This is a genomic window from Pseudomonas sp. AP42, assembly GCF_001728935.1.
Lineage (GTDB): Bacteria > Pseudomonadota > Gammaproteobacteria > Pseudomonadales > Pseudomonadaceae > Aquipseudomonas > Aquipseudomonas lactis.
Window position 1 is genome coordinate 1 of sequence record NZ_LYSO01000044.1, and the last position, 45,113, is coordinate 45,113.

Here is a 45,113-nt window from a genome sequence, read left to right on the forward strand (position 1 = left end):
TAAGCGAGGTGCCGAGTGGTGGGGTAAGAGCCTTTTGCTTACTTTTGGGCTCTTTTCAAAAGTGAGCCGCCGTCAGGGCGGAACCCTAAGTGGCCGTTACCGCAGCAATGGATATGTACTCGGTATAACAGTGTCGACTGTGAGGCCGTCATCGCAGGCAAGCCAGCTCCCACAGTTGGATCGCGGGGGTGTCAGTTAGATAGGTGTAGGCTGTCAGGGCGTCTTCGCAGGCAAGCCCGCTCCCACAGTTTGATTGCGGGGTGTCAGGTAGATAGGCGTCGGCTGTCCGGTCGCCACGGGGGCAAGATGCCTTGCCACAGGTGGACTACGGTGCGCTTGGAACATAAAAAAAGGTGCGACCCTCGCGGATCGCACCTTTTTTATTGCCGGCTGGCTATCAGTTGCCCAATGCCTTGGACGCCAACCAGAACAACCCGGCCGAGAGGCCTACGGTCGCTGGCAAGGTCAATACCCAAGCCATCAGGATGGTCTTGACCGTGCCACCTTGCAGGCCGCTCTTGTTGGCAACCATCGTGCCCGCCACGCCAGAAGACAGGACGTGAGTGGTGGACACTGGCAGGGCGAAGATATTGGCAAAGCCGATCATCGTGGCCGTGGTGATTTGCGCCGACATGCCCTGGGCATAGGTCATGCCTTGCTTGCCGATCTTCTCACCGATGGTCAGCACCACGCGCTTCCAGCCCACCATGGTGCCCAAGCCCAGGGCCAGTGCGACCGCGAGGATCACCCAGAACGGGGCGTACTCGGTGGTGGCGGTCAGGTCTTTGCGCAGCTTGTCGAGGTCGGACTTCTCACGGGAGTCCAGGCCTGGCAGCTTGCCGACTTTCTTCGCGGTGTCATCCAGGCAAAGCAGGTAACGACGCACTTCGATGCGGTGGTCGGCCGTCAGCGAGTGGTAGTCCGAGACGCCCTTGAGGGTGCCCAGCAGCGCGTTGATCGTCGGTTCGGTCTGCTGCGGGTTGCAGCGGAACTTGCCCGGCAGATCATCCTTCACGCTTTTGCCCAGGGCCAGGAACTCACCGAGGGTCTCGTGGTTGCGCTGGTAGAACTGGTTCAGGTGCAGGGTGGCGTCGCGGGTACGTTCGATCTGGTAGGTGGTGCTGCCCAGGTCCAATACGAACTGCGCGGGCACGATACCGATGAGTACCAGCATGATCAGGCCGATGCCTTTCTGGCCATCGTTGGAGCCGTGCACGAAGCTCACAGCCATGGCCGAAATCACCAGCACCAGGCGGTTCCAGAACGGCGGGTGCTTTTTGTCGTCAAGCTTGCGGCGCTGGTCCGGGGTCTTGTGCATCTTCGACAGCGGGCGCCACCACTTCAGGCCGATCAGCACCAGGGCGGCGACCAGGAAGCCCGCCATCGGCGAGAACACCAGCGACGCGCCGATATCCACGGCCTTCTGCCAGTTCACACCGTCAGCCAGGGGGATGTCGTTGATCAACGCGTTGGCCAGGCCGACACCGAGGATCGAGCCGATCAGGGTGTGGGAACTGGAGGCGGGGATACCGAAGTACCAGGTGCCCAGGTTCCAGGTGATTGCCGCCGCCAACAACGAGAAGACCATTGCCAGGCCATGGCCGGTGTTCACATTGATCAGCAACTCCACCGGCAGCAAGTGCACGATGGCGTAGGCGACACCGACACCACCGAGCAATACGCCGAGGAAATTGAACACCCCGGAGAAGAACACGGCCAAGTGTGGCGGCATGGCTTTGGTATAGATGACTGTGGCCACCGCGTTAGCGGTGTCATGAAAGCCATTGATGAACTCGAAGGCGAGGACAAAGGCCAGGGCGAGCAACAGGCTCACGAGAACCCAAGCATCCAGTCCGCTGAATAAATCGATCATGAAGGTTTTCTGACCCGGTCGTAAGGGGGCGCGATTATGCCAGAAAACATCAGTAATCGATGCATTAGCTGCTCATCGGTAACAATCTTCCTGGAAAAAAATGCGGCAAGACGCACGCATCCCAGGGTTTTCGGGGCTTTGGCAAGTCTTTGATTTATAAAGCGCAGGCCCCAGAAGACGGGCTTTCTTCATGAAAACGCCATGCCTGAAACATTTGTATGAAATTTCGTAGGTGGATGTAGGTTGCTGCCCAGCGGACGCTAAAGCAGGTGCCCTCTGCCAGTACTGCACCGGCAGAGACAGCACGACCCTTGAAGCTCGAACCGAAGCGCTTATGGCTCCTCGGTCTTGAGTTCCTGCTCGATCTTTTGGATTTCCTGGGCAAATGCCTGGTCCAGCAGGCTGGCACGTTTACGCCATGGCTTGCGTTCCGGCTCGGGTTGCGCGGCGTAGGTGGTGACTTCCCCGCCGTAGACATCCTTGTAACGTTGCTCCTGGCGCTCAAGTTCCGCGCGCAGTTCATCTTTCGTCACAGTATTACCTAATGAGTTGAGTTTATTGATTGCGCAGCGTCATGCCTGAAAGTCGTCCTCGGGCGATACCAAATAAAACAGTCGAACCGTTCAAGTTGGTACATGGGCCTGAGGGCCGTTCTTTTAAGCGAGTACTTGTGACCGGCGTCGCCAGCAGCCTGCAATGCCTGGTGAGCTCCACTCCCGATGGTGATACCGGGCTGACCTCTGCACAGGTTGCATTATAGCGGCGCATTTGAATAACACTATCATCATGAAGTTAAAAAGCGTCAACGACGTGTCTGGAGTTTGTTACATACCGCCGCATTATTGTGAACGCCGTCATCTTCATGTCTACATTTGAGTTCTGCGTTGATTTCGCTTGATTGATCGGCATTAGGGTAAATGTCTACGCTTTACAGAGGCATCAGGCAAATCTGAAACGTTAGCGGGTGGGGCTGCGCCAAATTGCGATAATCGCATGATCGTCCGATAATCGCCCAATGTTGCCGCCGCTGGCTTGTGCGGTGCGACCGGCACGGCTTGTAATAGCCGCCAACCCTCCCGTGGTGATAACAAGAGAAGGCCCTTTGAAATGAACGATCAATTGCGCAACTCCTTTGCATCAGTGGCGCCGCCGATCGTGGCTTCACCGGCCAAGCGTATCCAGGCATTCACCGGTGATCCGGATTTCATGACGTCCCTGGCCCGTGGCCTGGCCGTGGTGCAGGCGTTCCAGGAGCGCAAGCGTCACCTGACCATCGCCCAGATCAGCCACCGCACGGAAATTCCCCGCGCTGCGGTGCGCCGTTGCCTGCATACCTTGATCAAGCTCGGCTACGCCACCACGGACGGGCGCACCTATTCGTTGTTGCCCAAGGTGCTGACCCTCGGTCACGCCTATCTGTCGTCCACACCGCTGGCTGTCTCGGCCCAGCCTTATCTGGACCGCATGAGCGAGCAACTGCATGAAGCCTGCAACATGGCGACTCTGGAGGGCGATGACATCCTTTATATCGCCCGTTCTGCCACTACCCAGCGCCTGATCTCGGTTGACCTTTCGGTAGGCGGGCGCTTGCCTGCGTATTGCACGTCCATGGGCCGCATTCTGCTGGCCGCCCTCGACGATGCCTCGCTGCAGGATTACCTCGACCATGCCGACCTGCAAACCAAGACCAGCCGCACCCTGACAACACCGCAAGCGTTATTCGAATGCCTGCAACAGGTGCGTCAGCAGGGCTGGTGCATTGTCGACCAGGAACTGGAGCAGGGCCTGCGCTCCATCGCGGTGCCGGTGTATGACGCGTCCGGCCAGGTATTGGCCGCGCTGAATGTCAGCACCCACGCCGGTCGGGTCAGCCGCAGCGAGTTGGAGCAGCGCTTTTTGCCGAGCATGCTCAGCGCCAGCCGTGAGCTGAGTGCGCAGCTGTTTGCCTAAGCTGTTCGGTGACCGCACAGATCCCGGCGGGCTCGATTGACGGTGTTTCCCTTGGCTTATTAATGTGCGGCAGCGCTCTGAGGAGCTGCCCTATAAGAACGACGGCCTCAGGCCGTCAGTCCGCCATCGGTGTGGAATAAAAATAATGAATCAGCCTTCTGTCGGTACCACCCTGGACGTACAGTCCTTTATCAACACCCAGCCACTTTCGCGCTATCAGTGGCGCGTGGTGATCCTGTGTTTCCTGATTGTCTTTCTCGACGGCCTCGATACAGCCGCCATGGGCTTTATCGCGCCGGCACTGTCCCAGGACTGGGGCATCGACCGCGCCAGCCTCGGCCCGGTGATGAGCGCCGCGTTGATCGGCATGGTGTTCGGCGCACTCGGTTCCGGCCCGCTGGCCGACCGCTTTGGCCGCAAAGTCGTGCTGGTCGGCGCGGTGTTGGTGTTTGGTGCGTTCAGCCTGGCGTCGGCCTACAGCACCAATGTCGACCAGTTGCTGGTACTGCGCTTTCTCACCGGCCTGGGCCTGGGCGCCGGCATGCCGAATGCCACCACCTTGCTCTCTGAATACACCCCCGAGCGGCATAAATCCTTGTTGGTGACCAGCATGTTCTGTGGCTTCAACCTGGGCATGGCCGGCGGTGGGTTTATTTCGGCCAAGCTGATCCCCGCGTTCGGCTGGCACAGCCTGTTACTGATCGGCGGCATCCTGCCGTTGATCCTGGCGGTGGTGCTGTTGGTGTGGCTGCCGGAGTCTGCCCGCTACCTGGTGGTACGCAATCGCGGCACCGACAAGGTACGCAAGACCCTTGCCCCCATCGAGCCAAACATCGTTGCCCAGGCCACTCATTTCAGCGTACCGGAGCAAAAAACCGTCAAGGCCCGCAATGTGTTCGCAGTGATCTTCTCGGGCACCTACAGCGCTGGCACCTTGCTGTTGTGGCTCACGTATTTCATGGGCCTGGTGATCGTTTACCTGCTGACCAGTTGGCTCCCCACCCTGATGCGCGACAGCGGCGCGAGCATGGAGCAGGCCGCGTTTATCGGCGCGTTGTTCCAGTTTGGTGGGGTGCTGAGCGCGGTGGGCGTGGGCTGGGCGATGGACCGGTTCAACCCGCACAAAGTGATCGGCACGTTCTATCTGCTGGCCGGGGTGTTTGCCTACGCGGTAGGGCAGAGCCTGGGCGACATCACGCTGTTGGCCACCCTGGTGCTGGTCGCCGGGATGTGCGTCAACGGTGCGCAATCGGCAATGCCATCCCTGGCGGCACGTTTCTATCCTACTCAGGGCCGTGCCACCGGGGTGTCGTGGATGCTCGGCATCGGCCGCTTCGGCGCGATCCTGGGGGCGTGGATGGGCGCTACCTTGCTGGGCCTGGGCTGGAACTTCGAGCAGGTGCTCACGGCGCTGGTGATTCCGGCGGCATTGGCCACGGCAGCGGTGGTGATCAAGGGCATGGTCAGCCATGCCGATGCCACCTGAAACCGATCACTACCCCTGTGGGAGCTGGCTTGCCTGCGATAGCGGTGTTGAATCCACAGGCGCCATCGCAGGCAAGCCAGCTCCCACATTGCCCCTGTTCTTGCAGATGATTAGTTAAGTAACAATTGGTTCGATAATCGAACACTCAGTCGATTATCGGATTGTTTGACCCATTACCCCGGCTTAACCTTCAAGCACTTCGGCGCCACCTCAGCGCCTTTTTCGATCAACACCGGGAGCCCAACCCCATGGCTGAAATCCTCACCCTGCGTGATGCGGTCAAGCGCTTCGTGAACGACGGCGATACCGTCGCCCTCGAAGGCTTTACCCACCTGATCCCTACGGCCGCAGGCCATGAAATCATTCGTCAGGGCAAGAAAGACCTGACACTGGTGCGCATGACGCCTGACCTGATCTACGACCAGTTGATCGGTGCCGGCTGTGCGCGCAAGTTGATTTTCTCCTGGGGCGGCAACCCGGGCGTGGGTTCCCTGCATCGCCTGCGTGACGCGGTAGAGAAACAATGGCCGCAAGCGCTGGAGATCGAAGAGCACAGCCACGCTGACCTGGCCAATGCCTACGTCGCCGGTGCCTCCGGCCTGCCGTTCGCCGTGTTGCGTGCCTACGCCGGTTCCGACTTGCCCAAGGTCAACCCGCTGATCAAGACCGTCACTTGCCCCTTCACCGGTGAAGTGCTGGCGGCAGTGCCATCGGTGCGTCCGGACATCACTGTGATTCACGCGCAGAAAGCCGACCGCAAAGGCAACGTGCTGCTCTGGGGCATTCTGGGGGTGCAAAAGGAAGCGGCCCTGGCGGCCAAGCGCTGCATCGTCACCGTCGAGGAAATCGTCGACGACCTGAACGCGCCGATGAACAGCTGCGTGCTGCCGACCTGGGCGCTGACGGCGGTGTGTCACGTACCCGGTGGTGCCCATCCGTCCTACGCGCACGGCTACAACGAGCGGGATAACCGCTTCTATCAGGCGTGGGACCCGATTGCCCGCGACCGTGGGACGTTTACCGCCTGGATCGACGAATATATCCATGGCACTGCCGACTTCAGTGAATTCCAGGCCAAGCTGGCCACCGCGCAGGAGGCTAAGTAATGGCTTACTCCACCAATGAAATGATGACCGTCGCCGCCGCACGCCGCCTCAAGAACGGCTCGGTGTGCTTCGTCGGCATCGGCCTGCCATCGAAGGCCGCCAACCTGGCGCGCCTGACATCGTCGCCGGATGTGGTGCTGATCTACGAGTCGGGCCCGATTGGGGCCAAGCCCAGCGTATTGCCGCTGTCCATCGGTGATGGCGAGCTGGCGGAGACCGCTGACACTGTGGTGCCCACCGGTGAGATCTTTCGCTACTGGCTGCAGGGCGGGCGTATTGATGTCGGCTTTCTCGGCGCGGCCCAGGTCGACCGTTTCGGCAATATCAACACCACCGTGGTCGGTGATTATCACCAGCCCAAAGTGCGTTTACCGGGTGCCGGTGGCGCGCCGGAAATCGCCGGTTCCGCCAAGAGCGTGCTGATCATCCTGAAGCAGTCGTCCCGTTCGTTTGTCGACAAACTCGATTTCATCACCTCTGTGGGGCACGGCGAAGGTGGCGACTCACGCAAGCGTCTGGGCCTGCCCGGCGCCGGCCCCGTGGGCATCATTACCGACCTGTGCATCATGGAACCGGAGGAGGGCAGCCATGAGTTCGTGGTCACTGCGCTGCATCCGGGCGTGACCCGCGAGCAAGTGGTCGCCGCCACCGGCTGGGCGATTCGCTTTGCCGACCAGGTGAGCACCACCGCTGAACCCACCGAGATCGAACTGACCGCCCTGCGTGACCTCGAAGCGCGCACGGCGGCTGCCCACGGCCAAGCACCGGGAGAAGCCTGATGCGCGAGGTTTATATCTGTGATGCCATTCGCACGCCTATCGGCCGTTTCGGCGGTGGCCTGTCCACGGTGCGTGCCGACGACCTGGCGGCGCTGCCGATCAAGGCGTTGATCGAGCGCAACCCATCGGTGGACTGGAGCGCCGTAGACGAAGTCTTCCTCGGCTGCGCCAACCAGGCCGGTGAAGACAACCGCAACGTGGCACGCATGGCGTTGCTGCTGGCGGGGCTGCCGGAAAGTATTCCTGGTGTGACCCTCAACCGCTTGTGCGCCTCGGGCATGGATGCCATCGGCACCGCCTTTCGTGCGATTGCCAGCGGTGAAATGGAGCTGGCGATTGCCGGTGGCGTCGAGTCGATGTCCCGCGCTCCGTTTGTGATGGGCAAGGCCGATGCAGCGTTCTCGCGCAACATGAAGTTGGAAGACACCACTATTGGCTGGCGCTTTATCAACCCGCTGATGAAGGCCCAGCACGGCGTGGATGCCATGCCGCAGACCGCCGATAACGTGGCCGATGACTACCAGGTCTCCCGCGCCGACCAGGACGCTTTCGCCCTGCGCAGCCAGCAACGCACCGCCGCTGCCCAGGCCGCCGGGTTCTTTGCCGAGGAAATCGTTCCGGTGCGGGTCGCGCATAAAAAAGGCGAGACCCTGGTGGAACACGATGAACACCCACGGGACACCACGTTGGAAGCCCTGGCCAAGCTCAAGCCGGTCAACGGCGCGGACAAGACCGTCACTGCTGGCAATGCCTCGGGCGTCAACGATGGCGCCGCCGCGCTGATCCTCGCCAGCGCCGAGGCCGTCAAGCAACACGGCCTCACCGCCCGCGCCCGTGTGCTGGGCATGGCCAGTGCCGGTGTCGCCCCGCGGGTGATGGGCATCGGCCCGGTGCCGGCGGTACGCAAACTGGTGGAGCGCCTGGGGTTGGCGGTCACCGACTTTGACGTGATCGAACTCAACGAAGCCTTCGCCAGCCAAGGCCTGGCGGTGCTGCGCGAACTGGGTATTGCCGACGATGCGCCCCAGGTCAACCCCAACGGCGGCGCCATTGCCCTCGGCCATCCCCTGGGGATGAGTGGTGCGCGGTTGGTACTGACGGCCCTGCACCAATTGGAAAAAACCGGCGGCCGCAAAGGCCTGGCGACCATGTGCGTTGGCGTTGGCCAAGGCCTGGCCCTGGCGATTGAACGCGTCTGATAACTAAAAGAGGATTGCTCCATGAGTGACAAGCCCGGTTACCGGCGCCCGCAAGCGGGCACTCAACCTGATTACCTGCACCCGGCCTACCAGTCGACGAACCTGCGTTCGCCGTCCCAGCCGTTGGTGTTCCTGCCCCATTCCTTGTCGGAAATCACCGGCCCGACCATCGGCGCCGAACGTATCAATGACAAGGACAACGATCTGACGGCCCAGCATGAGGGCGAGCCGCAAGGCGAGCGCATCATCATTCATGGCCGTGTGCTGGACGAAAACGGATTGCCAGTGCCGGGCATCCTCGTGGAGATCTGGCAGGCCAATGCCGCTGGCCGCTACAACCACAAGCGCGACCTGCACGATGCGCCGCTGGACCCGAATTTCACCGGCACCGGGCGCACCGTCACCGACGCCGACGGCTGGTACCAGTTCCAGACCATCAAGCCTGGCGCCTACCCGTGGGGCAACCACCACAACGCGTGGCGCCCGGCGCATATCCACTTTTCGCTGTTCGGCCCCAGCGTGCTGACGCGCTTGGTGACGCAAATGTATTTCCCGGGCGACCCGTTGCTGGAGTACGACCCGATCTACAACTGCGTGCCGGATACCAGCGCCAAGCAACGCTTGATTGCCAGTTTCGACCTGGAAAAAACCATTCCTTCCTATGCCCTCGGTTACCGTTGGGACATCGTCCTGCGCGGCCGCGACGCCACGCCGATGGAGAAATGAGATGACACTCAACGCGACCACATCCCACACCGTCGGGCCGTATTACCACATTGGCCTGACCTGGCTGAACCGTGAAGACCTGACCGTCACCGCCACCCTCGGCGAACGCGTGGCAATCAGCGGGCAAGTGGTGGACGGCAACGGTGATGTCGTCAACGACGCCATGCTGGAAGTCTGGCAGGCCAATGCCGCCGGCAAATATGCCCACCCCGAAGATGAGCAGGACAAAGCGCTGGACCCGAACTTCGAAGGTTTCGGCCGCGTGCCGGTGGATGCCGAAGGGCGTTTTCGCTTTACCACCATCAAGCCGGGCAGTGTGCCGGGGCTCAAGGGCACCACCCAGGCGCCGCATTTGGTGGTGCTGGTGTTTGCCCGTGGGTTGGTGAAGCACTTGCTGACGCGGATTTATTTTGACGGTGAGGCGCTCAATGGCGATGACCCGTTGCTGGCGTGTGTACCGGCGGAACGTCGTAGCACCCTGATTGCCAAGGCTGATGCGGCAGGGGTTTATCAGTGGAATGTGATTTTGCAGGGCACAGATAAGGAAACGGTATTCTTCGACTATTGACCGCTCTTGTAGGAGCGAGCTTGCTCGCGAAAATCGCCAACGATAACGCGGTCAGCTTGAATGAACGCGGCGCTCTCAGGTTTTTCGCGAGCAAGCTCGCTCCTACAGGGATGAGGTTCAGGCTCCACCTATCCAAAAGTCTGCTTGCGGAACAGGGTTGTTGCAAAGTATGTCTAGGCTATAACCGTTCCCACTGAGTAAAAAAACATGACAACAAAAACCAGCCACTACACCGGAGAAGAACGCAGCAAACGGATCTTTGCGATTGTCGGTGCTTCCTCCGGCAACCTGGTCGAATGGTTCGACTTCTACGTCTATGCCTTCTGCGCGATTTATTTCGCCCCGGCGTTTTTCCCCTCGGATGACCCTACGGTGCAGTTGCTCAACACCGCCGGTGTGTTTGCCGCCGGGTTCCTGATGCGCCCGATTGGCGGCTGGTTGTTTGGCCGGGTGGCCGACAAGCACGGGCGCAAGAATTCGATGATGATTTCGGTGCTGATGATGTGCGGCGGCTCCCTGGTCATCGCCTTCCTGCCCACCTATAACGACATCGGTGCCTGGGCCCCGGCTTTGCTGTTGGTGGCGCGGCTGTTCCAGGGCTTGTCGGTGGGTGGCGAGTACGGCACCACGGCCACCTACATGAGTGAAGTCGCGCTCAAGGGCCAGCGTGGCTTCTTCGCCTCGTTCCAGTACGTGACCCTGATCGGCGGCCAGTTGCTGGCGGTGCTGGTGGTGGTGATCCTGCAACAGATCCTCACCGAAGAAGAACTGCGCGCCTGGGGCTGGCGCATCCCGTTTGTGATCGGCGCCATTGCCGCCGTGATCTCCCTGCTGCTGCGTCGCACCCTGAAAGAAACCACCAGCAAGGAAATGCGCGAAGACAAGGACGCCGGCAGTATCGTCGCGCTGTTTCGCGACCACGGCAAAGCCTTCATCACGGTGCTGGGCTACACCGCCGGCGGCTCGCTGATTTTCTACACCTTCACCACCTACATGCAGAAGTACCTGGTGAACACCGTGGGCATGCACGCCAAGACCTCGAGCTACATCATGACCGGCGCGCTGTTTCTGTACATGTGCATGCAGCCGTTGTTCGGCATGTTTGCCGACAAGATCGGCCGACGTAATTCGATGCTCTGGTTCGCTGGCCTTGGCACGCTGTTTACCGTGCCGATCCTGCTGACCTTGAAAACCGTGACCAGCCCGTTTCTGGCCTTTGTGCTGATCACCCTGGCCTTGGCGATTGTCAGCTTCTACACCTCCATCAGCGGCCTGGTCAAAGCGGAGATGTTCCCGCCGCAGGTGCGTGCATTGGGCGTGGGCCTGGCGTATGCAGTGGCTAACGCGGTGTTTGGCGGTTCGGCAGAAGTGGTTGCGCTGAGCCTCAAATCCATCGGCATGGAGAACACCTTTTATTGGTACGTCACCGCGATGATGGCGGTGGCCTTCCTGTTCAGCTTGCGCCTGCCGAAACAGGCGGCGTACCTGCATCACGATCTGTAAGGGATGAGTTATGACGTTGCGCACGAGCAATCAACTGTTCGACGCTTATTTCACCGCTGACAGCATGGCCGACGTGTTCTGTGACCAGGGACGCTTGCAGGGCATGCTGGATTTCGAAGCCGCACTGGCCCGGGCGCAGGCCCGCGTCGGGTTGATTCCCCAGGCCGCCGTCGCACCGATTGCCCAGGCGTGCCTGGCGTCGTTGTATGACGTGGATGCCCTTGGCAGCGCGATTGCCACGGCGGGCAACTCAGCGATTCCATTGGTGAAGGCGTTGGGCAAGTTGATCGCCAGTGAGGACGCCGACGCCGAGCGTTATGTGCACCTGGGCGCAACCAGCCAAGACGTGATGGACACCGGCCTGGTGCTGCAACTGCGCCGTGGGGTGGAACTGATCGAGGCCGACCTGGCTCGCCTGGGGGATGTGTTGGCCGCCCAGGCCCAGCGTTATGCCACCGTGCCTTTAGCCGGGCGCACCTGGTTGCAGCACGCGACGCCGGTCACCCTGGGGATGAAAATCGCCGGTTGGCTGGGCGCGGTGACGCGCAGTCGCCAGCGCCTGGCCGAATTGAAGCCGCGCCTGCTGGTGCTGCAATTTGGCGGCGCATCAGGCACGTTGGCGGCGCTCGGCGAACACGCCATGCCGGTGGCCGAAGCCTTGGCCGCCGAGTTGCAACTGGGCTTGCCGGAACAACCCTGGCACACCCAGCGTGACCGCCTGGTGGAGTTTGCCAGCCTGCTAGGCCTGATCGCCGGCAGCCTCGGCAAATTGGGCCGCGATATCAGCCTGTTGATGCAGACCGAAGCGGCGGAGGTGTTCGAGCCTTCGGCGCCGGGCAAGGGCGGTTCGTCCACGATGCCGCACAAGCGCAATCCAGTGGGCGCCGCGGTGCTGATCAGCGCAGCCACCCGTGTACCGGGCCTGGTGGCGACGATGTTCAGCGCCATGCCCCAAGAGCACGAACGCAGCCTGGGCTTGTGGCACGCCGAATGGGAGACCTTGCCGGAGATTTGCCGCCTGGTGTCCGGTGCCTTGCACCAGGCAATTCTGGTCAGTGAAGGGTTGGAAGTGAATGCCGAACGCATGGCACAGAACCTCGACCTGACCCAGGGCCTGGTGCTAGCCGAAGCGGTGAGTATCGTGCTCGCCCAACGCTTGGGCCGCGACACCGCGCACCATCTGCTGGAACAGTGCTGCAAACGTGCGGTAGCCGAGCAGCGCCATTTGCGCGCGGTGCTGGCCGATGAAGCGCACGTCACCGCCGAGTTGTCAGCGGCTGAACTGGACCGCCTGCTCGACCCGGCCCACTACCTGGGCCAGGCGTCCACCTGGGTTACGCGTGCAGTGACCGAACATTTTGCTTTGACTGCCTGAGGAGAACGCTGTGGCTTTTGTACAACTCGCCCAGGGCGAACTGCATTACCAACTCGAGGGGCCCGCCGACGCACCGGTATTGGTGCTGTCCAATTCCCTGGGTACCGACCTGCATATGTGGGATATCCAGATTCCGGCCTTCACCGAGCATTTTCGCGTGCTGCGCTTCGACACCCGCGGCCACGGCCAATCCCTGGTGACCGAGGGGCCTTACAGCATTGAGCAACTGGGCCAAGACGTGATCGCACTGCTGGATGCGCTGAATATCCAGAAGGCGCATTTTTGCGGATTGTCCATGGGCGGCTTGATCGGCCAATGGCTGGGCATCCATGCCGGCGAGCGTCTGCAACGGCTAGTGGTGTGTAACACCGCGGCCAAGATCGGTACCCCCGAGGTATGGACCCCGCGTATCGAAATGGTCCTGCGTGATGGCGCAGCCGCGATGGTAGCGCTGCGCGATGCGTCGATTGCGCGCTGGTTCACCGCAGATTTCGCCGCCGCCCACCCGCATCAGGCCAAGCAGATCACTGACATGCTCGCGGCCACGTCGCCCGAGGGGTATGCCGCCAACTGCGGCGCCGTGCGCGATGCGGATTTCCGTGAGCAACTGGCGTCGATCAAGGTGCCGACCCTGGTGATTGCCGGCACCGAAGACGCGGTGACGCCGCCAGCCGGTGGCCACTTTATCCAGAGCCATGTGCAGGGTGCCGAATATGCCGAGTTCCATGCGGCGCACCTGTCCAATGTGCAAGCCGGTGCCGCGTTCAGCGACCGGGTAATTAAATTCCTGCTGGCCCGCTGAGGAGCTGTTTGTGGACGAGAAACAACGTTACGCCGAGGGCCTGCAGGTGCGCCGCGAAGTACTGGGCGATGCCCACGTCGACCGCAGCCTCAATGCCCTGACCGAGTTCAACAGCGAGTTCCAGGAAATGATCACCCGCCACGCCTGGGGTGACATCTGGACCCGCCCAGGCCTGCCTCGGCATACCCGCAGCCTGATCACCATCGCGATGCTGATCGGCATGAACCGCAGTGAAGAACTGAAACTGCACCTGCGCGCTGCCGCGAGCAACGGCGTAACCCGCGCCGAGATCAAGGAAGTGTTGATGCAGAGTGCGATCTATTGCGGGATCCCGGCAGCGAATGCGACGTTTCACTTGGCGGAGTCAGTGTGGGATGAGTTGGGGGTGGAGTCTCGCGAGACCTGAGTTGGAATACGATCTAAATGTGGGAGCGGGCTTGCTCGCGAATGCGGTGGGCCAGCCACACATCTGTGGACTGGCCCACCGCATTCGCGAGCAAGCCCGCTCCCACAGGGGGTCTCCACCTGACTCAGGTATCAGTGGGAATCAGCATCCCACACCCAATTCCACACCCCCGGCAGATGCACAGGCGCGTTCACAGCCTTGACCGTACGGGCCAGCGCTGCACGTTCCAGCGCGGCGTGGTCGGTATAGAACGGCTCTGCCGCTGTCTTCAAACCGTTGACCCGCGCGCTGTCCATCAGGATCTGCAAGTACTCCTGCATATGCCGCGCGGTGTAGCGGTTGATGTCATGGAAGGTCACCACCACCGGGATCACGCCCTCCACCGTCGGTAGCTCACCCAAGGCGATGCGCTCGCGCACCACCGACAGTTGCCGATACAGGTTGGCCCGCCGACGCGGGCTGGCGTTGAAACCCCAGATCTTGCCGTCATTGGCACTCAAATCCGTCAGCAGTACCTGCATGCCGTGGCGTTGATAGGCGGCGAAGGTGCGCTTGTCGTAGTTCCAGAAGGGCGGGCGTACCAGCACGGGTGGGGCGCCCGTGATGGCGGCAATGTCTGCGGCGCCTTCGGTAAGGGTGTGTTCCAGCGTGGCGTCATTCAACCAACGATGATTGGTGTGAAACGCGGTGGCGGTGTGGAAGGCCAGGACGTGACCGGCGGCGTGTTCACGCTCCATGGTCTTGCGCCCCCGGGAACTGCCGCCTGAGCGAGCGGCCTCGGTCTGCAGGAAAAACACCGCCTTGATCCCCGGCAGCACCGGATTATTGGCCAGGTCGGCCACTACCGAGCGGCTCGGGTTGTTGTAGCCGGAGGCGCTAGGGCCGTCATCGAAGGTCAGCAGAAAGCGGATTGGCGCCTGGGTTTGCAGGCGCTGTTCGGTTTGAGGCGTCAGGGCGATGGGCGCGCTGATACAGCCCCCCAGGCTCAGGGCCAGGGCAAACAATGCGATTGCTGTAGCGAAGGATTTCATGCCGTGCAGGGCCCGAGTAAAGGCCGCTGCTGGGGGGATCAGCAGCGGCAGGCGCGCACCATACAGTAAGTGCTATACCGGGTTACAGCAGACTGATCGGATAGCTGACGATCAACCGGTTCTCATCGAACTCGTTGTTGCTGTAATCCCTGCGCATGCTGGAATTGCGCCAGCGCACGTTGAGGTTTTTCAGGGTGCCGCTCTGCACCGTATAGCCCAGTTCGGTCTCGCGGCCCCACTCCTTGCCGTCGGTGATGGTGCCGGTGTGCACGTTGCTGCCGCTGATATAGCGGTTCATCAACGTCAGGCCTGGTACGCCGAGGGCGGCGAAGTTGTAGTCGTGGCGAACCTGCCAGGATTTTTCCTGCGCGTTGTCGTAGCTGGAGTTGTAGCTGTCGTTGGCCAGGGTGCCACCACTGGTGCCGTTGACGCGCATCCAGGCACTGTCGCCGGTGAGTTTTTGCAGGCCGACGTAGAAGGTGTTGCCGCCGTACCTGGCTGAGAACAAACCGGACCAGGTTTTGTTGTCCAGGTCTCCGGCGCGAGCGCTGCCGTCTTCCTTGCCGTAAAAGAAGCCCAGGTTGGCGCCCAGGGTCCAGTCGCCTACGGGCTGGCTGTGGATCAGGTTGACGAACTGCTGGCGGTAGATGTCCTTGAGCTGGGCATTCCACACGCCGACTTGGGTGCGTTTGTCGTTGAATGCGTATTCGGCGCCCTGGAAATTGAAGCGGTCGGAGGTGAAGGCGGTTTTGCCGACCATCGACATGTCGCTCATGCTGCCGTCGTCCCGCGGGCTGTTGGCGCGGAATTGGCCGCCATAGAGGGTCAGGCCGTCGATTTCCTTGGAGGTGATCTGCCCGCCACGCAGGGTCTGCGGCAGGGAGCGACCATCGTCGGAGCGCAGGATCGGCAGCACCGGCATCCATTCGCCCACCTTCAGCTCGGTCTTGGAAAAGCGCGCCTTGAATGCCACGCCCAGCCGGCCAAACTCATCGGCTGGCCGGCCGTCATGGTCCAGCGGCAGCAACTGCGTGCCGCCCGTGCCACGGCCGCCATCGAGCTTGAGCGAGTACAAGCCCAGCACGTCCACACCAAAACCGACTGTGCCCTGGGTGAAACCGGACTTGGCGTCGAGGATGAAACTTTGTGTCCACTCCTGCGCGCCACCCTGGGCTTTGGTCGGGTTGGTGAAGTTGCGGTTGAAGAAGAAGTTACGCAGGTTGAGGTTGGCGCTGGCGTCTTCGAGAAAGCCGTGCTCCTGGGCGAAAACGGGCAGGGCAGAACTGGCGACAGCAGCCGCCAGCAACAGCTGGCGCGGTTGGAAAGTGCTCATGGTGTGGACCTGTTGTTATTGGGTTTATGCAGGTGGCGGCCATGGTGCGCGGCGGTGCGGGGGCGATGAAAGTGGGGGAAGGCGGGTTGTGGGCGATGATCGAACGTAAGTTGTACGGGCAACAATGCAGGCATAAAAAAACCGCTTCCGGTAAGGGAAGCGGTTTTTTCACACCTGCGCTATCAGAACAACCTCAACGGCGGTGCTTGTTCTTTCAACGGCTCGTTCTTCGCGGTCTGCTCGTTCCAGCCACCGCCGAGGGCCTTGTACAGGTTGACCTCGCTGGTGAGCTGCGCCAGGCGGTCGGTGATCAGCGATTGCTGGGCACTGAACAGTTGGCGCTGGGCATCGAGGAAGGTCAGGTTGCTGTCGACACCAATGCGGTAGCGACGCTCGGCCAGGCGGTAGTAATCCTGGTTAGCCTCGACGAAGCCGCGCTGGGCATCCAGTTGCTGCTTGTAGGTCGCACGCGCGGCGAGGCCGTCGGAGACTTCCTGGAAGCCGGTCTGGATGGCCTTCTCGTAGTTGGCCACGTTGATCTCTTTCTGGATCTTCGAGTAGTCCAGGCTTGCGCGCAGGCTACCGGCGTTGAAGATCGGGATGTTGATCTGCGGGGCAAACGCCCAGGTCCCCGAACCGCCTTTGAACAGGCCGCCCAGGGTAGGGCTGGCGGTGCCGGCGCTGGCGGTCAGGCTGATGCTCGGGAAGAACGCCGCACGGGCCGCGCCGATATTGGCGTTGGCCGCCTTGAGGTTGTACTCGGCCTGCACGATGTCGGGACGACGTTGCAGCAGGTCTGATGGCAACCCGGCCGGCACTTCGCTGAGCAAGTCATCGGACAGCGGCTTGCTGGCGATATTGGCCGGCAGGCCGGTGCCCAGCAGCAGGGTCAGGCTGTTTTCGTCCTGGGCCACCTGGCGGGTGTAACGGGCCAGTTGCACGCGGGCGTTTTCCACCGAGGTGCGTGCCTGGCTGAGGTCGAGGGCCGAGGCCACGCCGACTTCATTGCTGCGCGAGGTGAGCTTGTAGCTTTGCTCGAACGCGGCCAGGGTGTCCTGGGTCAGCTTGAGCAGCTCCTTGTCGGCCTGCCAGGTCAGGTAGGCATTCGCCACGCTGGCCACCAGGCTGATTTGGGTGCTGCGGCGCGCTTCTTCAGTGGCGAAGTACTTTTGCAGCGCTTCTTCACTGAGGCTGCGAACGCGGCCGAACAGGTCCAGCTCATACGAACTGATGCCAAGGCCCGCCGAGTACTGGCTGGCGATGGTCGATTCGCCGGTCTGCGACAGCTTGGCCGGGGTACGCGAACGGCTGCCGTTACCGGTGGCCGATACCGCCGGGAACAGGTCGGCACGCTGGATCTGGTATTGCGCTGCATAGGCGTCGATGTTCAGCGCCGCGACACGCAGGTCACGGTTGTTCACCAACGCGGTCTGGATCAATTGCTGCAGGGCAGGGTCATGGAAAAACTGCTTCCAACCTTGCTCGGCAGCGGCCTGGCTCGGCGCCTGGGCCGACGAATACGCCGGCCCCTGCGGGAACTGCGCGGCCACCGGCGCTTCGGGACGCTGATAGTCAGGTATCAGCGAGCAGCCACTGAGCACGAATGCGGTGACGGCTAGGGAAAGTAGCGACTTGCTCATTGGCCAGCCTCTTTAGGAGTTTCAGTAGTGTCTTTCTTTTTGCGTTCGCCAGCGGCGGACACGGTTGCGTAGAACAGTGGCACCCAGAAGATCGCCAGCACAGTGGCCGTGATCATACCGCCGATAACGCCGGTACCGATTGCGTGCTGGCTGCCTGAACCGGCGCCGGTGGAGATTGCCAGCGGCAATACGCCGAGCATGAACGCCAACGAGGTCATGATGATCGGGCGCAGACGCATGCGGGATGCTTCGATAGCCGCCTCGACGATGCCTTTGCCTTGCTCGTGCAGTTCCTTGGCGAATTCCACGATGAGGATGGCGTTTTTCGCCGCCAGGCCCACCGTCACCAACAGGCCCACCTGGAAGAACACGTCGTTGGACAAGCCGCGCATGCTGGTGGCGATCAGTGCACCGATCACACCCAGAGGTACAACCAGAATCACCGCGATCGGGATCGACCAGCTTTCGTACAGCGCCGCCAGGCACAAGAACACGACCAGCAGCGACAGTGCGTACAGTGCTGGCGCCTGGGAACCGGAAAGGCGTTCTTCGTACGACAGGCCTGTCCAGGCGTAACCGACACCGGCCGGCAGTTCTTTGGCGATGCGTTCGACTTCGGCCATCGCATCACCGGTACTGTAGCCCGGTGCCGGGGTACCGAGGATTTCCATCGCCGCTACACCGTTGTATCGCGAAAGCTTGGGCGAACCGTAGATCCACTGGCCCGACGAGATGGCCGACAGCGGCACCATTTTCCCGTCGTTGCTGCGCACGTACCATTTGTCCAGGTCTTCGGGCGACATGCGGCTGGCGGCGTCACCTTGTACATACACCTTCTTCACGCGACCACGGTCGATGAAGTCGTTGATGTAGCTACCACCCAAGGCAATGGCCAGGGTCTGCTGGATATCCGCGAGGCTGATGCCCTGGGCACTGGCCTTCTCGTCGTCAACGGTCAGCTCGTACTGCGGCTCGTCGTTCACGCCGTTAGGACGTACGCCGGCCAGCACCTTGCTCTGTGCCGCCGCGCCCAGGAACTGGTTACGTGCAGCCATCAGCTTGTCGTGGCCGACGCCACCCTGGTCTTGCAGGAACACGTCAAAACCGGTGGCGTTACCCAGCTCCAGTACCGAAGGTGGCACGATGGCAAATACCATGGCGTCCTTGAAGGCCCCGAAGAAGTAACCCTGGGCACGCTTGGCCACTTCGAACACCGATTGGGTCGAGTCACGCTCATCCCACGGTTTGAGCATCACGAACGCGAGACCCGAGCTCTGGCCACGGCCAGCAAAGTTGAAGCCGTTCACGGTAAACACCGACTTCACCGCCTTGCCTTCGCCTGGCTCGCCTTCCTTGTCGTTCAGCAGGAAGGCGCGCATGTCGTCGACGACTTTTTGCGTGCGCTCAGCCGAAGCACCAACCGGTGTCTGCACCTGGGCGAAGATCACACCCTGGTCTTCCTCAGGCAGGAACGCGCTTGGAATACGGGTGAACATCCAGATCATGCCGACCAGGATCAGCGCATACACCAGGAACGCAGGGATCTTGTGCTTGATCATGCCGCCCACGCCGCGCTCGTACTTGAGTACGCCACGGTCGAAGGTACGGTTGAACCAGCCGAAGAAGCCGCGCTTGGGTTGGCCGTGTTTTTCCGGATCAATCGGCTTGAGCATGGTGGCGCACAACGCCGGGGTGAAGATCAGGGCAACCAGTACCGACAACGCCATCGCCGAAACAATGGTGATGGAGAACTGCCGGTAGATCACACCGGTGGAACCACCGAAGAACGCCATCGGCAGCAGTACCGCCGAGAGTACCAGGGCAATACCCACCAGGGCGCCCTGGATCTGGCCCATGGACTTGATCGTTGCTTCCTTGGGCGACAGGTGTTCCTCGGCCATTACCCGTTCGACGTTTTCCACCACAACGATGGCATCGTCCACGAGCAAGCCGATGGCCAGGATCATGCCGAACATGGTCAGGGTGTTGATGGTGAAGCCGCACGCCGCCAGGATCCCGAAGGTACCCAGCAATACCACCGGTACGGTCATGGTGGTGATGATGGTGGCACGGAAGTTCTGCAGGAACAGGAACATCACCAGGAATACCAGCACGATCGCTTCGACCAGAGTGTGAACCACACCGGAGATCGATTCGGTCACGACCGGGGTGGTGTCATAGGGCACCACCGCCTTCATGCCAGGCGGGAAGAACGGCTCCAGGGACTTGACTGTTTCGCGGATGGCCTTGCCGGTGTCCAGTGCGTTGGCACCGGCCGCCAGCTTGATCGCCATACCCGAAGCCGGCTTGCCGTTGAACTGTGCACTGATGCTGTAGTTCTGGCCGCCCAGTTCGATACGCGCGACATCACCCAGGCGAACCTGGGAGCCGTCGGTGTTCACCTTCATCAGGATCTTGGCGAATTCTTCGGTGCTTTGCAGACGCGTCTTGCCGATGATCGTGGCGTTCAGCTGGGTGCCAGGCAGGGCAGGCAGACCGCCCAATTGGCCGGTGGCCACCTGCACGTTCTGAGCCTTGATGGCATTGCTGACGTCCACTGGCGTGAGCTGGTAGTTGTTCAGCTTGGCCGGGTCTAGCCAGATACGCATGGCGTACTGCGAACCGAACACCTGGAAGTCACCCACCCCCGCGGTACGGGAGATCGGGTCCTGGATGTTGGACACGATGTAGTTGGAGAGGTCGTCCTTGGTCATGCTGCCGTCTTCCGACACCAGACCGATCACCATCAGGAAGTTCTTCACCGACTTGGTCACACGGATACCCTGTTGCTGCACTTCTTGGGGCAGCAGTGGGGTGGCCAGGTTCAGCTTGTTCTGTACCTGAACCTGGGCGATATCCGGGTTGGTACCCTGGTTGAACGTCACGGTGATGGTCATGCTGCCGTCGGAGTTACTGTCCGAGGAGACATAACGCAGGTTGTCGATACCGTTGAGCTGTTGCTCGATGACCTGCACCACGGTGTCCTGCACGGTTTGTGCGGACGCGCCTGGGTAGGTCACCTGGATATCAATGGCCGTTGGCGCAATGGCCGGGTATTGGTTGATGGGCAACTTCAGGATCGAGAGTGCCCCGACCAGCATGATCACCAGGGCAATTACCCAGGCGAAAATGGGACGGTCGATAAAAAATTTCGACATGGATTACTCCCCTTGACCAGCAGCGGCAGCAGGCGCTGCAGCGGTACCGGCGGGTTTGGCGTTGGAGGCTTCCGTGACCTTCACCTCGGCGCCTGGCTTGACGTACTGCAAGCCTTCGGTGATGACGCGATCACCGGCATTGAGGCCTTTTTCCACCAGCCAGTAGGCACCGGCGGTACGGTTGGCAACCAGTTCGCGTTGCTCGACCTTGTTGTCCTTGTTCACGATCAGCGCCGTTGGAATGCCGCGCAGGTCGCGGGTCACGCCTTGCTGCGGCGCCAGGATGGCCTTGCTGTTCACACCGGCCAGCAGTTGGGCGTGCACGAACATGCCCGGCAGCAGCACGTGGTCAGGGTTGGGGAACACGGCACGCAGGGTCACGGAACCGGTGGTCTGGTCGACCGACACTTCGGAGAACTCGAGCTTGCCGTCCTGGGCGTAGGCCGTGCCATCTTCCAGGGTCAGCTTGACCTTGGCGGCGTTTTCGCCGGCCTTCTCCAGCTGGCCGCTTTCCAGATCGCGGCGCAGTTTCAGCATTTCAGCCGAGGACTGCGTGACGTCGACGTAGATCGGGTCCAGTTGCTGAATCACGGCCATGGCATCGGCCTGGCCATTGCTGACCAGTGCGCCTTCGGTCACCGAAGAACGACCAATGCGCCCGGAGATCGGTGCAAACACTTTGGTGTAGCGCACGTTGATCTGGGCGGTTTGAACGTTTGCTTCGGCGGTCATGCGGTTGGCGACGGCAGTGTCGTATTCCTGACGGCTGACGGCCTGTTCATCGACCAACTGCTTGTAGCGGTCGCTGATGGACTTGGTCTGGGACAGGCTGGCTTGTGCGCTTTTCAGGGTGGCTTCATACACCGACGGGTCGATCTGGTAGAGCTGTTGCCCTTCCTTCACGTCGGCGCCTTCCTTGAACAGGCGCTTGAGAATGATGCCGTTGACCTGCGGCCGAACTTCCGCAATGCGGAAGGCCGTGGTGCGGCCAGGCAGCTCGGTGGTCAGGGTATAGGCTTGCGGTTGAATGGTGACCACGCCGACCTGAGGGGTTTGAGCGGGCGGTGCCGCTTCTTCCTTTTTACATCCGCTGAGCAGCGATGCCAGGGCGACGGCAGTGACCAGAGCGGTAACAGCTGGCTTAAGTTGCATGAAGATCCTCGGGTCAGGCGCGCAGAGTGCGCACAAGAAGTGTGGAAGGGTAAAAAACAAGCCGTGAGTGGATAAGTAGCTTGCTACGCAATATACTTACGTTCATGGTTGTTTGTAAACTCTTGACAGGCTTCGCGCAATGCTGACAAAGCACCGCCGCAAGCCTCGATTCTAGTACGTTCGGCGCCCATGACGGCGTCGTCCCACAATTATTCAGATGATGGTCAAGTACCATCCACAGTGTCCTGATTGAGGTTTTACTGCCATGGTTCGTCGCACCAAAGAGGAAGCTCAGGAAACGCGCAGCCAGATTCTCCAAGCCGCCGAGCAAGCCTTTTATGAGCGTGGTGTGGCGCGCACCACCCTGGCGGACATCGCCGCGTTGGCGGGCGTCACGCGTGGGGCTATCTATTGGCATTTCAGCAATAAGTCCGATTTGCTCCAGGCCTTGCTCGACACGCTGCACGAACCCCTGGACGAATTGGCCCGGGCGAGTGAAAGCGAGGATGAAGTCGACCCGCTGGGCTGTATGCGCAAGCTGATGATTCATCTCTACCATGAAGTGGCCCTGGACCCGAAAACCCGGCGCATCAACGAGATTCTGTTTCATAAGTGCGAGTTCACCGATGAAATGTGCGACATGCGCCGCCAACGCCAGACCCATAGCCTGGAATGCAACCTGCGTATCAGCCTGACGTTGCGTAACGCGGTCAATCGCGGGCAACTGCCTGAAAATCTCGACACCACCCGTGGGGCTGTCTGCATACATGCCTTTATCCACGGTTTGATCGGCCAGTGGCTGCTGGTCCCCGATAGCTTTGAACTGCATCAGGACGCCGAGCGCTGGGCTGATATAGGGCTGGACATGCTGCGCCTGAGCCCCAGCCTGCGCAATTGAAACAAAATGCGTAATTGCAACCCGTTGTGTCAACAGTAAAGCCTAAAGACGGTCAATCGTCCTTCTGCCTGATTTGTGGGGTGACTTTATATACGGCATGGCGGGCGGTTGATAGGTAGCCGGCTAAGTATTTTGTAGCGATATTGTTGCGGTTCTGTGAAGCGATGTTTCCAACAGGCACAAATGTGGGAGAGAACTTGCCCCTGACACTGTAGGAGCGAGCTTGCTCGCGAAAAACTAACAGACGCCGCGTTCATTCAGGAAGCGCGCGTTATCGTTGACGTTTTTCGCGAGCAAGCTCGCTCCTACAGTATTGGGTTTTACGGGTTGCTTTAGATCGGCAGCGTCGGGTAGTCGATATAACCCACCGGGCCTTTACCGTAGAAGGTCTCCGGGTGCGGCTCGTTCAACGGCGCATCGGCCTTCAGTCGCGCCGGCAGGTCCGGGTTGGCGATGAAAGGAATACCAAAGGCCACCGCATCCGCCTTGCCCGCCGCCAGCCAGGCATTGGCGCTGTCTTTGGTGAAGCGTTCGTTGGCGATGTACGCACCGCCGAAGGCTTTTTTCAGCTGTGGGCCCAGGCTGTCCGCGCCTTCTTTTTCGCGCGAGCAGATAAAGGCGATGCCGCGCTTGCCCAGTTCGCTGGCGACGTAGGTGAAGGTCTCGGCGAGGTTGTCGTCGCCCATGTCATGCGCATCAGCACGCGGTGCCAGGTGCACGCCCACGCGGCCGGCGCCCCAGACTTCGATGGCGGCGTCGGTGACTTCCAGCAACAGGCGCGCACGGTTTTCCAGGGAGCCACCGTACTGGTCGGTGCGCTGGTTGGTGCTGCTTTGCAGGAACTGGTCGAGCAGATAGCCGTTGGCGCCGTGGATTTCCACGCCGTCGAAACCGGCAGCCTTGGCGTTCTCGGCGCCGGTGCGGTAAGCGTCGACGATGTCGGCGATTTCAGCGGTTTCCAGGGCGCGCGGGGTAGGGTAGTCGGCCAGCGGGCGAACCAGGCTGACGTGGCCTTTAGCCTGGACTGCACTCGGGGCCACCGGAGTTTCGCCGTCCAAGTAGGACTCGTGGGAAATGCGGCCGACGTGCCACAACTGCAGGAAGATCTTGCCGCCCGCGCCGTGCACGGCCTTGGTGATGTTGGCCCAGCCGCGCACCTGGTCGTTGGACCAGATGCCGGGGGTGTCCGGGTAGCCCACGCCCATCGGTGTCACGGAAGTGGCTTCGCTGAGTATCAGCCCCGCGGAGGCGCGTTGCACGTAGTACTCGGCCATCAGCGCATTGGGCACGCGCCCGGCATCCGCGCGGCAGCGGGTCAGCGGCGCCATGATGATGCGGTTCGACAGCTGCACGTCGCCCAGTGTGATCGGATCGAAAATAGTCGTCATGGAAAAAACACCTTCTCTTTTAAGTTGATCAGTGGGTCGCGGGGGCCAGGTCGGCATTGCCGCCCTGACGGAAAGTGATCAGGGTCACCAGCAGCGCGAGAATCGCCAGTGCGGCGGCCGCCAGCGGCACGCTGGTCAGGCCGAAGCCGTGGGCAATTACGCTGCCGCCGACCCAGGCGCCGAGGGCGTTGCCAATGTTGAAGGCGCCGATGTTCAAGGTGGACACCAGGTTCGGCGCGGCCTTGCCGAAGGTCACCACGTTGATTTGCAGCGCCGGCACGGCGGCGAACGAGGCGGTGGCCCACAGGAACAGGGTGATCTCGGTTGGGATCACCGCAACGCTGGTCCAGCTCAGCAGCGTGGACACCACCGCCATGCTGATGAACACGCCGATCAAGGTAGCCGCCAGGCGCTTGTCTGCCAGTTTGCCGCCGATGATGTTGCCCACGGTGAGGCCCAGGCCGATCAGCAACAGGGTCCAGGTCACGCCCTTGGGCGACACGCCGGTGACATCGCCGAGCAGCGGTGCGACGTAGGTAAAGAGGGTGAACATCGACGCGGCGAACAGCGCGGTCATGCTCAGCGACAACCAGATACCGGCACCCTTGAGGGCGGCCAGTTCGGCGCGCATGTCGAGTTTTTCTTCGTCACGCTTGGCGGGCAAAAAGCGAATCAGGCCGATCAAGGCGATCACGCCAATCACGGTCACGGCCCAGAAGGTCGAGCGCCAGCCGGCTTCCTGGCCCAGCGCCGTACCCAGGGGCACGCCCAGCACGTTGGCCAGGGTCAACCCGGTGAACATCAGCGCCACCGCCGACGCACGTTTGTTGGCCGGCACCAGGTTGGCCGCCACCACTGAACCAATCCCGAAGAAGGCACCGTGGCACAACGCCGTTACCACACGGGCAAACATCAGCACGTTGTAGTCGCTTGCCAGGGCACAGAGCAGGTTGCCGATAATGAAAATACCCATCAACGCTACCAGCGCCGCCTTGCGTGGCAGCTTGGCGGTGGCCAGTGCCATGAACGGTGCGCCGATGGCCACGCCCAGGGCGTAGCCGGTCACCAGCCAGCCGGCGCCGGGAATCGACACACCCAGGTCCGTCGCCACATCGGGCAGCAAGCCCATGATGACGAACTCGGTGGTGCCGATGGCGAAGGCGCTCAGGGCCAGTATGAGTAGCGAGAGGGGCATGGGGCGTGTCCTTGGTGATTACGGTGCGCTGAGTTCGGTGATGAGCGCCGTGAGAAAGGCTTGGATCACCTCCTCGTTGCGCTTGAAAAAGTGCCACTGCCCGGCCTTCTGGCTGCTGATCAACCCCGCCCGTTGCAAGGTGGCCAGGTGGGCCGACACGGTCGACTGGGACAAGCCGCAGCGCTGGTCGATCTGCCCGGCGCAGATGCCGTATTCGTGGTTGTGCAATTGCTCGGGGAACTGCACTTTCGGGTCTTTGAGCCAGGTGAGGATGTCTCGTCGTACTGGGTGCGCCAGGGCTTTTATTATTTCGTCGAGGTCGATGGACATGGCAGGGTGCTCGGTGTCGTAAAGCGTTATATCGCGATGAGGCGAACTCTAAATCGTCATATCCCGATATACCAATATGATTTTGATCTGAGGCCAAAGCGAATCGGTATATCGGGTTATAACGATATGTGGGTGGCAGTGGTCGACTGCGCGGCATGAATTATCTCGCACATCTGCACCTGGGCGGCCAACTTCCTGCACAACTGCTGGGCAGCCTCTATGGCGACTTCGTCAAAGGCCGCCTGCAGGGCCAGTTCAGCCCGCAAATCGAAGCGGCGATCCAGCTGCATCGCTCCATCGACCGGTTCACCGACAGCCACCCCTTGGTGGGGGAGGCGTTGTCGCGTTTCAGCCAGACCCGCAGGCGCTATGCCGGCATCGTCCTCGATGTGTTTTTTGACCATTGCCTGGCGCGCGACTGGGCGCTGTATGCCGACCAACCCCTGGAGCGTTTCACGTCGCAGGTGTATCGGGTGTTGGCGGCCGAACCCGCGTTGCCGGGGCGGCTGGCGCAGATTGCGCCGTATATGGCAGCGGATGATTGGTTGGGCTCGTACCGCGAGTTTGCGGTGATGGACCAGGTGCTGCGCGGGATTTCGCGGCGGCTGACACAGCCCGAGGAATTGGGGTATGCGATGCAGGAGTTGCGGGTTTTGTATGAGCCGTTGAGCCGGGACTTCAGTGAGTTCTACCCCATCTTGCAGGCCTTCTGTAGGAGCGAGCTTGCTCGCGAAAATCGCTAACGATAACGCGGGCATCTAGAGCGAATGCGGTGCTCTGCGGTTTCTCGCGAGCAAGCTCGCTCCTACAGACGAATCGTGTTCAGGCGGCAATCAAGGTGCCGCGTGGTTCGACCGGTCGCACCGCTTCACCAAACAACGCCTTCTGCACCGCCTGCTGCGCCTGATACGCCAATGCCGCACGTTCCTGCCCAGCGCAGGCAATCGGCTTGAGCACATGAATCTCCACATCGCCGCGGTCATTGGAAAACAAGCGCATCAGGTGCGAGAGCAAATCATCATCGCCAATAAAGGGCGCCAGCGGGTCGACTTGGCCGTCGCGCAGATACCGAATCGCCACTGGCTGCAGTGACACATCCGCATCGATCGCGCTGGCCAGCAAGCGCCCGTGAAACGTGCGCAGGCCGCGCCCGTCGGTGGTGGTGCCTTCGGGGAACATCAGCAAGGGGTGCTGTTGCTCCAGATGACGGGTCATCTGCTTGCGGATCAACTGGCTGTCACCTGAACCGCGACGAATAAACAGGCTGCCCGCCTTGGCCGCCAGCCAGCCCGCCACCGGCCAGGTACGCACCTCGGCCTTGGACAAAAACGACATCGGCGCCACCATGCCCAGCAATGGGATATCCGTCCAGGACACATGATTGCTCACCCACAGCATCGGCGTTTGCGGCAACTCCCCATGCACCGTCACGCGAAAGGGCAGGGCGTTGGTCAGTCGCGCCATAAAGAAGCGCGACCAACGCTGGCGCCGCACCATCGAGTTAGCCACCCCCAGGCGCTCGAACAGGCCAAATACACTGGCCATGCTCAACCCCAGCGCCACCACCAACAACACGCGGGCGATGCGCCCGTAAATGCGCAGGCGGTTCATCACATGGCCGCCTTGAAGTGGCGCGCGTAGCGCGGGCACAACTCGTCGCGCTTGAGCAGGATAAACACGTCGGCCACTTGGAAGTCTTCATCCCAGCACGGCTCACCGCAGATCTTCGCGCCCAGGCGCATGTAGGCCTTGAGCAGCGGCGGCATTTCGGCGATGACGTTAGACGGCAAGTCCAGGGCCGGCAGCGGTTTTTTTGGTTCGGCGCGCAGGTGTTCGTTGCACAGGTAGCGCTCGCGCAAGCGCTGCATGATCGCGTGGGCCTGGATGCCGCCGTCGTGCATCGGGATGCTCGCGCAGCCCATCAGGTAGCTGTAGCCGCCCTGGTTGAGCACTTCGGCCAACTCGCCCCAGAGCACCGCAATGGTGCCGCCGTTGCGGTAGGCCGGGTCGACACAGGTGCGGCCAATTTCCAGGATCGGGCCTTGCAAATGCAACAGGCCATGCAGGCTGAATTCTTCTTCGCTGTAGAACCGGCCCAGGGTGCTGGCGGCCTGGTGGTCAAGCAGGCGGGTGGTGGCGACGAGTCGACCGCTGTTCAAATCCCGCACGCCGATATGGCTGCAGTGAACATCATAGTCATCCATGTCCAGACCCAGTTCCGCGCCTTTCAGCTTGGCGTTGAATTCGCCGCTGAACACGTTGAACCGCAGGGCCTGGGCTTCCTGCAATGCCTGTGCGCCTACCAGGCGTTCGGCTTGCAGACGGCGTTCATTGCCTTTGTCGCTGATGCGGGCGATCTGAGTCATAGCGAGTCTCCGGGTGCCGGCCAGGTTGCGGCCAGTCGACTTTGTTGTCCAAAGTCAGGCTATGTAGCCTCGGTGTCAGCTCCATGAAGTTACGGTGACGGTTGGATGACAGGCCCCTTGTCGCAAATCTGTCACTGGCGTGGGCTAGGCTCGCGGGCTTGAATGCCCCCCTTGAGTTCGTGTCCATGGTCCGAGGCCTGTTGTGCGTTGCCCTGCTGTTTGTCACCCTTAATGCCCGCGCTGAAGTCTGGCCTGAAAAGGAATGGGCCATGGGCACGCTTCTCGCCGGTCCCGCTGTCGATGCCCTGGACGCCTACGCTTTCCCACCCCGTGACGATGCCACCCGCAACGGTATTCGCACCGATGCGTTGCTGGTCATTCGTGACGGCCAAATCATTTATGAACGCTACGCCGCGCCCACCACTGCCAGCACGCCGCACCTCACCTGGTCCGTCAGCAAAAGCCTGATGGCTACCGTGCTGGGCGTGGCCTATGGGCAAGGCCGCTTCAAACTCAGCGACCCCGCCGCACGTTTCTACCCGCCGATGAAGCAGCACCCCAAGGTAAGCATGGCCAACCTGCTGCACTGGGCTTCGGGGTTGGATTGGCAGGAAGACTACGAATACGCCCCATTGAAATCTTCGGTGGTGGCGATGCTCTACACCCGTGGCCACACCGACATGGCGCAATTCGCGGCAGATACCAAAGCCGCCGCCGCCCCTGGCCAGGCTTTCCGTTATTCCAGTGGCGACAGCAATATCCTGTCCGCTGCGCTCAAGGGCATGCTCGGCCACAAGGCCTACATGACCTACCCGTGGGACGCGCTGTTCCAGCCCCTGAGCATTCGCGACGCAACCTGGGAAACCGATGCCGATGAGACGTTTGTCGCATCATCCTATGCCTACCTCACGGCCCGCGATCTGGCACGAGTTGGGCTACTGATGGCGCGGGATGGGCGCTGGGGCGAGCGGCAACTGCTGCCCAAGGACTGGGTTGCCTTCAACCGCCGGCCCTTCGACCACTACAAAGCCGGCCAGGATGAAGCCGTGCCAGGCGGCCATTGGTGGCTCAACACCGGCGCCCCTCAACCCTGGCCCGACGCACCGGCCACTACCTTCGCCGCGCTGGGACACTGGGGCCAGGCGCTGTTTGTGCTGCCCGACGAACACTTGGTGATCGTGCGCTACGGCGATGATCGCGATGGCAGTTACCGGCATAACGAACTGCTCAAACGCGTGCTGGCGGCGGTGCGCTCATGATCCGTCGTCATCCATTTATCAGCGTTTTACCGGTGCTGTTTTTCGCACTCTTGGGGTGGGTTTGGCACGAGCGCGTCAACCTGCAAGCCTTCCCAGACATCATCGCGGCGTACACGGCCAAAGAGTATTGCTCGTGCCGGTATGTGGCCAACAACCCGGCGGACTATTGCCTCGGGTATGTGAAGCAGTACGTGCCCATCAGTGCATTTATCGATAAGCCGGAACGCAGTGAAGTGACGGCGAGTGGGTTGGGGCGTACGCATACAGCGCGATGGATGGGCAACCGCCAAGGCTGCCGCCTCAACCCCTGACACACCCAAATTCCCCTGTGGCTGGCTTGCCTGCGATAGCGGCAGGTCAGTCAACATCATTGGTGCCTGTGCCGCCGTCATCGCAGGCAAGCCAGCTCCCACATTGTATTTGTGCTGTCATGGGAAATTGAGAGAGATACAGACAAGCGCCCGATGCGGTGCACCGGGCGCGTACTACTTACATCGCGGTTTGACTGCCGGGCTGCATCGCCAGCAGCAAGTCATCAATGATCGCCTTACCCATCTCACCCAGATAATGCGAGGCAAACGCAAACTTCTCCGCCTTGGGGTCCATGGCCGCTTCAAGCGCGAGCATTTTTGCGTAGTAGAGCACGTGGGAGGCGTGTTCGAGGGCTTCCACAAGCGGAACCCCGGCGTTGACGCGGAACAGTCGCTCAGGTCATGGACTTTGTAACCAGCGTTGGTGTTGGAACGTGCCTAACGCAATCGCTCACGATGTAGCGCGTATTGAACTTGGATATGGCTGTTAGCTGCGAAGCGACGGTTCACCCAGCGCTGCCGCTCGTGGGAACTGGCCGGGTCGAGCAGTGCCCTTCTCCACAAGGAGAGCGGGTTTAGTTAGAGAGTCTAGTAATAAGCCGTTGGCAGCTGTCGGTAAAAATCATTCGTTTTGGGACTGATATGTGTTTTTGTAATTGATGTGGGCTGGGTTTATTTGGAATTGATATGAGTAACTGTTAGATGTGACAGTGGTGCCGATTTAATGTGAGGTTGATACTCTTTTCTGTCATTCATTTTTGTAATTGGAGGAAGTTATGAAAAAGTGGGCTTATTTGTATGAAAAAAAAGAGGTGCTTCATGGTTTGTCTGTGTGTGAAAGTGTGGAGATTAGAAATGATGAAAGTATGCCGAATGAAAATACTTTGGCGGTGCAAATGTTTCTGGAAACCGCTCGGCTCGAGGCGCCCCCTCTTGAACTAGAAGATAATAGTTTTCAGCCAAAAAATAATCCTTATGGCTATATAAAAAGATGGGTAGAGTGTCGAGCGGATGTTGACAAAACGTGGCGCCAGGTCGATGGGGTTTTTATGAGCGCAGCAGCGTTTGAGAAATTCAAGGTGCAAGGCCCCTCAGCCATCCCAAGAAATCCAAGAGTTCAAGAATTTTGCGTGTTTAACTTTATGGGTATGGATAACTTCTTTCTGTGTAAGATTAAGGTTGATATAGATAATTATACGCCGGCCGATGTGAGACGTTTGATTGTTGCGTATTATGGCGGAAAGTTTGATATCGGGATTACTTCAGGTGCGGGGGATCCAGATGGAGTGAAGCGTTACTACCGATCGATAAGTCGGATGGCCTATACTGATATTATGTCGTTGGCTGATATTGGTAAGGATATAAATAAGGGGTGGTTAGAGAGGCATAAATATGCAGAGCTGTTGTATCCGGCTGTTTCGCTTGCCGACTATATCGCGAAGAGAATGCCTGAAACTAACAAGATTCTGCTGCAGGATGATGGCAAGCTGTTTTCTGAGTATGGCCTTGATCCAGGATTTCCGATTGTAGCGAACTGGTCTCTTGATCCTGCGCCACGGTGGAATGTGGATTGGTGTGATATTGGAAGTGAGTTTGTAGAGGAGTTTGTCATTGAGATCGTTAATGAGCTAGTCTAAATCCTTCATCGTATACCCATGAAAAAGGATTAAGTACTTTGCAGTACAAGTATTTAGACGCCCGATGCGGTGCACCGGGCGTGTACTACTTACTGTGGAGTTTGACTGCCGGACTGCATCGCCAGCAACAAGTCATCAATGATGGCTTTGCCCATTTCGCCTAAATAATGCGAGGAGCAGCGACGCCGCAGAAATTAATCCTGTGAACGCGCCCTCGCAACCGGTGGCAAATGGCTGTTGTGGCGAGGGAGCTTGCTCCCGGTAGCGGTGGGTCAGTCACCATTGTTTGGCTGACACTCCGCCATCGCAGGCAAGCCCACATTTAGATTATCTGCGTGGGCTTTCGGAAAAAGAGCCAGCCCCGAGGTTCCACAGAGTGGAACCACCTTTGATTGTCCTCACGCCCACATCGCGCTTAGCTGTCGATGTGTCGCCAACAAGAAAGGGACCACCCGCCTGTGAGGAGAATCACCATGCGCCCGCACCAGCACATCCTGGATTGGCTCAGCGACGTTGCCAGCGACTTGCACGCTGTGCGTCACGATATCCACGCCCATCCCGAACTCGGCTTTGAAGAAAACCGCACCTCAGCGTTGGTCGCACAGTCACTTAAAGAGTGGGGTTACGAGGTGCACACCGGCATCGGCAAGACCGGTGTGGTCGGTGTGCTGCGCAATGGCAACAGCTCGCGCACGTTGGGGATTCGTGCCGATATGGACGCCTTGCCCATCATCGAAAACACCGGCGCGGCCTACACCAGCCAGCACGCCGGTTGCATGCATGCCTGCGGCCATGACGGCCATACCACCATGTTGCTCGGCGCTGCGCGTTACTTGGCGGCGACGCGGCAATTTCACGGCACGTTGAACCTGATTTTCCAACCCGCCGAAGAAGGCCAGGGCGGCGCCGAGGCGATGTTGGTGGACGGTTTGCTGGAGCGCTTTCCCTGTGATGGGCTGTTCGGCATGCACAATATGCCGGGCTTGCCGGCGGGGCATCTGGGCTTGAGAGTGGGGCCGATGATGGCCTCTCAGGATCTGCTTACCGTGACGCTTGAAGGCGTAGGTGGCCACGGCTCGATGCCGCATTTGACCGTGGACCCGCTGGTGGCGGCGGCGAGCATGGTCATGGCGTTGCAAACGGTGGTGGCGCGCAATATCGACACCCAGGAAGCCGCCGTGGTCACGGTCGGCGCGCTGCAAGCGGGGCAAGCCGCCAACGTGATTCCCCAGCAAGCCCTGCTGCGCCTGAGCCTGCGCGCACTTAACCCTAAGGTGCGCGAACAGATGCTGGAACGGGTCAACGCAATCATCCAGACCCAGGCCGCCAGCTTCGGCTGCACCGTGCAGGTCGAACACCGGCCGGCCTACCCGGTGCTGGTCAACCACGCCGAAGAAACCGAATTCGCCCGCCAGGTCGGCGTGGCCTTGCTCGGTGCCGACGCCGTGGATGGCAACACCCGCACGCTGATGGGCAGCGAAGACTTCGCCTGGATGCTGCAACGCTGCCCCGGCAGTTACTTGTTTATCGGCAACGGCGTGTCGCGGCCGATGGTGCACAACCCCGCCTATGACTTCAACGACGACATCCTGCTGACCGGCGCCGCCTATTGGGGCGCGCTGGCCGAGAGCTGGCTCAAGCCGGCCGGCTAACCCAAACCCTTGTAGGAGCGAGCTTGCTCGCGAAAAAACCACAGGCGACACGTGCTCCCTGATAGCGCTGCGTCATCGTTGACGACCTTCGCGAGCAAGCTCGCTCCTACAGCAACGTCTTTTTCTGCCGCTGGACCCTTTCCCTTATCGGTTGAATGGAGTGCTCCTCATGCAGACTGCAAAACCTGGTGTCTCGCGCACTCGCCAAGTGGTGGCGGCCGTGATCGGCAACGCGTTGGAGTGGTACGACTTTATCGTCTACGGCTTTCTGGCCAGCATTATCGCCCGGCAGTTCTTCCCCTCGGAGGACGAGTACGCATCGTTGCTGATGGCGCTGGCCACCTTCGGCGTGGGCTTTTTCATGCGTCCGGTGGGCGGCATCCTGTTGGGTATCTACTCTGATCGCAAAGGCCGCAAGGCGGCGATGCAGTTGATTATCCGGCTGATGACCGTGTCCATCGCGCTGATCGCCTTCGCGCCGAACTATGCCGCCATCGGCATGGGCGCGCCGTTGTTGATCGTGGTGGCGCGCATGCTCCAGGGCTTTGCCACTGGCGGTGAGTACGCGAGCGCCACGGCATTTCTGGTAGAGAGCGCGCCGGCCCATCGCAAGGGCTTGTATGGCTCCTGGCAATTGGTGGGGCAGTGCCTGGCGGTGTTTGGTGGCGCGGCGATGGTGGCGCTGGTCACGCATTTCTTTTCGCCCGAGACCCTCGACCTGTGGGGCTGGCGCCTGCCGTTTGTGCTGGGCTTGTTGATCGGCCCGGTGGGGTTGTGGATTCGTCGGCACATGGAAGACCCGGAAGAATTCATCGAAGCGCGCAAGCAAGCCACCGGCCCGGCGCCGAGCCTGATGCAAGTGCTGCGTGAGCATCGGCGCAGTATTTTGGTGTCGATGGGGCTGGCGTGCGGCGCGACGGTGTCGTTCTACGTGGTGCTGGTGAACATGCCCACCTTCGCCCACAAGAACCTCGGCCTGCCGCTGGACCAAGTGTTGATGGTGCAGATGTTTGCGGTGGCGCTGATGACCGTGGTGATCCCCTTGTCCGGCTTGTTGTCGGATCGGTTGGGGCGGCGACCGGTGTTGATGGCCTTCACCCTGGCGTTTTTCGTGATGGTCTACCCGTTGTATGTGTGGGTGGCGGCGGCGCCGTCCATCGAGCGCTTGCTGGTAATGCAGGTGATGTTGTGCACGGCGATTGGCGGGTTCTTCGGGCCAGCGCCGACGGCATTGGCCGAGCAGTTCCCCATTGAGGTGCGCTCCACCGGCGTGTCGGTGGCCTATAACGTGGCGGTGATGGTGTTCGGTGGTTTCGCGCCGTTGATCGTGACCTGGCTGAGCAACGTGCTGGGCACACCGGTGGCGCCCTCGTTTTATGTATTGTTCGCCTGCGTGCTGACGCTGCTGGGCACTTACTGCATGCGCGAGGCCCCCCGGGCGAGCAAGCCGTTGCCGTTTTCCAGAGAGGTGAAGCCTTGAGTATTGTTGATTGGGATGCCACTGAACTGTCGCGGGCCATTCATGGGCGCCAGGTGTCGTGCGAGGAAGTGATGCAGGCGTACCTGGCGCAGATCCAGCGCTTTAACCCCGGCGTGAATGCGCTGGTGTCGTTGCGCGACAGCGAGGCCGTGCTGGCCGAGGCGAGGGCCTGCGATCGTGAGTTGGGCCAGGGCCACTCCCGTGGCTGGATGCATGGCATGCCCCAGGCCATCAAGGACCTGGCGGCCACCCAGGGCTTGCGCACCACCCTGGGCTCACCGCTGTTCGCCGAGCATGTGCCGGGCGAAGACGCCATCAGCGTGGCGCGGGTGCGAGCCAGTGGTGCGATCATCATCGGCAAGACCAACGTGCCGGAGTTCGGCCTGGGCTCCCACACCTACAACACGCTGTTCGGCACCACCGGCAATGCCTATGACCCAAGCCTGGCGGCGGGTGGCAGCAGTGGCGGGGCGGCGGTGGCCTTGGCGCTGCGTATGCTGCCGGTGGCCGACGGCAGCGACATGATGGGCTCGCTGCGCAACCCGGCGGCGTTCAACAACGTGTTCGGCTTGCGCCCCTCCCAAGGGCGGGTGCCCCACGGGCCGATGCCGGAGCTGTTCGTGCAGCAACTGGGCACCGAAGGCCCGATGGGGCGCAGCGTCACGGATGTGGCGCGGTTGCTGAGCATCCAGGCCGGTTACGACCCTCGCACGCCGCTGTCCTCCCAGGCTGATTCGGCGGTGCTGGGCCAGCCGTTGCAGCGTGACTTCACGGGCGCGCGCCTGGGTTGGCTGGGGGACTACAACGGTTATCTGCCGATGGATGATGGCGTGATGAGCCTGTGCGAAGCGGCGCTGGAAGATTTCGCCAGCCTGGGCTGTGAAGTGCACCGTTGCCAACCCGATTTTTCCATGGCGCGCCTGTGGCGCTGCTGGTTGGTACACCGCCATTGGCTGGTGCACGGCAACCTCGGCGCGGCCTACGCCAACCCGCAAAAACGCGCACTGCTCAAACCCGAAGCCCAATGGGAAGTGGAGGGCGGCCAGGGTTTGAGCGCCCAGCAGGTGTACCAGGCGTCGGTAGACCGCAGTGAGTGGTACCGTGCTTTGGGCAAGTTGTTTGAACGTTACGATTTCCTGCTGTTGCCCACCGCTCAGGTGTTCCCTTTCGATGCACAACAGCCTTGGCCACGCGTCGTTGGCGGGCGTGAAATGGACACTTATCACCGCTGGATGGAAGTGGTGATCGGCCCGACCCTCGCCGGTTTGCCGAGCATGAGCATCCCCGTGGGCTTCAACCCCCAGGGCCTGCCCATGGGCCTGCAAATCATTGGCCCGGCCCAGGCCGACAGGGCCGTGCTGCAATTGGCCTACGCCCATGAACAACTGACCCAATGGGTACAACGCCGGCCGCCGGCGTGCCTTGCAACGACCCGCTGAGCGCTGAACGGGCCTGTATCTTGCTGTGAAAAAAAGATCGTCCACCGGCTACAGGGAGATCGAACATGGAGACAGGCACCGTACGCTCGGTTGAGCGCGCACTGGCAATCGTCGAGTTGCTGGGCGAGCACCAGGCCCTGGGGCTGGAAGAGCTGCACTACCTCACGCGTCTGCCCAAGGCCACGGTGTCGCGCATGTTGCTGACCTTGCAGGAGCAGGGTTGGGTCTATCGGGGCCTGAGTGATCGACGTTACCGCCTGCGTGCCCGGCGCTTGTTCGGCGATACCCAGCAACGCTTCAAGCGCCAGGTGGTGGAGAGCGCCGCGCCCTGGTTGCTGGAACTGAGCGAGCGCACCGGGCTGGTGGTGGATTTGTCGTGCTTTGATGGCGAACGCCTGGAGGTCATGGAAAGTGCGATTCCCAGCGTGTTGCGCAAGCTGTACCCGAACAACTGTCAGATCGTCGGCCAGTACGCCAGCCTGTTCCACTCGGCGATGGGCAAGGCCTGCCTGACGCAATTGCCGGCCGAAGAAGTACTGCGCCTGGCAGGCCGTAATCATGTGGCGGCAGACGAGCACTATCGCGCATGCGAGCAAACCCAGCACCAGGGCTTTGGCCAGCGTACCGAGGGCTATTGGGAATATCCTGTGCGTTTGCCGTTCCTGATCCGGGCGGTGGCGCTGCCGGTGCGCGCCAATGGCCGCCTGGTGGGGAGCATGGCGTTGCATTGGCCGATGCATCAGGCGCCAGTGGAGCGTGTGTTGAATTTGCATATGGGCAGCCTTGAAGAAACGATCTGCGAAGTGCAGCGAGCGCTGGTTTGATAGTCACCGCCGAATAAATGTGGGAGCGGGCTTGCTCGCGAAGGCGGTGTATCAGCTACACATGTATTGACTGGCACTGCGCTTTCGCGAGCAAGCCCGCTCCCACAATGAATTTGCGCCGTTCATGAGATTGCGCTTATGGTTCGCTCAGGTTTTCCCCCGCGAGTCTTCAATGTCAATCAAACCCTTGGCCTTCGCCCTTTTGGCCGCTGCAGCAGTGCCCGCCCACGCCGACTGGTACCTGGATAACGAATCCTCACGCCTGTCCTTCGTCACCACCAAAAACACCGAGATTGCCGAAGTGCAGCGCTTCCTGGTGCTGCACGGCAAGGTCGACGCCAAAGGCGCGGCTCAGTTGGAAGTGGAACTGGAGTCGATCAACAGCGGCATCCCGCTGCGCGACGAGCGCATGCGTAGAGAGCTGTTCGAGATCAAGACCTTCCCCGAAGCGCAGATCAGTGCGCAGATCAACCTGCAGCCCATCAACGACCTGGCGTCCGGCGCGCAGTTGGAATTGCGCCTGCCCCTGAGCGTCACGCTGCACGGCAAGACCCAGACCTACAGCGCCGAGCTGCTGGCCACGCGCCTGGATGATAGACGCTTCCAAGTGGTGACCCTGGAGCCTGTGGTATTGCACGCCGAAGATTTCGACCTGGCGCCCGGTGTCGCCACCTTGCGCAAGGCGGCAGGGCTCAAGTCGATCAGTTTGTCGGTGCCGGTGGGTGCGGTGCTGATCTTCACGGCGCGCTGACATGAGCGGCGCAGTGTTCCCATGGCGCAGCGCCAATCAGTTCGAATTGCTGATCGACGGGCCGAACTTCTTCCCGCAGATGCTGGTGGGCATCGCCCGGGCCGAGCAGCAGGTTGACCTTGAGTTGTACCTGGTCGAAGCGGGTGCCTGCGCCGAAGCCATGGTGCAGGCACTGGTGCTGGCCGCCGAACGCGGCGTGCACGTGCGTTGCCTGTTCGACGATTACGGCAGCCTGGCGTTTACCCTGGGGCTGCGCAAGCGCTTGACCGATGCCGGCGTGGAGTTGCGCTTTTACAACCGCCTGAACTGGCGGCGCTGGATGCGCAACCTGTATCGCGATCATCGCAAGTTGCTGCTGATCGACCAGCGCATTGCAGTGGTCGGCGGCACCGGTGTCACCGACGAGTTCTGGACGCCGGGGCAAGACACCGCCGACTGGCATGAAGTGATGGTGCAGATCAGCGGCCCATTGGTGCTGGACTGGCAGGCCCTGTTCGACCGGCAATGGCACGCTAACGCTGCGCGCCGTGAATGGAAACCGGCGACCCATTTTGGTTTGCCCCGCTTGCCCAAGGTGCCCGCCACCGGGCCGGGGCTAGGCCGCGTTGCGTATGCCGACGCCCGTCAGCACCGTGACATCCTGCAATCGTTGATTCGCGCCTTGAACAGCAGCAAATCGCGTATCTGGCTGGCCACCCCGTACTTCCTGCCCACCTGGAGTGTGCGCCGTGCCTTGCGCCGGGCGGCTGGGCGCGGCGTGGACGTGCGTCTGTTGCTCACCGGGCCGCGCACCGATCACCCGTCGGTGCGTTACGCCGGGCACCGTTATTACCCGCGCCTGCTGCGTTCAGGCGTGCAGATCTTTGAATACCAGCCGTGCTTTTTGCACCTGAAGATGGTGCTGGTGGACGATTGGGTGAGCATTGGCTCGTGCAATTTCGACCACTGGAATCTGCGCTTCAACCTGGAAGCCAACCTGGAAGCACTGGACCCGCAATTGACGGCAGCGGTGGTGGGCAGTTTCGAAGCGGACTTTGCCCAGAGCCAGGCGGTGAGCCTGGAGGCATGGAAGGCGCGGCCGTTGTGGCGGCGGGTGAAGCAGCGGGTGTGGGGCTGGATTGACCGGCTGGTGGTCAATCTGCTCGACCGGCGCGGCTAGTCGCATCACTCAATCAAATGTGGGAGCTGGCTTGCCTGCGATACAGGCACCTCGGTACACCTGACAAACCGAGGTGCCTGTATCGCAGGCAAGCCAGCTCCCACAAAAGCCAGCTCCCACCCAGGCCGTGTTTACAGCTTCAGATCAGAGCAGTTCGAAGGTTTGTTGCTGCACGTCCTGGGAATCCAACCCGATCTGCACATTGAACTCACCCGGTTCGGCCGCGTACTTGAGCTGGCTGTTGTAGAACTTCAGGTCGTCCTCGGTAATGGTGAAGTGCAGCGTGCGCGCTTCGCCGGCCTTGAGCATGACCTTCTGGAAGTTCTTCAGCTCCTTGATCGGGCGGATCATCGAGCCGGCCACGTCCTGGATATACAACTGCACAACCGTTTCGCCGTCTACCTTGCCGGTGTTCTTCACGGTGACGCTGGCGTCGAGCTTGCCGGTCTTGTTCAGGGTGGTGGACGACAGTGCCATGTCCGACAGGCTGAACGTGGTGTAGCTCAGGCCATAGCCAAACGGAAACAGGGGGCCTGTGGTGTCATCGAAGTACTGCGAGGTGTAGTTGCCCGGCTTGCCTGGGGTGAATGGCCGGCCGATGGTCAGGTGGTTGTAATAGGTTGGAATCTGCCCAACGGAGCGAGGGACGGTGATCGGCAGCTTGCCCGATGGGTTGTAGTCGCCGAACAGCACGTCGGCAATGGCGTTGCCACCTTCGGTACCTGCGAACCAGGTTTCCAGGATCGCATCGGCCTGTTGGTTTTCTTCCAGAATCGACAGCGGACGGCCATTCATCAGCACCAGCACCAGCGGTTTGCCGGTGGCTTTGAGGGCCTTGATCAAGTCGCGCTGGCTTTGCGGGATGTTCAGGTCGGTGCGGCTCGATGACTCGTGGGACATGCCACGGGACTCGCCCACCGCCGCGACGATAACGTCGGCGTTGTTCGCCGCCTTCACCGCTTCGTCAATCAGCACTTGGGCAGGGCGCGGGTCATCCACCACTTCCGGGGCGTCGAAGTTGAGGAAGTTGAGGTAGTCGAGCACCGCTTTGTCGCCGGTGATGTTGGCGCCACGGGCATAGAGCACTTTGCCTTTTTCGCCGATCACGGCGTTCATGCCGTCGAGCAGGGTCACCGATTGCGCAGGCCGGCCGGCAGCAGCCCAACTGCCCATCATGTCGATAGGCGCCTTGGCCAGCGGGCCGACCAGGGCAATGGTCGCGGATTTTTTCAGCGGCAGGGTGTCGTTGTGGTTTTTCAGCAACACCAGGCTGCGGCGCGCAATGTCGCGGGCCTCGGCCCGGTGCAGGCGGCTGTCGGCGTAGGTGTCGACCGGGTCATCCTCGGCCTTGCCGATGCGCAGGTACGGGTCCTTGAACAGGCCCATGTCGTACTTGGCGCCAAGCACTTCGCGCACGGCGTTGTCGATGTCGCTCTGCTGGATTTCGCCGGACTTGAGCAACCCAGGCAGTTCCTTGCCGTACAGCGAGTCGTTCATGCTCATGTCGATGCCGGCCTTGATCGCGAGCTTGGCGGCTTCACGCCCGTCCTTGGCCACGCCGTGCTTGATCAGTTCGAAGATCGCGCCATGGTCACTGACGGTCAGGCCCTTGAAGCCCCAGTCCTTGCGCAGCAGGTCGTTCATCAGCCAGGTGTTGGCAGTGGCGGGCACGCCGTTGATCGAGTTGAGCGCCACCATCACGCCGCCGGAGCCGGCCTTGATCGCCGCGTGGTAGGGCGGCAGGTAGTCCTGGTACATCTTGACCGGGCTCATGTCGACCACGTTGTAGTCGCGCCCGCCTTCCACCGCGCCATAGAGGGCAAAGTGCTTGACGCTGGCCATGAGGCTGTCGGCATTCGCGGGGCTGGTGCCCTGGAACGCCTTGACCATCACTTCGGCAATGCGTGACACCAGGTAGGTGTCTTCACCGAAACCTTCGGAGGTGCGGCCCCAGCGCGGGTCGCGGGAGATATCGACCATGGGCGCAAAGGTGATGTCGAGGCTGTCGGCGGCGGCTTCCTGGGCGGCGATGCGCCCGGAGCGGCCAATGGCGTCCATGTCCCAGCTGGAAGCCAGGGCCAGGCTGATCGGGAAAATGGTGCGGTGGCCGTGGATCACGTCATAGGCGAAGAACATGGGGATCTTCAAGCGGCTGCGCATGGCCGCGTCCTGCATCGGACGGTTTTCCGGGCGGGTGATGGAGTTGAACGTGCCACCGATGCGGCCGGCGGCGATTTCCTTGCGGATCAGCTCGCGGGGCATTTCCGGGCCGATGCTGATCAGGCGCAATTGGCCGATCTTCTCATCCAGGGTCATTTGCTTGAGCAGGTCGCTGACAAAGGCGTCCTTGTCGTTAAGCGCAGCAGGCTTTGTTTCTGCCCAGACGGGGTGGGTGGCCAGCGTTGCAACAAGGCCGAGCAAACACAGCTTTTTCATGAATATCCTTTTTCGGCTACTGCGCAGCATTCAAAGCGATGCTGTCGGCCAAAATGTGGGGAACGTCTATTGTTGTTCGGGTGTTGTTCAGATAAATGCAGCACACTCTGAACTCTTTTTCGCGCTGGGCATCTTTGTAGCTGATTGGCTCGAAGCATTCCAGTGGTGGCGGATTATGCCCCAAGCGCGTGGTTTATAGGGTTAGTCGTCACATTCCATCAGATTGGGCAGGAGAAACACCATGCAAGCAGCACACACTTATCGCTGGGGCTTCAAGGCTGCGGCGCTGTTACTGATCAGCAGCATGCTGAGCGGTTGCGGCATCAACAACATCCCGACCCTGGACGAACAGGCCAAGGCCGCCTGGGGCCAGGTGCAGAACCAGTACCAGCGCCGTGCCGACCTGATCCCCAACCTGGTGGAAACGGTGAAGGCGTATGCCGCCCACGAACAGGAAACCCTCACCGCGGTGATTGAAGCGCGGGCCAAGGCCACCTCGATCCAGGTGGATGCCAGCACCCTGGACAACCCCGAGAAACTCAAGCAGTTCCAGCAAGCCCAGGATGGCCTGAGCGGCGCACTCAGCCGTTTGATGGTGGTGTCCGAGCGTTACCCGGACCTGAAGGCCAACCAGAACTTCCTGGCCTTGCAATCGCAACTTGAGGGCACCGAGAACCGTATCGCTGTGTCTCGCCGTGACTTTATCCAGGCCGTACAGGCTTACAACACCGAGATCCGCACCTTCCCGGGCCGCCTGTGGCACAGCGTGATGTACAGCGACTTGCCGATCCGCGCCACGTTTGAAGCCACCAGCGCCGATGCCGATAAAGCGCCGCAAGTGAAGTTCAAATAAGGCTGCACTGAGGTGTCGATGCGTTTATTACGGATAGGCCTGGCGCTGTGGCTGTTGGCCTGCGTGGGCGTGGCCCAGGCGGCGCTGACCTTCCCGGCGCTGACCGGGCGGGTGGTGGACAGCGCGCAGATGATCGACCCAGCGGTGCGCGAGCAACTGACCCAGCAATTGCAGGCGCTGGAGCAGACCTCGGGCGACCAACTGGTGGTGGTCACCGTGCCCGACCTGCAAGGCGTGCCCATTGAGGACTACGGTTATCAATTGGGCCGCCAGTGGGGCATTGGCCAGAAGGGCAAGGACAACGGCGCGCTGTTGATCGTCTCCCGTGATGACCGCCAGTTGCGCATCGAAGTCGGCTATGGCCTGGAAGGCGTGCTGACCGATGCGCAATCCTGGGTGATCATCAACCAGGTGATCCTGCCCAAGTTCAAGGCCGGCAATTTCAGCCAGGGCATCAGCGATGGCGTGGCTGCGATGATCCAGGTGGTGGGCGGGGAGCCCTTGGCGGTGCCGGCTCATGTGGCGGATGCCAACTTCGCCATGGATAATCCCGGCTTTTCCATCGGCCTGTTTATCCTGCTGATTGGCGTGTTGTGGTTGTGCAATCGCATGGGCTTGCCGGTGGGCGCCATCCTGCTGGCGATTCTCAACAGCAGCGGACGCGGCGGCGGTGGGGGCGGCGGTGGCGGTGGTTTCCGTGGCGGCGGCGGTGGCTTTGGCGGCGGCGGGGCTTCGGGCGGCTGGTAATGACAATAACGAAAATAGAGCATCTACAACCATGGCATTACTGACTGAACACGAGCAGCGCCAAGTCGCCGAAGCGATCGCCCGGGTCGAGAAAACCACCGACGCGGAGTTGGTCACCGTGCTGGCGGCGCGCGCCGACGACTACGCCTACATTCCGTTGCTGTGGGCGAGCTTGATCGCGTTGGTGGTGCCGGGTGTGGTGCATTACCTGTCGGGCTACTTGACCATGTACACCTTGCTGGTGGCGCAGTGGGCGACGTTCATTGTCCTGTGCCTGGTGTTCCGTTTGCCCAAGGTCACCACCCGGCTGATCCCGCGTTCGGTACGCCACTGGCGTGCATCCAACCTGGCGCGGCGGCAGTTTATGGAGCAGAACCTGCACCACACGGTGGGTAGCACCGGGGTGCTGATTTTTGTCAGCGAGGCCGAGCGTTATGTGGAGATCCTGGTGGATGAGGGGATTTCCAAGCGCCTGGATGACAGCAATTGGGACGCCATTGTCCAGGCGTTTACCCAGCAAGTTAAACAGGGGCAGACGCTGGCCGGGTTCATCGCCTGCGTTGAAGCCTGTGGCGAGTTGCTCAAGGTGCATGTGCCCGTTACCCAAACCCGCAACGAACTGCCCAATCGCCTGGTCGTACTCGAATAACTGGAACACCATCGATCGAAAAGTGTGGGAGCGGGCTTGCTCGCGAATGCGGTGCTTCAGTCTCTATTATATTGACTGACACACCGCCTTCGCGAGCAAGCCCGCTCCCACATTAGTGTTCGGCGTTGTCCAATCCAATGACCGTTGATCAAATAACCCCGTGCCCTCAACCCCCATCCCGCCTAAAATGCCCGGCATTCTTTACCCGAGGCGTTTTTGTTCATGTCCGTCACCGCTCAACCTGCCCGCCCTGCGCCAGATCATCATGCCCAGTTCATCGAACTGTTGAACGCAAGCCTGGCGCAGAACGCGTTTATCAAGCTGGTGCTGGCCAAGTACGTCGGTGAGGAAGCCGAGCTGCAGCGGCTGATCATCAAGCCGGTGGTGGTCAAGGAGCAGCCTTGTCTGTCGTTCGTCTATCGCTACAAGACCCGCGATATCACCAAGAACTTTCCCTTGGCCGACGGCGTGGCGGCGATTGCCGAGCTGTTGCCCCGCTCGTTCAAGAACGCGCACTTGCTGGCACTGACCGACGAAGCCCAGTTGGAATACAGCAAGAAGAACAAAAGCTCGCTGTTCAAAAGCAAACCGCAGCAACTGCGCGAGGCGCCGTCGGCTGAGCATAACCGCGAGAAAAATCGCTTCCTCGACCTGAGCCGGCCGTTCCTCGCCGATCTGGGCGTGACCGACGCCAAGCAGGCGCTGATCCCCTCGATGTCGCGCAAGTGGAAGCAGATCAACAAGTTCATCGAAGTGTTCAGCCATGCGCTGACGTCGTCGCCGTTGCAGCTCGACCGCCCGGTGCGTGTCGCCGATTTCGGCTCGGGCAAGGGCTACCTGACCTTCGCCATTCACGATTACCTGCGCAATACCCTCAAGGCCGAGGGCGAGGTCACCGGTGTCGAGTTGCGTGAAGACATGGTCACCCTCTGCAACAGCGCCGCCGCACGCCTGGAGCACCCGGGGCTGGTGTTCAAATGTGGCGACGTGCGCAGCGTGGCGCCCAGTGAGCTGGATGTGATGATTGCCTTGCACGCCTGCGACATCGCCACCGACTACGCGATCCACACCGGCATCCGTTCCGGCGCGTCGATCATCATGTGCTCGCCGTGCTGCCACAAACAGATTCGCCTGCAGATCCAGAGCCCGGCGCTGCTCAAGCCGATGCTGCAATACGGCCTGCACCTGGGCCAGCAGGCGGAAATGGTCACCGACAGCCTGCGTGCGTTGTTCCTTGAAGCCTGTGGCTATGAGACCAAGGTGTTCGAGTTCATCTCGTTGGAACACACCAACAAGAACAAGATGATCCTGGCGGTCAAACGTGCCGAGCCTGTGGACAACGCGCAGCTATTGGTGAAAATCCAGGAGCTCAAGGCGTTCTACCACATCTCTGAGCACTGCCTGGAAACCCTGTTGCGCGGGGATGGCTACCTGGCCTGAAATGGGCGCGGTTCCCTGTGGGAGCTTGCTCCCGTGACGGCCCCGGCGGCCAGCGCATATCTACCTGACGCCCCGCGATCCAAATGTGGGAGCTGGCTTGCCTGCGATGGCGGCCTGACAGCCGACGCCAATCTACCTGACACCCCGCAATCCAACTGTGGGAGCGGGCTTGCTCGCGAAGGCGGCTTGGCAGTCAACACAGTTGGATTGGG

40 protein-coding genes and 1 pseudogene are annotated in these 45,113 nt (G+C 61.0%); 26 read left to right on the forward strand and 15 right to left on the reverse strand.

Annotated elements, in window-relative coordinates; translation table 11 throughout:
• Positions 1 to 397 precede the first annotated feature (397 nt).
• Together A7K61_RS16940 and A7K61_RS16945 are read right to left on the reverse strand one after the other, a co-directional pair.
• Positions 398 to 1,873, reverse strand: coding sequence for an inorganic phosphate transporter (locus A7K61_RS16940; protein ID WP_003189291.1), 1,476 nt, complete (start codon positions 1,871 to 1,873; stop codon positions 398 to 400).
• A 332-nt stretch (positions 1,874 to 2,205) separates the two neighbouring features.
• A complete protein-coding gene (locus tag A7K61_RS16945) occupies positions 2,206 to 2,406 on the reverse strand; it encodes a hypothetical protein (RefSeq protein ID WP_003189295.1) in 201 nt (66 codons plus the stop codon).
• Between the two features lie 574 nt (positions 2,407 to 2,980).
• Here A7K61_RS16945 and pcaR point away from each other — a divergent pair.
• The 11 genes from pcaR to pcaC all read left to right on the forward strand — a co-directional run bounded on the left by pcaR (position 2,981) and on the right by pcaC (position 13,773).
• Positions 2,981 to 3,823, forward strand: coding sequence for a pca regulon transcriptional regulator PcaR (gene pcaR / locus A7K61_RS16950; RefSeq protein ID WP_003189296.1), 843 nt, complete (start codon positions 2,981 to 2,983; stop codon positions 3,821 to 3,823).
• A gap of 145 nt (positions 3,824 to 3,968) precedes the next feature.
• On the forward strand, positions 3,969 to 5,309 hold the full coding sequence (locus A7K61_RS16955) for an MFS transporter (protein WP_069557980.1): 1,341 nt from the start codon (positions 3,969 to 3,971) through the stop codon (positions 5,307 to 5,309).
• 248 nt (positions 5,310 to 5,557) lie between these two features.
• Entirely contained in the window at positions 5,558 to 6,415 is an 858-nt protein-coding gene (locus A7K61_RS16960; RefSeq protein ID WP_003189300.1) for a CoA transferase subunit A, read from the forward strand.
• Positions 6,415 to 7,194 (forward strand): CoA-transferase subunit beta, encoded by a 780-nt coding sequence (locus tag A7K61_RS16965; RefSeq protein ID WP_044272685.1) that lies wholly within the window; start codon positions 6,415 to 6,417, stop codon positions 7,192 to 7,194. The genes A7K61_RS16960 and A7K61_RS16965 overlap by 1 nt, the downstream gene beginning before the upstream one ends.
• The gene (pcaF, locus tag A7K61_RS16970) at positions 7,191 to 8,393 is read left to right on the forward strand and encodes a 3-oxoadipyl-CoA thiolase (RefSeq protein ID WP_171905480.1); all 1,203 of its coding nucleotides are present in this window, start codon (positions 7,191 to 7,193) and stop codon (positions 8,391 to 8,393) included. The genes A7K61_RS16965 and pcaF overlap by 4 nt, the downstream gene beginning before the upstream one ends.
• Before the next feature lie 21 nt (positions 8,394 to 8,414).
• Entirely contained in the window at positions 8,415 to 9,119 is a 705-nt protein-coding gene (pcaH, locus tag A7K61_RS16975; protein WP_044272687.1) for a protocatechuate 3,4-dioxygenase subunit beta, read from the forward strand.
• 1 nt (position 9,120) lies between these two features.
• Entirely contained in the window at positions 9,121 to 9,687 is a 567-nt protein-coding gene (gene pcaG / locus A7K61_RS16980; protein WP_044272689.1) for a protocatechuate 3,4-dioxygenase subunit alpha, read from the forward strand.
• 207 nt (positions 9,688 to 9,894) lie between these two features.
• A complete protein-coding gene (locus A7K61_RS16985) occupies positions 9,895 to 11,190 on the forward strand; it encodes an MFS family transporter (protein WP_069557982.1) in 1,296 nt (431 codons plus the stop codon).
• A 10-nt stretch (positions 11,191 to 11,200) separates the two neighbouring features.
• Positions 11,201 to 12,565 carry a 3-carboxy-cis,cis-muconate cycloisomerase gene (locus tag A7K61_RS16990; protein ID WP_069557983.1) on the forward strand — a complete coding sequence of 455 codons (1,365 nt, stop codon included), beginning with the start codon at positions 11,201 to 11,203 and terminating at the stop codon, positions 12,563 to 12,565.
• A gap of 10 nt (positions 12,566 to 12,575) precedes the next feature.
• Positions 12,576 to 13,367, forward strand: a complete 792-nt coding sequence (gene pcaD, locus A7K61_RS16995) for a 3-oxoadipate enol-lactonase (RefSeq protein ID WP_069557984.1) — start codon at positions 12,576 to 12,578, stop codon at positions 13,365 to 13,367.
• Positions 13,368 to 13,377: 10 nt separating this feature from the next.
• Positions 13,378 to 13,773: a 4-carboxymuconolactone decarboxylase gene (gene pcaC, locus A7K61_RS17000; RefSeq protein ID WP_044272695.1), complete on the forward strand. Its 396-nt coding sequence runs from the start codon at positions 13,378 to 13,380 to the stop codon at positions 13,771 to 13,773.
• Positions 13,774 to 13,904: 131 nt separating this feature from the next.
• Here pcaC and A7K61_RS17005 read toward each other — a convergent pair whose 3' ends face one another.
• The 5 genes from A7K61_RS17005 to A7K61_RS17025 form a co-directional block, all read right to left on the reverse strand.
• On the reverse strand, positions 13,905 to 14,804 hold the full coding sequence (locus A7K61_RS17005; RefSeq protein WP_069557985.1) for a polysaccharide deacetylase family protein: 900 nt from the start codon (positions 14,802 to 14,804) through the stop codon (positions 13,905 to 13,907).
• 82 nt (positions 14,805 to 14,886) lie between these two features.
• The gene (locus A7K61_RS17010) at positions 14,887 to 16,137 is read right to left on the reverse strand and encodes an OprD family porin (RefSeq protein WP_069557986.1); all 1,251 of its coding nucleotides are present in this window, start codon (positions 16,135 to 16,137) and stop codon (positions 14,887 to 14,889) included.
• A gap of 182 nt (positions 16,138 to 16,319) precedes the next feature.
• Entirely contained in the window at positions 16,320 to 17,777 is a 1,458-nt protein-coding gene (gene adeC / locus A7K61_RS17015; RefSeq protein ID WP_069557987.1) for an AdeC/AdeK/OprM family multidrug efflux complex outer membrane factor, read from the reverse strand.
• Positions 17,774 to 20,935 carry an efflux RND transporter permease subunit gene (locus A7K61_RS17020; RefSeq protein WP_003189340.1) on the reverse strand — a complete coding sequence of 1,054 codons (3,162 nt, stop codon included), beginning with the start codon at positions 20,933 to 20,935 and terminating at the stop codon, positions 17,774 to 17,776. Before A7K61_RS17020 ends, adeC begins: the two co-directional genes overlap by 4 nt.
• A 3-nt stretch (positions 20,936 to 20,938) precedes the next feature.
• Positions 20,939 to 22,087, reverse strand: a complete 1,149-nt coding sequence (locus A7K61_RS17025) for an efflux RND transporter periplasmic adaptor subunit (protein WP_034134944.1) — start codon at positions 22,085 to 22,087, stop codon at positions 20,939 to 20,941.
• A gap of 265 nt (positions 22,088 to 22,352) precedes the next feature.
• Between A7K61_RS17025 and A7K61_RS17030 the strand changes: the two genes are divergently transcribed.
• Positions 22,353 to 22,985 carry a TetR family transcriptional regulator gene (locus tag A7K61_RS17030; RefSeq protein WP_044272702.1) on the forward strand — a complete coding sequence of 211 codons (633 nt, stop codon included), beginning with the start codon at positions 22,353 to 22,355 and terminating at the stop codon, positions 22,983 to 22,985.
• A 332-nt stretch (positions 22,986 to 23,317) separates the two neighbouring features.
• Here the strand turns inward: A7K61_RS17030 and A7K61_RS17035 are convergent, their stop codons facing one another.
• The 3 genes from A7K61_RS17035 to A7K61_RS17045 are packed head-to-tail and all read right to left on the reverse strand — an operon-like array spanning position 23,318 to position 25,898.
• On the reverse strand, positions 23,318 to 24,373 hold the full coding sequence (locus A7K61_RS17035; protein ID WP_047710259.1) for an alkene reductase: 1,056 nt from the start codon (positions 24,371 to 24,373) through the stop codon (positions 23,318 to 23,320).
• Between the two features lie 28 nt (positions 24,374 to 24,401).
• Positions 24,402 to 25,568 carry an MFS transporter gene (locus tag A7K61_RS17040; RefSeq protein WP_069557988.1) on the reverse strand — a complete coding sequence of 389 codons (1,167 nt, stop codon included), beginning with the start codon at positions 25,566 to 25,568 and terminating at the stop codon, positions 24,402 to 24,404.
• Positions 25,569 to 25,586: 18 nt separating this feature from the next.
• Positions 25,587 to 25,898, reverse strand: coding sequence for a helix-turn-helix transcriptional regulator (locus tag A7K61_RS17045; RefSeq protein WP_003189349.1), 312 nt, complete (start codon positions 25,896 to 25,898; stop codon positions 25,587 to 25,589).
• A 155-nt stretch (positions 25,899 to 26,053) separates the two neighbouring features.
• Here A7K61_RS17045 and A7K61_RS17050 point away from each other — a divergent pair, with 155 nt between their 5' ends.
• Entirely contained in the window at positions 26,054 to 26,641 is a 588-nt protein-coding gene (locus A7K61_RS17050) for an ACP phosphodiesterase (RefSeq protein WP_069557989.1), read from the forward strand.
• 79 nt (positions 26,642 to 26,720) lie between these two features.
• Here the strand turns inward: A7K61_RS17050 and A7K61_RS17055 are convergent, their stop codons facing one another.
• Positions 26,721 to 27,509 (reverse strand): lysophospholipid acyltransferase family protein, encoded by a 789-nt coding sequence (locus A7K61_RS17055; RefSeq protein WP_069557990.1) that lies wholly within the window; start codon positions 27,507 to 27,509, stop codon positions 26,721 to 26,723.
• On the reverse strand, positions 27,509 to 28,264 hold the full coding sequence (olsB, locus tag A7K61_RS17060; RefSeq protein ID WP_003189352.1) for an L-ornithine N(alpha)-acyltransferase: 756 nt from the start codon (positions 28,262 to 28,264) through the stop codon (positions 27,509 to 27,511). The genes A7K61_RS17055 and olsB overlap by 1 nt, the downstream gene beginning before the upstream one ends.
• Positions 28,265 to 28,449: 185 nt before the next feature.
• On the opposite strand from olsB, the gene A7K61_RS17065 reads away from it, so the two are divergent.
• Together A7K61_RS17065 and A7K61_RS17070 are read left to right on the forward strand one after the other, a co-directional pair.
• Positions 28,450 to 29,523, forward strand: a complete 1,074-nt coding sequence (locus A7K61_RS17065; protein WP_069557991.1) for a serine hydrolase — start codon at positions 28,450 to 28,452, stop codon at positions 29,521 to 29,523.
• Positions 29,520 to 29,834 carry an amidase gene (locus tag A7K61_RS17070; protein ID WP_069557992.1) on the forward strand — a complete coding sequence of 105 codons (315 nt, stop codon included), beginning with the start codon at positions 29,520 to 29,522 and terminating at the stop codon, positions 29,832 to 29,834. Before A7K61_RS17065 ends, A7K61_RS17070 begins: the two co-directional genes overlap by 4 nt.
• A 178-nt stretch (positions 29,835 to 30,012) precedes the next feature.
• On the opposite strand, the pseudogene A7K61_RS17075 reads toward A7K61_RS17070, so the two are convergent.
• Positions 30,013 to 30,228: pseudogene (locus A7K61_RS17075) on the reverse strand (DUF3077 domain-containing protein); the annotation flags it as partial.
• Between the two features lie 382 nt (positions 30,229 to 30,610).
• Between A7K61_RS17075 and A7K61_RS17080 the strand changes: the two are divergent.
• Positions 30,611 to 31,471: a hypothetical protein gene (locus A7K61_RS17080; RefSeq protein ID WP_069557993.1), complete on the forward strand. Its 861-nt coding sequence runs from the start codon at positions 30,611 to 30,613 to the stop codon at positions 31,469 to 31,471.
• An 89-nt stretch (positions 31,472 to 31,560) separates the two neighbouring features.
• On the opposite strand, the gene A7K61_RS32540 is transcribed toward A7K61_RS17080, so the two are convergent.
• Positions 31,561 to 31,662 carry a DUF3077 domain-containing protein gene (locus tag A7K61_RS32540; RefSeq protein ID WP_228391083.1) on the reverse strand — a complete coding sequence of 34 codons (102 nt, stop codon included), beginning with the start codon at positions 31,660 to 31,662 and terminating at the stop codon, positions 31,561 to 31,563.
• A gap of 282 nt (positions 31,663 to 31,944) precedes the next feature.
• On the opposite strand from A7K61_RS32540, the gene A7K61_RS17085 reads away from it, so the two are divergent.
• The 6 genes from A7K61_RS17085 to A7K61_RS17110 all read left to right on the forward strand — a co-directional run bounded on the left by A7K61_RS17085 (position 31,945) and on the right by A7K61_RS17110 (position 38,776).
• Complete coding sequence (locus tag A7K61_RS17085) at positions 31,945 to 33,123, forward strand: M20 aminoacylase family protein (protein ID WP_069557994.1); 1,179 nt, start codon at positions 31,945 to 31,947, stop codon at positions 33,121 to 33,123.
• 169 nt (positions 33,124 to 33,292) lie between these two features.
• Positions 33,293 to 34,603 (forward strand): citrate-proton symporter, encoded by a 1,311-nt coding sequence (locus A7K61_RS17090; RefSeq protein WP_069557995.1) that lies wholly within the window; start codon positions 33,293 to 33,295, stop codon positions 34,601 to 34,603.
• Positions 34,600 to 36,042 (forward strand): amidase, encoded by a 1,443-nt coding sequence (locus A7K61_RS17095; protein ID WP_069557996.1) that lies wholly within the window; start codon positions 34,600 to 34,602, stop codon positions 36,040 to 36,042. The genes A7K61_RS17090 and A7K61_RS17095 overlap by 4 nt, the downstream gene beginning before the upstream one ends.
• A 65-nt stretch (positions 36,043 to 36,107) precedes the next feature.
• Positions 36,108 to 36,866, forward strand: a complete 759-nt coding sequence (locus tag A7K61_RS17100) for a helix-turn-helix domain-containing protein (RefSeq protein WP_069557997.1) — start codon at positions 36,108 to 36,110, stop codon at positions 36,864 to 36,866.
• Between the two features lie 172 nt (positions 36,867 to 37,038).
• On the forward strand, positions 37,039 to 37,617 hold the full coding sequence (locus A7K61_RS17105; RefSeq protein ID WP_069557998.1) for a YceI family protein: 579 nt from the start codon (positions 37,039 to 37,041) through the stop codon (positions 37,615 to 37,617).
• 1 nt (position 37,618) lies between these two features.
• The gene (locus A7K61_RS17110) at positions 37,619 to 38,776 is read left to right on the forward strand and encodes a phosphatidylserine/phosphatidylglycerophosphate/cardiolipin synthase family protein (RefSeq protein WP_056790438.1); all 1,158 of its coding nucleotides are present in this window, start codon (positions 37,619 to 37,621) and stop codon (positions 38,774 to 38,776) included.
• 144 nt (positions 38,777 to 38,920) lie between these two features.
• Here the strand turns inward: A7K61_RS17110 and bglX are convergent, their stop codons facing one another.
• A complete protein-coding gene (gene bglX, locus A7K61_RS17115) occupies positions 38,921 to 41,212 on the reverse strand; it encodes a beta-glucosidase BglX (protein WP_069557999.1) in 2,292 nt (763 codons plus the stop codon).
• A gap of 241 nt (positions 41,213 to 41,453) precedes the next feature.
• On the opposite strand from bglX, the gene A7K61_RS17120 reads away from it, so the two are divergent.
• From A7K61_RS17120 to A7K61_RS17135, 4 genes are all read left to right on the forward strand, one after another.
• On the forward strand, positions 41,454 to 42,065 hold the full coding sequence (locus A7K61_RS17120) for a LemA family protein (protein ID WP_069558000.1): 612 nt from the start codon (positions 41,454 to 41,456) through the stop codon (positions 42,063 to 42,065).
• 18 nt (positions 42,066 to 42,083) lie between these two features.
• Complete coding sequence (locus A7K61_RS34080; protein ID WP_032893092.1) at positions 42,084 to 42,812, forward strand: YgcG family protein; 729 nt, start codon at positions 42,084 to 42,086, stop codon at positions 42,810 to 42,812.
• A gap of 31 nt (positions 42,813 to 42,843) precedes the next feature.
• Complete coding sequence (locus A7K61_RS17130) at positions 42,844 to 43,461, forward strand: TPM domain-containing protein (protein WP_032893090.1); 618 nt, start codon at positions 42,844 to 42,846, stop codon at positions 43,459 to 43,461.
• Positions 43,462 to 43,683: 222 nt separating this feature from the next.
• Positions 43,684 to 44,901 carry an SAM-dependent methyltransferase gene (locus A7K61_RS17135; RefSeq protein WP_069558001.1) on the forward strand — a complete coding sequence of 406 codons (1,218 nt, stop codon included), beginning with the start codon at positions 43,684 to 43,686 and terminating at the stop codon, positions 44,899 to 44,901.
• Positions 44,902 to 45,113: the final 212 nt, after the last annotated feature.

Excerpts from the sequence above, each read along its gene's own strand:
- A7K61_RS16940 (WP_003189291.1), bottom strand. The coding sequence starts at position 1,873 with ATGATCGATTTATTCAGCGGACTGGATGCTTGGGTTCTCGTGAGCCTG.
- pcaR (WP_003189296.1), top strand. The coding sequence starts at position 2,981 with ATGAACGATCAATTGCGCAACTCCTTTGCATCAGTGGCGCCGCCGATC.
- A7K61_RS16955 (WP_069557980.1), top strand. The coding sequence starts at position 3,969 with ATGAATCAGCCTTCTGTCGGTACCACCCTGGACGTACAGTCCTTTATC.
- A7K61_RS16960 (WP_003189300.1), top strand. The coding sequence starts at position 5,558 with ATGGCTGAAATCCTCACCCTGCGTGATGCGGTCAAGCGCTTCGTGAAC.
- A7K61_RS16965 (WP_044272685.1), top strand. The coding sequence starts at position 6,415 with ATGGCTTACTCCACCAATGAAATGATGACCGTCGCCGCCGCACGCCGC.
- pcaH (WP_044272687.1), top strand. The coding sequence starts at position 8,415 with ATGAGTGACAAGCCCGGTTACCGGCGCCCGCAAGCGGGCACTCAACCT.
- pcaG (WP_044272689.1), top strand. The coding sequence starts at position 9,121 with ATGACACTCAACGCGACCACATCCCACACCGTCGGGCCGTATTACCAC.
- A7K61_RS16985 (WP_069557982.1), top strand. The coding sequence starts at position 9,895 with ATGACAACAAAAACCAGCCACTACACCGGAGAAGAACGCAGCAAACGG.
- A7K61_RS16990 (WP_069557983.1), top strand. The coding sequence starts at position 11,201 with ATGACGTTGCGCACGAGCAATCAACTGTTCGACGCTTATTTCACCGCT.
- A7K61_RS17005 (WP_069557985.1), bottom strand. The coding sequence starts at position 14,804 with ATGAAATCCTTCGCTACAGCAATCGCATTGTTTGCCCTGGCCCTGAGC.
- A7K61_RS17010 (WP_069557986.1), bottom strand. The coding sequence starts at position 16,137 with ATGAGCACTTTCCAACCGCGCCAGCTGTTGCTGGCGGCTGCTGTCGCC.
- adeC (WP_069557987.1), bottom strand. The coding sequence starts at position 17,777 with ATGAGCAAGTCGCTACTTTCCCTAGCCGTCACCGCATTCGTGCTCAGT.
- A7K61_RS17020 (WP_003189340.1), bottom strand. The coding sequence starts at position 20,935 with ATGTCGAAATTTTTTATCGACCGTCCCATTTTCGCCTGGGTAATTGCC.
- A7K61_RS17025 (WP_034134944.1), bottom strand. The coding sequence starts at position 22,087 with ATGCAACTTAAGCCAGCTGTTACCGCTCTGGTCACTGCCGTCGCCCTG.
- A7K61_RS17030 (WP_044272702.1), top strand. The coding sequence starts at position 22,353 with ATGGTTCGTCGCACCAAAGAGGAAGCTCAGGAAACGCGCAGCCAGATT.
- A7K61_RS17035 (WP_047710259.1), bottom strand. The coding sequence starts at position 24,373 with ATGACGACTATTTTCGATCCGATCACACTGGGCGACGTGCAGCTGTCG.
- A7K61_RS17040 (WP_069557988.1), bottom strand. The coding sequence starts at position 25,568 with ATGCCCCTCTCGCTACTCATACTGGCCCTGAGCGCCTTCGCCATCGGC.
- A7K61_RS17045 (WP_003189349.1), bottom strand. The coding sequence starts at position 25,898 with ATGTCCATCGACCTCGACGAAATAATAAAAGCCCTGGCGCACCCAGTA.
- A7K61_RS17050 (WP_069557989.1), top strand. The coding sequence starts at position 26,054 with ATGAATTATCTCGCACATCTGCACCTGGGCGGCCAACTTCCTGCACAA.
- A7K61_RS17055 (WP_069557990.1), bottom strand. The coding sequence starts at position 27,509 with ATGAACCGCCTGCGCATTTACGGGCGCATCGCCCGCGTGTTGTTGGTG.
- olsB (WP_003189352.1), bottom strand. The coding sequence starts at position 28,264 with ATGACTCAGATCGCCCGCATCAGCGACAAAGGCAATGAACGCCGTCTG.
- A7K61_RS17065 (WP_069557991.1), top strand. The coding sequence starts at position 28,450 with ATGGTCCGAGGCCTGTTGTGCGTTGCCCTGCTGTTTGTCACCCTTAAT.
- A7K61_RS17070 (WP_069557992.1), top strand. The coding sequence starts at position 29,520 with ATGATCCGTCGTCATCCATTTATCAGCGTTTTACCGGTGCTGTTTTTC.
- A7K61_RS17080 (WP_069557993.1), top strand. The coding sequence starts at position 30,611 with ATGAAAAAGTGGGCTTATTTGTATGAAAAAAAAGAGGTGCTTCATGGT.
- A7K61_RS17085 (WP_069557994.1), top strand. The coding sequence starts at position 31,945 with ATGCGCCCGCACCAGCACATCCTGGATTGGCTCAGCGACGTTGCCAGC.
- A7K61_RS17090 (WP_069557995.1), top strand. The coding sequence starts at position 33,293 with ATGCAGACTGCAAAACCTGGTGTCTCGCGCACTCGCCAAGTGGTGGCG.
- A7K61_RS17100 (WP_069557997.1), top strand. The coding sequence starts at position 36,108 with ATGGAGACAGGCACCGTACGCTCGGTTGAGCGCGCACTGGCAATCGTC.
- A7K61_RS17105 (WP_069557998.1), top strand. The coding sequence starts at position 37,039 with ATGTCAATCAAACCCTTGGCCTTCGCCCTTTTGGCCGCTGCAGCAGTG.
- A7K61_RS17110 (WP_056790438.1), top strand. The coding sequence starts at position 37,619 with ATGAGCGGCGCAGTGTTCCCATGGCGCAGCGCCAATCAGTTCGAATTG.
- bglX (WP_069557999.1), bottom strand. The coding sequence starts at position 41,212 with ATGAAAAAGCTGTGTTTGCTCGGCCTTGTTGCAACGCTGGCCACCCAC.
- A7K61_RS17120 (WP_069558000.1), top strand. The coding sequence starts at position 41,454 with ATGCAAGCAGCACACACTTATCGCTGGGGCTTCAAGGCTGCGGCGCTG.
- A7K61_RS34080 (WP_032893092.1), top strand. The coding sequence starts at position 42,084 with ATGCGTTTATTACGGATAGGCCTGGCGCTGTGGCTGTTGGCCTGCGTG.
- A7K61_RS17130 (WP_032893090.1), top strand. The coding sequence starts at position 42,844 with ATGGCATTACTGACTGAACACGAGCAGCGCCAAGTCGCCGAAGCGATC.
- A7K61_RS17135 (WP_069558001.1), top strand. The coding sequence starts at position 43,684 with ATGTCCGTCACCGCTCAACCTGCCCGCCCTGCGCCAGATCATCATGCC.